General features: G+C 61.9%; 60 protein-coding genes and 1 pseudogene (1 of these 61 only partly in view). 21 read left to right on the forward strand and 40 right to left on the reverse strand.

Annotated features, from left to right (window positions below):
• Positions 1-248: 248 nt before the first annotated feature.
• From LMTR13_RS11470 to LMTR13_RS11480, 3 genes are read left to right on the forward strand one after another with little or no spacing between them, the layout of a single operon-like run.
• Complete coding sequence (locus LMTR13_RS11470) at positions 249-1,034, forward strand: hypothetical protein (RefSeq protein ID WP_065727974.1); 786 nt, start codon at positions 249-251, stop codon at positions 1,032-1,034.
• Positions 1,035-1,043: 9 nt separating this feature from the next.
• Positions 1,044-1,886, forward strand: coding sequence for a hypothetical protein (locus tag LMTR13_RS40605; RefSeq protein WP_156795569.1), 843 nt, complete (start codon positions 1,044-1,046; stop codon positions 1,884-1,886).
• Positions 1,883-4,939, forward strand: a complete 3,057-nt coding sequence (locus tag LMTR13_RS11480; protein WP_065727976.1) for a hypothetical protein — start codon at positions 1,883-1,885, stop codon at positions 4,937-4,939. Before LMTR13_RS40605 ends, LMTR13_RS11480 begins: the two co-directional genes overlap by 4 nt.
• On the opposite strand, the gene LMTR13_RS11485 is transcribed toward LMTR13_RS11480, so the two are convergent.
• The 12 genes from LMTR13_RS11485 to LMTR13_RS40630 form a co-directional block, all read right to left on the reverse strand.
• Positions 4,936-5,706, reverse strand: a complete 771-nt coding sequence (locus tag LMTR13_RS11485) for an FkbM family methyltransferase (protein WP_065727977.1) — start codon at positions 5,704-5,706, stop codon at positions 4,936-4,938. The two genes, LMTR13_RS11480 and LMTR13_RS11485, sit on opposite strands and share 4 nt — an antisense overlap.
• A 208-nt stretch (positions 5,707-5,914) precedes the next feature.
• Positions 5,915-6,190, reverse strand: coding sequence for a hypothetical protein (locus tag LMTR13_RS11490; RefSeq protein ID WP_065727978.1), 276 nt, complete (start codon positions 6,188-6,190; stop codon positions 5,915-5,917).
• A complete protein-coding gene (locus LMTR13_RS11495; RefSeq protein WP_065727979.1) occupies positions 6,174-6,383 on the reverse strand; it encodes a hypothetical protein in 210 nt (69 codons plus the stop codon). Before LMTR13_RS11495 ends, LMTR13_RS11490 begins: the two co-directional genes overlap by 17 nt.
• A gap of 24 nt (positions 6,384-6,407) precedes the next feature.
• Entirely contained in the window at positions 6,408-6,602 is a 195-nt protein-coding gene (locus tag LMTR13_RS11500) for a hypothetical protein (RefSeq protein WP_065727980.1), read from the reverse strand.
• Between the two features lie 16 nt (positions 6,603-6,618).
• Positions 6,619-6,789: a hypothetical protein gene (locus tag LMTR13_RS40610; protein WP_156795570.1), complete on the reverse strand. Its 171-nt coding sequence runs from the start codon at positions 6,787-6,789 to the stop codon at positions 6,619-6,621.
• 15 nt (positions 6,790-6,804) lie between these two features.
• A complete protein-coding gene (locus tag LMTR13_RS11505; RefSeq protein WP_065727981.1) occupies positions 6,805-7,041 on the reverse strand; it encodes a hypothetical protein in 237 nt (78 codons plus the stop codon).
• Between the two features lie 12 nt (positions 7,042-7,053).
• Positions 7,054-7,233: a hypothetical protein gene (locus LMTR13_RS40615; protein ID WP_156795571.1), complete on the reverse strand. Its 180-nt coding sequence runs from the start codon at positions 7,231-7,233 to the stop codon at positions 7,054-7,056.
• 14 nt (positions 7,234-7,247) lie between these two features.
• Positions 7,248-7,544 (reverse strand): hypothetical protein, encoded by a 297-nt coding sequence (locus tag LMTR13_RS40620; RefSeq protein WP_156795572.1) that lies wholly within the window; start codon positions 7,542-7,544, stop codon positions 7,248-7,250.
• A gap of 67 nt (positions 7,545-7,611) precedes the next feature.
• A complete protein-coding gene (locus LMTR13_RS11515) occupies positions 7,612-7,812 on the reverse strand; it encodes a DUF1391 family protein (RefSeq protein ID WP_065727983.1) in 201 nt (66 codons plus the stop codon).
• 258 nt (positions 7,813-8,070) lie between these two features.
• Positions 8,071-8,271, reverse strand: a complete 201-nt coding sequence (locus LMTR13_RS11520; protein WP_065727984.1) for a hypothetical protein — start codon at positions 8,269-8,271, stop codon at positions 8,071-8,073.
• Between the two features lie 18 nt (positions 8,272-8,289).
• Positions 8,290-8,505 carry a hypothetical protein gene (locus tag LMTR13_RS40625; RefSeq protein ID WP_156795573.1) on the reverse strand — a complete coding sequence of 72 codons (216 nt, stop codon included), beginning with the start codon at positions 8,503-8,505 and terminating at the stop codon, positions 8,290-8,292.
• Between the two features lie 14 nt (positions 8,506-8,519).
• Positions 8,520-9,176, reverse strand: coding sequence for a hypothetical protein (locus tag LMTR13_RS40630; RefSeq protein ID WP_156795574.1), 657 nt, complete (start codon positions 9,174-9,176; stop codon positions 8,520-8,522).
• A gap of 57 nt (positions 9,177-9,233) precedes the next feature.
• Between LMTR13_RS40630 and LMTR13_RS11525 the strand changes: the two genes are divergently transcribed.
• Positions 9,234-9,779, forward strand: a complete 546-nt coding sequence (locus LMTR13_RS11525) for a TIGR03809 family protein (RefSeq protein ID WP_065727985.1) — start codon at positions 9,234-9,236, stop codon at positions 9,777-9,779.
• An 18-nt stretch (positions 9,780-9,797) separates the two neighbouring features.
• Here the strand turns inward: LMTR13_RS11525 and LMTR13_RS11530 are convergent, their stop codons facing one another.
• The 6 genes from LMTR13_RS11530 to LMTR13_RS11555 form a co-directional block, all read right to left on the reverse strand.
• On the reverse strand, positions 9,798-11,168 hold the full coding sequence (locus tag LMTR13_RS11530) for a TIGR03808 family TAT-translocated repetitive protein (protein ID WP_065727986.1): 1,371 nt from the start codon (positions 11,166-11,168) through the stop codon (positions 9,798-9,800).
• Between the two features lie 222 nt (positions 11,169-11,390).
• Positions 11,391-12,032, reverse strand: a complete 642-nt coding sequence (locus LMTR13_RS11535) for a pyroglutamyl-peptidase I (protein ID WP_065732611.1) — start codon at positions 12,030-12,032, stop codon at positions 11,391-11,393.
• Entirely contained in the window at positions 12,029-13,021 is a 993-nt protein-coding gene (gene meaB / locus LMTR13_RS11540) for a methylmalonyl Co-A mutase-associated GTPase MeaB (RefSeq protein WP_065727987.1), read from the reverse strand. Before meaB ends, LMTR13_RS11535 begins: the two co-directional genes overlap by 4 nt.
• A 53-nt stretch (positions 13,022-13,074) precedes the next feature.
• Positions 13,075-14,586 (reverse strand): tripartite tricarboxylate transporter permease, encoded by a 1,512-nt coding sequence (locus LMTR13_RS11545; RefSeq protein ID WP_065727988.1) that lies wholly within the window; start codon positions 14,584-14,586, stop codon positions 13,075-13,077.
• 3 nt (positions 14,587-14,589) lie between these two features.
• On the reverse strand, positions 14,590-15,075 hold the full coding sequence (locus tag LMTR13_RS11550) for a tripartite tricarboxylate transporter TctB family protein (RefSeq protein WP_065727989.1): 486 nt from the start codon (positions 15,073-15,075) through the stop codon (positions 14,590-14,592).
• A 42-nt stretch (positions 15,076-15,117) separates the two neighbouring features.
• The gene (locus tag LMTR13_RS11555; protein WP_065727990.1) at positions 15,118-16,113 is read right to left on the reverse strand and encodes a tripartite tricarboxylate transporter substrate binding protein; all 996 of its coding nucleotides are present in this window, start codon (positions 16,111-16,113) and stop codon (positions 15,118-15,120) included.
• A 221-nt stretch (positions 16,114-16,334) separates the two neighbouring features.
• Between LMTR13_RS11555 and LMTR13_RS11560 the strand changes: the two genes are divergently transcribed.
• Positions 16,335-16,805 carry an SRPBCC family protein gene (locus LMTR13_RS11560; protein ID WP_065727991.1) on the forward strand — a complete coding sequence of 157 codons (471 nt, stop codon included), beginning with the start codon at positions 16,335-16,337 and terminating at the stop codon, positions 16,803-16,805.
• Between the two features lie 7 nt (positions 16,806-16,812).
• Here LMTR13_RS11560 and LMTR13_RS11565 read toward each other — a convergent pair whose 3' ends face one another.
• From LMTR13_RS11565 to LMTR13_RS11605, 9 genes are all read right to left on the reverse strand, one after another.
• Entirely contained in the window at positions 16,813-17,532 is a 720-nt protein-coding gene (locus LMTR13_RS11565; protein WP_156795980.1) for a DUF3298 and DUF4163 domain-containing protein, read from the reverse strand.
• 113 nt (positions 17,533-17,645) lie between these two features.
• On the reverse strand, positions 17,646-19,802 hold the full coding sequence (gene scpA / locus LMTR13_RS11570; protein WP_065727992.1) for a methylmalonyl-CoA mutase: 2,157 nt from the start codon (positions 19,800-19,802) through the stop codon (positions 17,646-17,648).
• A gap of 42 nt (positions 19,803-19,844) precedes the next feature.
• Positions 19,845-20,312, reverse strand: coding sequence for a GFA family protein (locus LMTR13_RS11575; protein ID WP_065727993.1), 468 nt, complete (start codon positions 20,310-20,312; stop codon positions 19,845-19,847).
• A complete protein-coding gene (locus LMTR13_RS11580) occupies positions 20,309-22,177 on the reverse strand; it encodes a methylmalonyl-CoA mutase subunit beta (RefSeq protein ID WP_065732613.1) in 1,869 nt (622 codons plus the stop codon). The genes LMTR13_RS11575 and LMTR13_RS11580 overlap by 4 nt, the downstream gene beginning before the upstream one ends.
• Before the next feature lie 93 nt (positions 22,178-22,270).
• A complete protein-coding gene (gene folK / locus LMTR13_RS11585; RefSeq protein ID WP_065727994.1) occupies positions 22,271-22,762 on the reverse strand; it encodes a 2-amino-4-hydroxy-6-hydroxymethyldihydropteridine diphosphokinase in 492 nt (163 codons plus the stop codon).
• Between the two features lies 1 nt (position 22,763).
• Complete coding sequence (gene folB / locus LMTR13_RS11590; RefSeq protein ID WP_065727995.1) at positions 22,764-23,135, reverse strand: dihydroneopterin aldolase; 372 nt, start codon at positions 23,133-23,135, stop codon at positions 22,764-22,766.
• The gene (folP, locus tag LMTR13_RS11595; RefSeq protein WP_065727996.1) at positions 23,132-23,989 is read right to left on the reverse strand and encodes a dihydropteroate synthase; all 858 of its coding nucleotides are present in this window, start codon (positions 23,987-23,989) and stop codon (positions 23,132-23,134) included. The genes folB and folP overlap by 4 nt, the downstream gene beginning before the upstream one ends.
• An 80-nt stretch (positions 23,990-24,069) precedes the next feature.
• Positions 24,070-24,477, reverse strand: a complete 408-nt coding sequence (locus LMTR13_RS11600) for a DUF4332 domain-containing protein (RefSeq protein ID WP_065727997.1) — start codon at positions 24,475-24,477, stop codon at positions 24,070-24,072.
• Positions 24,478-24,530: 53 nt separating this feature from the next.
• Positions 24,531-24,896, reverse strand: a complete 366-nt coding sequence (locus LMTR13_RS11605) for a hypothetical protein (RefSeq protein WP_065727998.1) — start codon at positions 24,894-24,896, stop codon at positions 24,531-24,533.
• 329 nt (positions 24,897-25,225) lie between these two features.
• Here LMTR13_RS11605 and LMTR13_RS11610 point away from each other — a divergent pair, with 329 nt between their 5' ends.
• From LMTR13_RS11610 to LMTR13_RS11620, 3 genes are all read left to right on the forward strand, one after another.
• Positions 25,226-26,854, forward strand: a complete 1,629-nt coding sequence (locus LMTR13_RS11610; protein ID WP_065727999.1) for a helicase HerA-like domain-containing protein — start codon at positions 25,226-25,228, stop codon at positions 26,852-26,854.
• Positions 26,855-26,931: 77 nt separating this feature from the next.
• On the forward strand, positions 26,932-28,254 hold the full coding sequence (locus tag LMTR13_RS11615; RefSeq protein WP_236843354.1) for a glycosyltransferase family 87 protein: 1,323 nt from the start codon (positions 26,932-26,934) through the stop codon (positions 28,252-28,254).
• Positions 28,255-28,260: 6 nt separating this feature from the next.
• Positions 28,261-29,664 (forward strand): M20/M25/M40 family metallo-hydrolase, encoded by a 1,404-nt coding sequence (locus LMTR13_RS11620; protein WP_065728001.1) that lies wholly within the window; start codon positions 28,261-28,263, stop codon positions 29,662-29,664.
• A 218-nt stretch (positions 29,665-29,882) separates the two neighbouring features.
• Here LMTR13_RS11620 and LMTR13_RS11625 read toward each other — a convergent pair whose 3' ends face one another.
• The 3 genes from LMTR13_RS11625 to LMTR13_RS11635 all read right to left on the reverse strand — a co-directional run bounded on the left by LMTR13_RS11625 (position 29,883) and on the right by LMTR13_RS11635 (position 33,432).
• Positions 29,883-30,866 (reverse strand): NAD-dependent epimerase/dehydratase family protein, encoded by a 984-nt coding sequence (locus LMTR13_RS11625; RefSeq protein ID WP_065728002.1) that lies wholly within the window; start codon positions 30,864-30,866, stop codon positions 29,883-29,885.
• 32 nt (positions 30,867-30,898) lie between these two features.
• Positions 30,899-31,678, reverse strand: coding sequence for a class II aldolase/adducin family protein (locus LMTR13_RS11630; protein WP_065728003.1), 780 nt, complete (start codon positions 31,676-31,678; stop codon positions 30,899-30,901).
• A 104-nt stretch (positions 31,679-31,782) separates the two neighbouring features.
• Positions 31,783-33,432 (reverse strand): glycosyltransferase family 39 protein, encoded by a 1,650-nt coding sequence (locus LMTR13_RS11635; protein ID WP_065728004.1) that lies wholly within the window; start codon positions 33,430-33,432, stop codon positions 31,783-31,785.
• A gap of 342 nt (positions 33,433-33,774) precedes the next feature.
• Between LMTR13_RS11635 and LMTR13_RS11640 the strand changes: the two genes are divergently transcribed.
• Together LMTR13_RS11640 and LMTR13_RS11645 are read left to right on the forward strand one after the other, a co-directional pair.
• The gene (locus LMTR13_RS11640) at positions 33,775-34,638 is read left to right on the forward strand and encodes a hypothetical protein (RefSeq protein ID WP_065728005.1); all 864 of its coding nucleotides are present in this window, start codon (positions 33,775-33,777) and stop codon (positions 34,636-34,638) included.
• Between the two features lie 171 nt (positions 34,639-34,809).
• Entirely contained in the window at positions 34,810-35,223 is a 414-nt protein-coding gene (locus LMTR13_RS11645; RefSeq protein ID WP_065728006.1) for a Ros/MucR family transcriptional regulator, read from the forward strand.
• A gap of 20 nt (positions 35,224-35,243) precedes the next feature.
• On the opposite strand, the gene LMTR13_RS11650 is transcribed toward LMTR13_RS11645, so the two are convergent.
• Positions 35,244-35,672, reverse strand: a complete 429-nt coding sequence (locus LMTR13_RS11650) for a SufE family protein (protein ID WP_065728007.1) — start codon at positions 35,670-35,672, stop codon at positions 35,244-35,246.
• 95 nt (positions 35,673-35,767) lie between these two features.
• Positions 35,768-36,217, reverse strand: a complete 450-nt coding sequence (locus LMTR13_RS11655) for a DUF5330 domain-containing protein (protein ID WP_065728008.1) — start codon at positions 36,215-36,217, stop codon at positions 35,768-35,770.
• 423 nt (positions 36,218-36,640) lie between these two features.
• Between LMTR13_RS11655 and LMTR13_RS11660 the strand changes: the two genes are divergently transcribed.
• The 3 genes from LMTR13_RS11660 to LMTR13_RS11670 are packed head-to-tail and all read left to right on the forward strand — an operon-like array spanning position 36,641 to position 39,545.
• Positions 36,641-38,461, forward strand: coding sequence for a PAS domain-containing sensor histidine kinase (locus LMTR13_RS11660; RefSeq protein WP_065728009.1), 1,821 nt, complete (start codon positions 36,641-36,643; stop codon positions 38,459-38,461).
• Positions 38,445-39,167: a peptidoglycan-binding domain-containing protein gene (locus LMTR13_RS11665; RefSeq protein WP_065728010.1), complete on the forward strand. Its 723-nt coding sequence runs from the start codon at positions 38,445-38,447 to the stop codon at positions 39,165-39,167. Before LMTR13_RS11660 ends, LMTR13_RS11665 begins: the two co-directional genes overlap by 17 nt.
• Positions 39,168-39,200: 33 nt before the next feature.
• Entirely contained in the window at positions 39,201-39,545 is a 345-nt protein-coding gene (locus tag LMTR13_RS11670; protein ID WP_065728011.1) for a DUF1491 family protein, read from the forward strand.
• Here LMTR13_RS11670 and LMTR13_RS11675 read toward each other — a convergent pair.
• On the reverse strand, positions 39,542-40,519 hold the full coding sequence (locus tag LMTR13_RS11675) for a DUF2336 domain-containing protein (RefSeq protein WP_065728012.1): 978 nt from the start codon (positions 40,517-40,519) through the stop codon (positions 39,542-39,544). The genes LMTR13_RS11670 and LMTR13_RS11675 overlap by 4 nt on opposite strands.
• 238 nt (positions 40,520-40,757) lie before the next feature.
• Between LMTR13_RS11675 and LMTR13_RS42385 the strand changes: the two genes are divergently transcribed.
• The 4 genes from LMTR13_RS42385 (at position 40,758) to LMTR13_RS11695 (ending at position 43,817) form a co-directional block, all read left to right on the forward strand.
• Positions 40,758-40,958: a hypothetical protein gene (locus LMTR13_RS42385; protein WP_065728013.1), complete on the forward strand. Its 201-nt coding sequence runs from the start codon at positions 40,758-40,760 to the stop codon at positions 40,956-40,958.
• A 17-nt stretch (positions 40,959-40,975) separates the two neighbouring features.
• Entirely contained in the window at positions 40,976-41,749 is a 774-nt protein-coding gene (locus tag LMTR13_RS11685) for a hypothetical protein (RefSeq protein ID WP_065728014.1), read from the forward strand.
• A gap of 186 nt (positions 41,750-41,935) precedes the next feature.
• Positions 41,936-43,288, forward strand: a complete 1,353-nt coding sequence (locus LMTR13_RS11690) for an IS1182 family transposase (RefSeq protein ID WP_065732614.1) — start codon at positions 41,936-41,938, stop codon at positions 43,286-43,288.
• Positions 43,289-43,511: 223 nt separating this feature from the next.
• Positions 43,512-43,817, forward strand: a complete 306-nt coding sequence (locus tag LMTR13_RS11695) for a hypothetical protein (RefSeq protein ID WP_156795575.1) — start codon at positions 43,512-43,514, stop codon at positions 43,815-43,817.
• A 74-nt stretch (positions 43,818-43,891) separates the two neighbouring features.
• Here the strand turns inward: LMTR13_RS11695 and LMTR13_RS11700 are convergent, their stop codons facing one another.
• The gene (locus LMTR13_RS11700; RefSeq protein ID WP_065728016.1) at positions 43,892-45,331 is read right to left on the reverse strand and encodes an IS1182 family transposase; all 1,440 of its coding nucleotides are present in this window, start codon (positions 45,329-45,331) and stop codon (positions 43,892-43,894) included.
• Between the two features lie 184 nt (positions 45,332-45,515).
• Here LMTR13_RS11700 and LMTR13_RS11705 point away from each other — a divergent pair, with 184 nt between their 5' ends.
• The 4 genes from LMTR13_RS11705 to LMTR13_RS42390 all read left to right on the forward strand — a co-directional run bounded on the left by LMTR13_RS11705 (position 45,516) and on the right by LMTR13_RS42390 (position 49,045).
• Positions 45,516-46,151, forward strand: coding sequence for a tyrosine-type recombinase/integrase (locus LMTR13_RS11705; protein ID WP_065728017.1), 636 nt, complete (start codon positions 45,516-45,518; stop codon positions 46,149-46,151).
• Positions 46,152-46,409: 258 nt separating this feature from the next.
• A complete protein-coding gene (locus tag LMTR13_RS11710) occupies positions 46,410-47,057 on the forward strand; it encodes a DUF1326 domain-containing protein (RefSeq protein WP_065728018.1) in 648 nt (215 codons plus the stop codon).
• Positions 47,058-47,099: 42 nt separating this feature from the next.
• Positions 47,100-47,879: a DUF2182 domain-containing protein gene (locus LMTR13_RS11715; RefSeq protein WP_065728019.1), complete on the forward strand. Its 780-nt coding sequence runs from the start codon at positions 47,100-47,102 to the stop codon at positions 47,877-47,879.
• A gap of 323 nt (positions 47,880-48,202) precedes the next feature.
• Positions 48,203-49,045: a phage integrase N-terminal SAM-like domain-containing protein gene (locus LMTR13_RS42390; RefSeq protein WP_065728020.1), complete on the forward strand. Its 843-nt coding sequence runs from the start codon at positions 48,203-48,205 to the stop codon at positions 49,043-49,045.
• Here the strand turns inward: LMTR13_RS42390 and LMTR13_RS11725 are convergent.
• The 6 genes and pseudogenes from LMTR13_RS11725 to LMTR13_RS11750 all read right to left on the reverse strand — a co-directional run.
• Positions 48,953-49,354, reverse strand: coding sequence for a RidA family protein (locus LMTR13_RS11725; protein WP_065728021.1), 402 nt, complete (start codon positions 49,352-49,354; stop codon positions 48,953-48,955). The two genes, LMTR13_RS42390 and LMTR13_RS11725, sit on opposite strands and share 93 nt — an antisense overlap.
• Positions 49,355-50,996: 1,642 nt before the next feature.
• Positions 50,997-52,436 (reverse strand): IS1182 family transposase, encoded by a 1,440-nt coding sequence (locus LMTR13_RS11730; RefSeq protein WP_065728016.1) that lies wholly within the window; start codon positions 52,434-52,436, stop codon positions 50,997-50,999.
• 231 nt (positions 52,437-52,667) lie between these two features.
• Positions 52,668-52,865: pseudogene (locus tag LMTR13_RS42395) on the reverse strand (SDR family NAD(P)-dependent oxidoreductase); the annotation flags it as partial.
• A 35-nt stretch (positions 52,866-52,900) separates the two neighbouring features.
• Positions 52,901-53,764, reverse strand: a complete 864-nt coding sequence (locus tag LMTR13_RS11740) for a class I SAM-dependent methyltransferase (protein ID WP_065728023.1) — start codon at positions 53,762-53,764, stop codon at positions 52,901-52,903.
• 44 nt (positions 53,765-53,808) lie between these two features.
• Positions 53,809-54,267: a nuclear transport factor 2 family protein gene (locus LMTR13_RS11745; protein ID WP_065728024.1), complete on the reverse strand. Its 459-nt coding sequence runs from the start codon at positions 54,265-54,267 to the stop codon at positions 53,809-53,811.
• A gap of 144 nt (positions 54,268-54,411) precedes the next feature.
• Positions 54,412-54,626: the end of a methyltransferase family protein gene (locus LMTR13_RS11750; protein WP_065728025.1), read on the reverse strand. 259 nt of this gene lie beyond the right edge of the window; only the last 215 of its 474 coding nucleotides appear in the window; its start codon lies off the right edge, out of view; its stop codon occupies positions 54,412-54,414.

The following is a 54,626-nucleotide window of genomic DNA, read 5'->3' on the forward strand; positions in this document are numbered from 1 at the left end:
AGAGGGCTGCAGGGACACCCTCCTGACCCTGTATTCGCCTCCCAACTGCCCGCCCTAACCGGCGGGCTTTTTCTTTGCCGCACTCTTTGAGAAGGAACGCAAGTATGAGGCTTGGCGGACTTGGACGCGACTTTGGAAAGTTGGGCGCCAACGGAAAAGCAACCGCTGCCGGCGGCGGCGCAGGAACTACAGGACAGCCGATCGGCCTCCTGCTCGCACTAACCCACGCATCATAAGGACAAACCACTATGGCTGATACCGCTGTAGCAATTACTGCCGGATCGGGAACGAACATTGATACCCGAACCGAAGGCACCAACGGAAACCATCGGCAGGTCGTCGTCATCGGCGATCCGGCAACGAATGCTGGCGTTGCGACTGTCACTGACGGGGCGCCCGCTGCATCTGATTACGGCCTCGTAGTCGCGATCCATCCCGACAGTGTGAACGCCAACGGCCGCGCGGCTGCTGCTTCTTCGGCCCCTGTGGCCTTGTCCAACGAGGACAAGACGGCCCTGGTTGACGACGCTGCTTTCACCGCCGGCACCTCCAATGTCAACGTTGCCGGCTTCGTTGCGGACGAATCCTCGACCGACAGCGTAGACGAGGGCGATGCAGGCGCGGCGCGCATGACGCTGGACCGCAAGATCATCATGACGCCGCAACCCCATACCTCGGGTGGCCTCTCAATCTTCCGTTCGCTCGATCTGGACGAGACCGCGGAGGACGTGAAGACCACTGCAGGCTGTCTCTACAAGCTCCGTATCACGAACCGAACGACTTCGGCACGATTTGTGAAGCTATACAACGCGACCGCAGCGAACGTCACGGTGGGTACCACAACGCCGGTCGATACCATCGTCGTTCCAGGTGGCGGCAGCGCCGATTTGGCTACCGTCCTTACCGAGAACTTCGGCGGCCTCGGCCTGACGTTCGGCACCGCGCTTTCAATGGCGGCCACGACCGGCCTTGCCGACAACGACACGGGCGCCCCTGGCGCAAACGATGTCGTTGTTACCGCTTATTACAAGTAAGGACAGAACATGGCCTCTCGATTTTGGGTTGGCGGCACGGGGACGTGGAACGACTCTAGTACCGCAAATTGGTCAGCGACCTCCGGTGGAGCGAGCGGCGCAAGCGTTCCGTCTTCCGCCGATACGGTCACGTTTGATGGATCGAGCGGAGGCGGCACTGTAACAGTAGCGGCAACAATCAACGCATCGAACACGATCCAATCGCTAGTTTGCGGTGCGTTCACCGGTACACTGGACTTTGCCACGAACAACCCCAACATCACCTTTAATCTATCGTCCTCTCCGAATTTCAGTATTTCAGGGACTGGCACTCGCACAATCAATCTGGGCTCTGGTACGTTCACTCTCGTTGGCAACAACGGTAGCGTTTTTGACGCGGCCACCACCACGAACCTGACGTTCAACGCTGGCACCTCGACCATTCAAATAAACAACCCGGCGAACGGCAACTCCGCAACATTTGCCGGTGGCGGGTTGACTTACAACATCGTCACATTCGGTGCCCGCTCCGGTGGGTCTCAGATATCTATCAGCGGCAATAATACCTTTGCCGCTTTGAACTTGAACCCTCCAACATTCCTGACGTTTGGTAACGGATCGGCACAAGGGGTCACGGCCCCGCTGGCATGGAACGGCAGCTCATCGGCGCAATTCAACATTTCCAGCGGCGCTGACACCAAGGCAACGATCAACTGTGCCGTTGGGTCAGTTATATCTTGGGCTTTGATCCGTGGTATGGCCTTCGCCGGAACTACAGTTCCTGCAACAAATTCATTTGACCTGAAGAACAATTCTGGTGTGACAATTACGGCGCCCGGAGGCACCGCCGCCGCTAAGGTAATCGGCGGATGACGGTAGGGCTTCTGAGTTTCGCCGCCTCGACTTCGCGCTTCAATGGGGGGCGTTCAGAGGTCAACTTCAACTTCTTACAGGGCGGCGGTGAGTTTCCTTTCATCAACAAGATGAAAGAATCACAGTTGTGGAATTGGGGCGACAACTCGACGGCTGTCGCGTTGACGCCGGACCTTTTCGACGATGATGGCTATTGGGCGACGGCAAACGTTACGTTACCTCGCAGCGGCCTGCGGACTGGCAACCTCTACATCCCCTCGCAGACTGAATATCCGGGCAACTATGCTCTAATATGGGATGGTCTCGGAACGCTGACCGCCTCTATTGCGTCCGGCGGAGGCTCGCTGACCACTGTAAGCGGAAGCTTGTCGAATCTTGGTGGCGGCGCGGGTCGATATGAATTTTCACTAACCACGGCCACTCGGCTGACCATTGGCCACACTGTCAATGGCGCGACGCGGGTTACCAACATCCGACTGGTGCACGTCGACGAAGAAGACGCTTACAATGCCGGTGAGGTCTTCAGTGCCAAGTTCAAGGCACGTCTCCAAGAGGCAAATTTTGGCGCTCTCAGGTTCTTGAACTGGCAAGCCGCGAACATCACGAATGTCTCAACTTGGGATACGGCGAGCAGGCCGGAAACATACTATAGTTACAACTCCTCGCAGTTCAGAGCTGATTTGCTCTGCAATCTTGCGGGGTCGGGGATAACGACTAATTCCGGCGCTGACTATGCAGTGGCTGCTCCGTCGAACTGGTCTGGTCTAGTCGACAAAACGACTGTGCACGCTGTCTTTAATGAGCCGTCGCCGGGGCAGTCTGACCCAACCGGAGTTACGTTTGCTGGCGGCGGATCTCCCAATATCACATGGGACACTGATGTCACCGCTTCTATCTCGGGTACCACTCTCACCATCACAGCGCAGGTAGGATCGAGCAATACCGCTGCCGGTATTGCGTCTATTGGAATGGGAGTGAGCGGGCCAGGCGTCACCGCCGGAACCAGGATCATCGGCCTCGGCACGGGGATCGGTGGTACCGGAACGTACACCCTCAACAATTCAATGACTGTTGCGTCACAAACCCTGACGCTTGGTCATGGGTTGGTTGATGGTAACCGCTGCATATTTCAAATATCCGGCGGGTCTCTGCCGACGGGCATCGTTGCTAGCCCAACTTTCCCCCTGACGATGTACTACGTCACGGTAGTCGACGATTTCACGATTAACGTTTCGTCCACTCTCGGCGGCTCGGCTATAAACTTCGCCACCTCAGGAACTGGTACCCCTTTAGCTTACACCGTTCCGACGTTAAATGTCGGTTCGACAAGAGGCGTGCCGATCGTGAGTGAGTACGCGACGTACATCAACCGTGGCGGTAATTCGTATCCAGTTGGCGGGTCCGTAAAAAGCCTTGCCACATTGGTCTACGATGCCACCCTTGACGGGTGGATTAAACAGGGCGGAACGCTCGGCGCCGGGGGTATTCAGAATGCGGTTCCAATTTCTATCTGCCTTCGAATATGCAAGGAGATGGGCGCGCATCCGTGGTTCACGTCGCCGCCGCTTGCTTGCACGCCAATGTCGGACTGGCACACCGAGCTTGCAACCTATGTAAGGGCGAATTCGCCATCGTGGATGATTCCTCGATACGAGGGGCCGAACGAAACTTGGAATACGGCCGGCGGCTTTTATCAAACGTCCTACGCGAATTCCATTAGCCAAGTCTATGGATGGGGCAGCTCCGACTATAATAACTGGTACGGCAAGGCAACTTCAACGATCGGACAGGCCATCAATGCGGTCTATGGGGGCGATCCGCTCGCCGGAACGCTTTATCGTGTTGTCGCGGGTGTACAAACATCGACCGGCCTATCTGGCACTACGTCTAGCAATCCGAGGCTGGCATCAACGAAATACCTCGGCACCACGCCGCAGGCTGGGTATTCGTCGAGCGTTGGTGTCGCGGAGGCGTGGCGGTGGGTGACAACCGTATCTCCGGCGCATTATACCGCGCCCGGCGCGCTCGGTCAGTGCAATGAAGTGAGGTTTGCTTACAATCATTATGTTGGCGACGCCGCGGCAAAAGCCGCGGCAACTGCGGCTTATATGTCAAGTTTGGTTGGTGGCGGTCCTTGCACATTTACTAACGGCTCAAAGACGATCTCCTGCCCCGGACATGGGCTTTCAGTCAATCAACTGGTGTTTATGACTACCGGCGGCACCTTGCCGACCAATTTCTCCAATGGTGAATTGTACTACGTCGGCGCTTCCAACTTCACCGCAGATTCATTGGAATTGGCGACGACGGTCGGGGGAACTACTATCACAGCCGGGTCAGCAGGATCTGGCACACACGCCTTGACGCCGGGCATTTATACGCAACCGTATTATAGTCGCGTCTTTAAGAACTGGGCGGATTGGGCTGCCGGATTCGGCATTCAGTATTTGGAGCCTTACGAGGGGGGGTACGGTGAGGGAGGGCAAGCATTTGACAGCACAAACAGCGTGACCTCGGTCATCACTGGCGCGACGAATGCGGCAAATTGTGTGTTCACCATTTCAACGACGAATAATCAATCGATCCGGGCGGTCCAACAGCGGAATGCGCTCGGCAATGTGGCGACCGTTGCCGGCATGTTCTTGCGGTTGTCCGGTCTTACTGGCAATTTTTCTGGTTTCAATAATCAGGTAGTCACTGTTGCATCGGTGTCGGCGGACGGTACCCAGATCACCACCGACCTTGACACTAGCGGCGTCGGTGCATTTTCCGGCGGCGGGACATTCACCTACTTCTTGAATCTCGCGGCATCAATCCCGATGTCAACGGCGTTGATCGCGATGAGATACGACGCCCGATTTACACCGGCTCTGGAAGACTACACTGCGGACTTTTATAACTCCGTGGTGGGGATTAGTTCCGGAAGCGTCCAGGGAGGGTTCCCGTCGCAATACCTGTTCGCCGGCGCTCAGCTTTGGGGCTCTCTTATCCCGGATATCTATACGACTGTGGAGCATCCGCAATTCGAGGCGATCAAACAGTTCAATGCCTAGGCCAAAACATACCAGTCATCCCACAGGCTGATACTTTCGAACATCCGCTTGTAGCCCAGTGACGTTAGCAGGGAAAAAATTTGCTGCCGCTGGGGTCCGTAATTATGTTCGACGGTGATCACTCGAAACGATCGTTTCGAGAAATCGAAAGCGCTAAGGATCGGAAGTTCTGTGCCCTCCGTATCGATTGACAAATAGTCAATCTCCTTCGGAGAATTGTGTTCGATCAATAAATCGTTCAGCGAGACCGTCTCAACTGGGTACTCAATAGCGCCGTCTCGGCCCCGCTCGTCCAATCCGCGCGCGGATGAGATGGTTGAAAAAACCGTCTCCGGAGATTCGGAAAATTGCAGCGTTTCGCCGGTTTTGGTCCAGACGCACCTCAGATCAACACTGCAAGCTCTATTCGCTTGTAACGCTGCATGCGTACCACGCGACGGCTCGGCGACAATACCGCGCCATCCGTACCCACGTTCCAGCAGCACGGAGTTGCTTAGAAACTCCCCGTCGGCAGCGCCAAACTCCACAAAATAACCACTGCGCTTTTCGCCGAGGATGGACAGAACGAATAGGTCTTGAAATATCTGGGATCGAGAGACTGACAGATTTCTCATGACGAAGCGGAGAAACCTTCGCAGATCGTCATCGTGGTTGGCGTCCTTGCGAAGCTGGTTTAGCAGCTCCAAACCGCGCATCTCATGCGTCGGCTGCGTTCTCTTGATCTCGTAGCCCAGGTTGGAAACCGCTCTCTTTAATAAGTTTTTCATTCTCTGCCTGATTTTTTAAAGCGCGCCGAAAAACCAACGTGGCGCCCACAATGCAAATTGCTACCCCGGGGAGCGTGAAATAAGCGAAGTGTTCTAAAACGAAAGATTGCATCCCCGCCAACCTACCCCACCTTCCCACCCCCGCCAATCCCCTTGACAAAATTGGGGACAATGACCAGCGGAGGGGGAGGCGACACCTGTTCGGTTATTAACCATCCTTTAACGCGGCATCTATCATCCAGCCCCAATAGAACGCGGCGGCCTCCTGCTCCTTATGCCCCTCGAATTGATCGACCATCGCTTGCGTGGGCTTCCGCATCGCCTCAATAGCAGCGCGAGCAACCGGCATAAGCTCCCAGAATGAATTACTGTCCTCGTCGGCAATCATCAAGACGGGTTTTTCATCAAAAGTTGCGCCAGACCGAGACTGCGAAACAATCGCTACAGCAATTGCCCTGGCCACTCTCTCAATCATCTCGCTCATGGTGAAGCATCCTCCGCTTTCTGATGACCGATAGCCGGCGGGGTGCGAGCAGGCGGTTCGCAGACTGACGCAGCTTAACCACCTTTTTCATCAATTTTTCGGCTTCTTTTGCAAGCCTGTCCGCTTCCTTGAATTGCGCCTCCGCGAACGCCTCTCGCTTGTCTGCGGTAACGAATTGATGAATCTTTGCCATCGGCTGTCCCTGTTTAGAACACGTCTACAAGGCGTCTCGGGTTTCGCGCTCGATATAGTCCAGCAGCTCACGCTGAGCTTTAATGAACCTGTCGGCGTCTCCTTGGCGGATCGGTTTGTCTCGATATTCCTGCAGATCGAGAGAGTCGCCGGCCCATTCGGCCGCTCGCTTCGCTATCCTGGCTGCGAATTTCGCAAAATCAGCGTTGGTCATCGGCATATCGGCAATTCCTGTTTTATGATTGCGGTGGAGCCCGATCCACAACAATAACCTTATCTCCGCTCTTGATCCTCACCGCGACGTCCTGTGGAGGCCCGTCATTTACGATAATTTGCTTATCTGCGGGCGGCGTTGCCCAGCCATCTACGGATACCGTAACTTCAAAGACCGGCTTCTTCTCGTCCATAGTCATCCTCCCTGTTTACGACTGCGTAGAAGCCGGCTCGGGGCGGATCAAGACCTCATGCCCGAGGTGCTTCAGGATAGCCGAGTAAACATCGGAATCCGAATAGTGCGCTCCACCTAAGCAATGCGCCACCGGGCTCATATCGACCGCTAACGCCCCGTCTACATACACCCGAGCGCCTTCGGCATATGACGTGCCGCAAGTCTCGCAGTTGTCGTAGCTGTCATGCAGCCATTCAATTTCAATCTTCATGGCATTTCCTGCTCAAGAGTGGGGAGGCGGATCGCCGTAAATATCCGGCCGGTCGAATGCGTCTCGAATTTCGTTGTAGGCCCGCTCTGCTGCCCACCAATCGCGCCGCGAAATGGCCGCGCCTAGAGCTTGGATGCGAAGCTGCTCCCGCCGCTTGGCATCATCGCGCCATTGCAGATGTTGTTCGTTCATTTCCCGCACCTCCATCAATTGCCGCAACAGAAGTCACAGCACGATTGATCCGGCTTGCAGTAGGGGCGATCCGGATCAGACTCGGTGGGGCCTCCGCGCCGATCTGGCACGCCCTTAACGGGTGGTATTACGGCCTCAGCCTTCTGATACCACTTAGCCTCTTCGGTAGGGCTCACGCACTTGAAGCTGAAATACGGATTGCCGTGATGCTCCTGCATCATGCGCAAGGCCGTGATGCTGACGGCAAGATCTCGCTGACGTTCGGCAATCATTTCGTGTGGGTAGATTTTGCCGTCAAATTCCGCTTCCATTTCTCCTCCACGATGTTCGGTCACGGTTCTAGGGGCTGCTCAAAGGGCGCGTCCCATCGCCATCTCCTCAGATGGACGGCCTGACCAGCAGTTGCCGGGGCGTCGGTGATCCGTCCGGGTTAAAGCCGCGCTTTGCCAGCCAAGCCTCTGCGCCCTTGCGGGTCTTGAAGGTCTTGGACTCCGAGAATGTGAGGGCAGTGAATTTGCCGTGAAGTTCGAAAATGCCCCGGCTAATCGTTTCGTTGTTTCCCTGGTCTTGAATGTGCATGTCCCGTCTCCCGTGATCTGATATTGCAGTTATAAGCGATATCGGATATAGTGTCAATAAGCGATATCGCTTTTAGGGAGAGAATTTTCATGGGGCGCCCGCCAATGCAGGTTAAGGCAACCGTTGTTCGGCTTTCAATAGAGGCATTGGAGCGGATTGACGCGCTCGCCGGGCCGAACCGGCGCGCCGAATTCATCCGGGAAGCGGTCGAACGGGAACTAAAACGGCGGGAGCGCCAAACTTAGCTGCGGTCATCGGTCAGGATCGCTTGCGTATCGACAGCGCGTCCAGTCCCGCCATCGTCTCTTCGTGAAATGGGATATTGTGGTGCGGCTCGTCGGGGGCTGCTTTGGCAGCCTGCCACCAGCGCCAAGCTCGGTCCTTGTCGGATTCCTTTTCCAGGAGCCAAGGGCGCGCGTTCCAAGCTTTCAGGAAGGCGTCTGAATAGTTCTCTCCCATCTTATGTTCCCTCTCTAGTCAAAATCGCTGTGACTCTGATAGTTCGTCCAGCGCGTTCGCTACGCATGGGTAGTGTTCTAGAAGCTTCGCGGCGTGTTCCACCAGATCTTTGGTGATGATGAGGTAGCCGGCGGCATTGAGATAGCCGATTACGGCGTCTGCAGTTTGACTGCAGCGGCCAAGATTGGTTTCTTCGATCAGGCAGGATTCTATAACCTCGGATGCGTTGGGCATCTTATGTTCCCTTTCTACTGACGAACGGGGACGGCCACCCGCGGCTTCCACGCCGGCAGCCATGCGAGGGCCGGGTCGAGTTCGGCCAGCTCACGGGCGGCGCGTCGGATCTCGGGCGTCATTGGGCGCCGGTCGTCGATCGTCCGGATGATGTCGGAGGCTCGGTTGGAGAAGGGCAAGCCGTCCCGACCCGGATGCCTGATGCGGTAGCTGTGCAGCCACGATCGCAGATCAGACAGCGAACGCGGGCGTGCTGTAGGCGTGTCAGTTTTCAAATCTGTTCTATCCATGTTCGCTCCTGTTCTTCCGTGAACGGAAGGGTAATTGGCAAAAATCGTAGCAAAATCAATACGGGTGGGAACGTATAAACACCCCCCGGACGGGTCTTTCATTTTCGGCGCATGTTTTTGGACGAGGCGTTGCGTGTGGCACCGTGACGGCTTGCCGCCTGCAAGTTTTCCGACTCGTTCTACGCCATGCGCAATTTTCCCGTGTATCTTCTCAAATGAAATGATCGAGGCACGCTGCGCAACACGGCCATGCTGTTGTGCGGCTTGATCGTAAACAGAGCTGATCGCGCCCCGTATTTGTGCGGGTTTCTTCGATGGCTCGCGCCCCGCAGCTTGACGCACTGGACAACGAAAAAGTTTTCCACAGAATATCCCTGTCACATCCCACTGATTCGTCTCGGTTGCGTCTGCGTCCGTCTCTCTCTTACGGGCTGATTTATGGCACATCCTGCAGACGTGGCACGTGGCCGCAACATTGTTGCGCGCTGGTGCAACCTTGCCGAGCAACGGCTGGAATATCTCACCGAACTGTTCGAGACCGGGCGCTGGCGCCGCTTTCACACCGAACGCGAATTCCTCGAAAACATCCAGGAAGCCAAGGCCGCCGTTGCAACCTGGCGTGACCTGTTGAGCCGCGAAGCTTCACTCGACAACACGCAGATCGACCTGGCCTGGCTTGGCCGCCGTCGAACGACGCCGCTGCCGCTGACGCCGCTACCGCGCGATGAGGGCTATCGAAAGCCGGTCGTGCACCTTCAGCCGCAACTGCAGTCGCCACCGATTGTCGCCGAGCCGCCGCCGATTGCGGCCGCGCCGCTGCGCGATATTCCCGCGGATGTTCTGGTCGCGCTGGAAAGCCAGCTCGCCGTGGCGGACGAGGCGCCGTCCGTGCCGGATGTGCTGGCACTGGACGAGATGTCGTTTCCGGCGCTCGATCTCGACGCGATGAAGGAACGCTATCCGCTGCTGCGCAACGCGCTGTAGGTGGGCGAGGAGGGCGAACTAGCGCCGCACCGCGTTGCCTCCCACCACCACCTGCGCGTAACGCTGCGCGCCTTCGGCTGACAGATCGGTCGTAATTGTGCGGGCGTGATCGAGCCCGACCACGGCGCCGCGCGGGGTTTCCGAAATCATGTTGTTGTTGACCAGAGCCGTGCCGGCGCCCGGCAGCACCGATACGCCGACGCCGACGAAGGCGTTGCGGATCACGTTGCCGGTGATTGCGACGTCGCGGAGATACTTGCCCCAGCCGGCAATGATGCCGAAAGACGGTGCGTTCTCGATCACGTTGCCGGTGACTGTCGAATCTGCCTCGACATAGATGCCGATCCCGGCGTCGTCGTCGGGCGCGGTGCCGATCGGCCGCTTCGGCAAGAGATTGCGGATAATGTTGCCCTGGACGACGGCGATGCGTCCGCCCTCGTTGAAATTGCAGACGGAGACGCCGACGGCGGCGCCATCCACCGTGTTGTTGGCGATGACGGCGCCTTCGAACGCAAATTCCGAATAGAGCGCGACCTCGCGGACATTGCTGACGCTGTTGTCGGTGATGTGAATATTCGATGCCGAATTGCCGCGCACGGCCGAATAGTCGCAATTCTTGATGCGGTTGCCGCGCACGATCACATTGCCGGCGCGGAAGGCGTTGATGGCGTTGCCATACTGCCCGGAGCCGCCGGGCCCGGCCTTGATATCCTCGATGCGGTTATCGAGGACCAGCGTGCCGTCGTCGCCGATCGCGGTGCGCAGGATTTCGATGCCGTTGTCATTGGTATCGGTGATGGTGTTACGGGACACGATCAGGCCGAGCGCGTCGAAGGATACGACGGCAGTGGTCGCGATTTTCGTGAAGATGTTACCGGAAATATCGCCCGAGACCTGTTCGAGCCAGATGCCGTTGCCGCCGCTGCCTGATATTTCGCAGTCGGCGATGCGGACGTCGCGACCGCCGAGGCAGTGCACCAGGCCGCGGCGCGTTGGCAGCGGAATGCGACCGCCGTCAAAGGTGATGCCCGTCAGGCCGACGCTGTTGGCGCCTTCGCTCTGCAGCATCGAGGCGCCACCGGTGAACAGCAGCTTGGTCGCGCCGCGGATGCCGACCAGTTGTGTGCCTTTCGAAAGCCGCAGCATGCCGATGCGATAGATCCCCGGCGGCAGCGCCAGTGGCACCTGCGCGCGCGCCGCCTCGTCGATCGCGCGTTGCAGTTTCTCGGTCTGATCGTCGGCGCTGCCGGGACGCACGCCATATTGCGTGACGTCGCGGCCGAGCGTGGAGGTGAGGGGCGCTGCGCGCGCAGCGTCAGGCGACATCGCCAGCGCACCGGCTGCACCGGCGGCGGACGCTCCAATGAGATGGCGGCGGTTCATGTCCATGGTGAATGGCCCTCGCGCAATGCAAGTTGCATTCGCGCCTTCGTAGGTATCGCGAAAATGCGACCGGGCACGGTGAAGACCGGCAAGAGAGGCGGCGATTATTCGGGGTAGGGTTAATGTTGGGTACGGCCAAAATTCGTAGGGTGGGCAAAGGCGCGCTAGCGCCGTGCCCACCATTGGATCCGCGGGGAATAATGGTGGGCACGCTGCGCTTTGCCCACCCTACGCTCTCCGGGCCAGCCGCACCATTTCCAGCAGCATCGCTTCGCCGGCATCGACCAGCTCTTCCAGCGTGATCCGCGGGAAACCTTTGCGTCTGACCGCGCCGCTGCGCGCCAGCGGCGGGATGTGGATGAAGGCGACGAGGCGGGGACCGTTGGCCGCATTGACGGTCTCGATCGCGCGCCAGCTCAGGTAGTTGCAGAGGTAGCTGCCGGCATCGCGCGAGGCGCGGGCATCGAGGCCGGTGGTCTTGGCCGCACGCAGTAATTTGGCCGTATACGGACCGAACCTTTGCGCATCGGCGCCGTCGGCGATCGATCCTTTGCGAGCGCGGGTCTGCGCCGCGTCGGGCCACAGCATGGTGACGGCATTGCGGGCACGGGTTTCGATCCGCAGATACGGCGTGCGAGAAGCGAGGCCGAACATCAACAGCGCATGCGGCCGATGCTTTTGCAGCGTCAGCGGCAATTCGCGGTCGACCGCGTTGTAAGTGACGGGAAAGATGTGGCTGGACAGCTCGATGTCGGCCAAGGCCGGGCGACGCAGCCGCGTGAGCCGCGCCACCAGCGGCTGCGTCGGATTGTAGGGCGCGCCGGGAAATGGACCAAAGCCGGTGATGAGAATGCGAAGCTTGTCGCTCACCGCAGCCACTCCGCGATCTGCTCGGCGGCGACCGCCGGCGTGATACGGCCGTCGGCGACCTCGGCCTCGGTCTTCTTTACCTTGGCGCGGATCGTGGCATCGGAGCGGAGCCGCGCCATCATCCGCTGCTCCAGCATCGACCACATCCATTTCACCTGCTGCTCGCGCCGCCGCGCAGCGAACTCGCCCGAGGCGTTCATGGCGGTGCGGTGGTCGAGAATCTTCTGCCACAACGTGTCCATGCCGGTGCCGGTCAGCGCCGAATAGGTCACGACCGGCGGATGCCAATGCTCCGAGCGCGGGCTCAAAATATGCAGCGCGGAACGATAATCGGCCGCCGCCAGATTGGCGCGCTTGACGTTGTCGCCGTCGGCCTTGTTGATCGCGATCATGTCGGCGAGTTCGACCAGCCCTTTCTTGATTCCCTGCAATTCGTCGCCGGCGCCGGGCAGCATCAGAGCAAGAAAGAAATCGGTCATGTCGCAGACCGCGGTTTCGGATTGGCCGATGCCGACGGTCTCCACCAGCACCACGTCGAAGCCGGCGGCCTCGCACAGCAGCATCGCCTCGCGGGTCTTGGCGGCGACGCCGCCGAGCGTGCCCGACGACGGCGAGGGGCGGACGAAGGCGCTGTCGGAATTGGCGACCCGCGCCATCCGCGTCTTGTCGCCGAGAATCGAGCCGCCGGTGCGCGCCGAGGAGGGGTCCACCGCGAGCACCGCGACCTTGTGGCCGCGCTCGATCAGGAACATGCCGAGCGCATCGATCGTGGTGGATTTTCCCACGCCGGGCGAGCCGGTAATGCCGACGCGGACCGCCTTGCCGGTGTCTGATAACAGCGCCTGCACCAGATCGCGTGCCGCGGCCTGATGGTCGGAACGCCTGCTTTCGATCAGGGTAATCGCACGCGCCAGCGCCGCGCGGTGGCCGGAGCGGAGTTCTTTGGCGAGTTTCCCGACATCGGGGGAAGGATTCTTCGGCAGGGTCATGGCTTGGTTTACAACGCCCGCGCCATGCAGGCGAGGGGGCCCTGCGCAGTCCTTCAGGGCGCCGAATTGGCGGGGACCGGCGCCCGCTTGAGCTTCCGCCAGACCCAGACCAGCACCGGCCAGATCAGCGCGCCGATCGCCATGGCGGCGAGGATCGCGGCGATCGGCCGCTCGAAGAACGGCAGCACACTGCCGTCGGACTTGATCAGCGAGGTGACGAAACTCTGCTCGATCATGGTGCCCATGACGATGCCGAGCACCATCGCGGCGACCGGATAGCCGTTTTCTTCCATGACATAGCCGATGACCCCGAAGGTCGCGACGATAACCACGCCGAATATGTTGTTGCCGATGGCGAAGGAGCCGACCGCGCAGCACAGCATGATGACCGGCATGACGGTGGAACGCGGCGCGCGCAGCACGTTGCTTGCGAGCCGGATCATGACGATGCCGAGCGGGATCATGATGATGTTGGCGATGATGAACATCAGGTAGATCGCATACATGCTCGACGCTTTTTCGGTGAACAGCGTCGGGCCGGGGTTGAGCCCCTTCATGTAGAGCACGCCGATCGCAATCGCCGCGATGGTGTCGCCGGGAATGCCGAACAGCAGCGAGGGCACCCAGCCCGAGGCGATGCTGGCGTTGTTGCTGGCGCCAGCTTCGACCACGCCCTCGACGTGGCCGGTTCCGAACTTCTCCGGTTCCTTCGAAAAGCGCTTGGACATGGCGTAGCTGACCCAGGCGGCCATGTCGGCGCCGGCGCCCGGCAGCACGCCGATAATGATGCCGACGATGTTTCCGCGCGTCATCTGCCGGTTGTACTTTTTGGTGAGCTTCCACTGGCCCGCCATGATGCTTCCAAATTTACGCCGCGGGATCGGTGGCGGCTCCGGTGTCAGCATCGCCCGCATGACCTGCGCCACCGCGAAGACGCCGACCAATGCCGGGATCGGCTCGATGCCGCCAAACAGGTCGGTTATTCCAAATGTGAAGCGGGGGACGCCGCCGGGGTTTTCGATGCCGATGCAGGCGACAAGCAGACCGATGAACATGCTGGCGATCGCCTTCACCGGGGAAGAGCGCGCGACCAGCGTGGCGCACATCAGGCCGAGGAACGCGAGCCAGAAATATTCGAAGGTCGAGAACGACAGTGCGATTTCGGCGAGCGGCGGCGCCAGGATCATCAGCGAGAGCGTGCCCGCGATGCCGCCCACAGCGGAGAACCAGACGCCGGCCCCGAGCGCGAGTTCGGCTTCGCCCTTGCGCGTCATCGCATAGGCTTCGTCTGCGTAAGCCGCCGAGGCGGGGGTGCCGGGAATGCGCAGCAGCGCGCCGGGGATATCACCGGCGAAGATCGCCATCGTGGATGCGGCGACGATGGTGGCGATCGCCGCGATCGGCGACAGATAGAAGGTGACGGGGACCAGAAGCGCGGTCGCCATGGTCGCGGATAGCCCCGGCAGCGATCCGATGACGAGGCCATAGACCGACGCCGCGAGTATCGCGATGATGACTTCCCAGGTGGTGATGAGCGCGAAGGCTTGCGTGAGGGTATTGAGCATCAATCACCAGGGCATCGGCAAAACGCCGGGCGGCAGCGGCACGCGCAGCAATTTTGAGAAAATCAGGTGGATGCCGATCGGCGCAAGCAGCGCGAGCGGCAACGCAACCTTCCAGCGGGCGCCGAGCGCGGTCGAGGTCACGTAGACGATCGTCGCTGCCGTGAGGATGAAGCCGAGCCGCTCGGCGACCGCGACGTAGAACAGCAACAGCGCCGGCGGGAGCAGGACGCGCAGACCATAGAGCTTTCCGGTCGGTGGCGGCGGCTGGCCGCCCTCGACCGGAATGAGGTGCTCTTCCTCTTCAAAGCTGCGGCCGATCCCGAATGCAATCGCGAGCCCGCACAGCGCAAGGCCCGTTCCGATCACGAGCGGAAAGACGTTGGGCCCGACCGGCTGGCCGGGCACCGGCGGCAACTGCCAGCCGCCATAGGCGGCAGCCGCGCCGAGGCCAACGAGAAACAATCCCGTGACGCGATCGGGTAGACGCATGAACTGGCTCCGCGGATATCGGGCGATGTCAGCCGATCAGGATCAGGCCTTGGAGAGGCCGGCGGCTTTCATCGCCACGCCCATCTGGGCGTCGCCCTTCTCCATGAATGCGGCGAATTGGGCCGCATCGCCCCATACCGTTCCAAAGCCGCGATTGCTCATGAAGTCCTTGAACTCCTTGGAGTCGTAGACCTTCTTCAGCGACGCTGTGAGTTTTGTCGCCACATCAGCGGGCAGGCCCTTGGGACCGGCAATACCGCGCCACGCGCCCGTCGAATAGTCGATGCCCATCGCTTCCTTCAGCGTCGGCACGTCCGGGAATGCGGGGTTGCGGGCCGTAGCCATGACGGCGAGGCTGCGCGCTTTGCCGGCCTCGATGATCGCGCGGGCTTCCGGCACCGAGCAGGTGGTGAGGTCGAGACCGCCGGCAGCCAGATCCTGCATCGCGGGCGCGGCGCCGTTCGACGGCACCCAGGCCACGTGATTGGGGGCAAGTCCCATCGCCTGCATCCAGCCGACCAGCGCGAGATGCCAGATGCCGCCCTGACCGGTGCCGGAGGCCTTGAACTTGCCGGCGGGGGCGGCCTTGATCGCATCCGCCAGTTCCTTCACGGTCTTGTAGGGTGAGGTGGAACTGACCTGGATGCCGGGCGGATCCTCGTTCATCAGCGCCAGCGGCGTGTAGCTCTTGGGCGCCAGTTCGGTGAGCCCCTGCCAGTGCATCATCGAGATTTCCACCGTCAGCATGCCGATGGTGTAGCCGTCGGGCTGTGCGGTCGCGATCGCGGAATGGCCGACCACGCCGGAGCCGCCGGTGCGGTTGACCACGTTGAAGGGCTGGCCGAGATCCTTTTCCAACAGCGCCGCGACAATGCGCGCGGTTGCGTCGGTGCCGCCGCCGGCACCCCAGGGCACGATCACGGTCACGGGACGAGCCGGATATGCCTGCGCCAAAGCCGGCTTGAAACCAAAGGCCGCGACGGCCGCCGCAGCAGCAGACGAAGCCGCGAAGGCGCGGCGGGTAATCTTTTTGGACATGGTGATCCTCCCTGCGGCGCCGTGAGGTCAGGCGCTCTTGTAATGTCCGCATTGTAGGCGGCTTTGCGCTCCGCTCGCAAGGCACTGGTCGTGAAGCGGTTTCATCACCGGTTGGACATCTCGCCACAGCCGGAAATCGGGTGGCGGCGGCCGGGCTACTCGAAATAGATATCCATGTGCGGCCCAGTCATCGCGCCGCGATCGATTGCGGAGAGAGAGCCATGACGACAGCCTATTACAGCACCGTGCTGAACCATCCCCTGGAAACCGTGTGGGCCCTGATCCGCGATTTCAACAATTACCCGGCCTATATCGATGGGGTGAGCGAAAGCATGATCGAGGATGACAAGGGCGGCGACGAAGTCGGCGCAGTCAGGCGCTTCTGCTATCTCGGCAACTGGATCAGGCAGCGACTCGCCGGCCACTCCGATGAAGCGCATTCGTTGACCTATGCGGGCCTCGAGCCGTTCCCGTTTCCGTCCGGGTTGGCGCAGGACGCGACCGGGCCGACGCGCTATGAGGGAACGATGCACCTGCTTCCGATCGTCGAGGGCAACCGGACCCTCATCGAATGGTCCGTGAAACTCGACACCGCGCCGCGGGACGCGGATCGCTGGCAAGCACTGTTCGAGTCATGGATTCCGGATTGGACGCATTCGCTCGAACGGGCGCTCGGCCGGCTTGCTGCTTGATACGCCGTCATTGCGGCCGGTCTTCGTCTTCCTTCGGACGGGCGCCGCCGAAAATCCTGGCGCCCTCCGGCGTCAGATAAGGCTTCAAGCTCTCCCACGGCACGAAGGCGACATACTCGCCTTCGGCATAGGAGCCGACCGCATAAGGTGCGTAGTAAAAGTTCAAACCGGAGCTCTTGCCTTCCTCGGTCGATGGCGCCAGTGCGACGGGCCCGATCTTGAGAAGCTTTGGCTCGATGTCTTCGATGGCGCTAGCATCCGTGCCTTCCGCGCCGCGTTTCTTTTTCTCGGCCATGAGAGAGGAAATGACGCCTTGCCGCATCGCTTTCAGCGTCGGGCCGTTGTCGGCCGTTTCGGTGAAGAACGGACGAATGCTGATGCGTTTTCCGGCTGACTTGTCCCACAGGATCGTGTCGGACGAGCTGTTGGGATGGGCGCCGCCCGTATATTCGTAATCGGCCCTGATGATGCTGACATAGCGGCCGTCGACCACCGAGCGGGTCTCGTATTTCCGTTCATACGACCACGCGTTGCGGAACAGGTCCGGATCCTGCTTGCGTCCCTTGTCGGCATCGACGCGGTTCTTCTGCGCCCACGCTTTTCCCTCCGCCAGGCAGTTCGCCGCCAGCGCCGGCTCGGCCTTGATCCTCGCGTCGAGGACGACGCTGGCTTCGACCCATTTGTTCTTGATGGAAAAGTCCGGCTTGGGCTCGGCTGCAGATGCCATGCCCAGCGTTGCAGTACAGGCGATGGCGCCCGCCAAACCGATTGTCCGGGTGAGTGTGAGGAGTGCAATGCCGCGCAAGGGCGATCCTTGGAAAAGCTTGAAGCGGCGGAGAGCTACTCCGCCGCCTCGCTATGGCCGAGCCGGGCGTTGAGCTTGTGGATCAGCTCTTCGGCGGCATCCGAGATCACGGTGCCGGGCGGGAAGATCGCCTCCGCACCGGCCGCATAGAGCGCGTCATAATCCTGCGGCGGGACCACGCCGCCGATGATGATCATGATGTCTTCGCGGCCGTGCTTCTTCAGCGCAGCCTTGAGCTCAGGCACCGCGGTGAGGTGGGCGGCCGCCAGTGACGAGACGCCGAGGATATGGACGTCGTTCTCCACTGCCTGCCGCGCCGCCTCGTCGGCGGTGGCGAACAATGGCCCGATATCGACGTCGAAGCCGACATCGGCAAAGGCCGATGCGATCACCTTCTGGCCGCGGTCGTGGCCGTCCTGGCCGATCTTGGCGACGAGGATGCGGGGCCGGCGGCCCTCGGCAGTCTCGAACGCATCGATCAGCGCCTGCACTTTTTCGACCCGGTTGGACATGGCGGACGCCTCCCGCTTGTAGACGCCGGTGATGGATTTGATCTCGGCGCGGTGACGTCCGAATACCCTCTCCATCGCGTCCGAAATTTCGCCGACGGTGGCTTTCGCCCGCGCCGCGTCGATCGCCAGCGCCAGCAAATTGCCATTGCCTTCGCCGGCGCTGCGCGTCAGCGCCGCCAGCGCAGAATCGACTTCCTTCTGGTCGCGCTCGGAGCGCAGCCGCTTGAGCTTGTCGATCTGCAGGCGCCGTACGGTGGAGTTTTCGACCTTGAGCACGTCGATCGGCGCTTCGTTAACGGGTTTGTACTTGTTGACGCCGATCACGGCCTGCTTGCCGGCATCGATTCGCGCCTGCGTCTTGGCGGAAGCTTCCTCGATGCGCAGCTTCGGCACCCCGGCCTCGATCGCTTTGGCCATGCCGCCAAGCGCCTCGACTTCCTGGATATGGCCCCAGGCTTTTTCCGCGAGATCGCGGGTCAGGCGTTCGACATAGTAGGAGCCGCCCCAGGGATCGATGATGCGGTTGGTACCGCTTTCCTGCTGCAAGAATAATTGCGTGTTGCGGGCAATGCGGGCGGAGAAATCCGTCGGCAGCGCCAACGCCTCGTCGAGCGCGTTGGTGTGCAGCGACTGGGTATGGCCTTGCGTTGCCGCCATCGCCTCGATCGTGGTGCGCATCACGTTGTTGAAGACGTCCTGCGCGGTCAGCGACCAGCCGGAGGTCTGGCAATGCGTGCGCAGCGAGAGCGAGCGCGGGTCCTTCGGGTTGAACTGCTTCAACAGTTTTGCCCAGAGCAGCCGCGCGGCGCGCATCTTGGCGACTTCCATGAAGAAGTTCATGCCGATCGCCCAGAAGAACGACAGCCGCGGCGCGAAGCGGTCGACGTCGAGGCCGGCGGCAAGTCCGGCGCGCAGATATTCGACGCCGTCGGCCAGCGTATAGGCAAGCTCGAGGTCTTGCGTCGCCCCGGCTTCCTGCATGTGATAGCCGGAGATCGAGATCGAATTGTACTTCGGCATCCGCTGCGAAGTGTATGCAAAAATGTCGGAGATGATCCGCATCGAGGGCGCCGGCGGATAGATATAAGTGTTGCGCACCATGAATTCTTTCAGAATGTCGTTCTGAATGGTGCCCGACAGCTTTTCCGGTGGAACGCCCTGTTCCTCGGCGGCCGCCACGAACAGCGCGAGGATCGGAAGCACCGCGCCGTTCATGGTCATCGACACGCTCATCTGGTCGAGCGGGATGCCCGCAAACAGCGTGCGCATGTCGTAGATGGAATCGATCGCAACGCCGGCCATGCCGACGTCGCCGGAGACGCGCGGATGATCGCTATCGTAGCCGCGGTGGGTGGCGAGGTCGAAGGCGACCGACAGGCCCTTCTGGCCGGCGGCGAGGTTGCGGCGGTAGAATGCGTTGGAATCTTCCGCCGTGGAGAAGCCGGCATATTGCCTGATCGTCCAGGGCTGGTTGACATACATGGTCGGGTAGGGGCCGCGCAAATAGGGCGCGACGCCCGGCCAGGTCTCCAGGAAGTCGATGCCTTCGAGATCCGCCTCGCTGTAGGCCGGCTTTACCGGGATGCCCTCGGGCGTCAGCCACGGCTCGGCGCTGCCAGCGGGCTGTGCGGGCGAGGTGGGTTCAAAGGCGATATTCGCAAAGTTCGGTATGCGGCTCATGTTACCCATTATACCATATCTGGCTGGCCGAGATCGCCACCCCTAATCATGGTCCGGATGCTGGTGGCTGGTGATGGTCGCCATCTTTTCCGGTCCGTAATTCTGCTGCGTGGTCTGGCTCGGCAAATTGGCGATGCCGACCACCCAGCCGAGCCGGGATTCGGTTCCATATTGCCGGGTCGGCACCACCAGGTCGGGGCGGTCGAACGTGCCGGTCATGATCTCGATCCGGGGGCCGCCGATCAGCCGGTAGGTCAGGGGCGTGCCGCAGGCCGGGCAAAAATCGCGCTCGGCGATGGAAGAAGACTGAAACGTCGCCGGCTTGCCGCGCGTCCAGGTGAAATGCTCATGCTCGATATCGGCAAGCGAGGCGAAGGGCGCGCCTGACGCTTTCTGGCACATCCGGCAATGGCAGATGCTGACCTTGGGCGGCACCTTCGACACCGCAAAGCGGATGGCGCCGCACTGGCAGCCGCCGGTCAGGACCGTCTTGTGGTTGTTGTCCGTCATGCTCGCTCCATCCGCCGCCAGGCTTCCTGCAGCGTCGCCAGCGCATCGCCGCCGGCAAAGATGAAATCGCCGACGCCGGCCGAGCGCAATGCGGCCTCCCGCTCGCCGGGATGCCCTGCCAGATAGATATGCTTCGCGCCGGCCGCTTGAAGGGCCTTGGCGGCGGGCGCCGCGTGTTCCGCATAGACCTTGTCGGACGAGCACAGGCACGCGATTGCCGCGCCGGACGCCTTGAATGCGGCGGAGAGTGCGGCCGGGTCGGCAAAACCTTGCGTATCCAGCGCCTCGATGCCGCCGGTCTCGAAGAAGCTCTTGGCGAAGGTGGCGCGGGCGGTGAAGTTGGCGGGCGTGCCGAGATTGGCGAGGAAGATTGTTGGCCGCGCGCCCGATGTCTTGAGTCTTTCGTCCGATCTGTCGCGCAGCGCCTCGAACGGCGCAGCCAGCCGCATCGGCGGCAGGGGATCGAATTTGAACTTCACCTCGCCATAGGGCGGCAGCGCGATCGGCGTCGCCTCGAGCACGGCGATCTCATCCTCATGCAGATTCGGAAATACGCTGGCGCCGGTCAGTACATCGCGCCGCTTGGCGATGTTGAGCTCGCGCGCGGCCCGCGTCGCGGCGACCTTGCGCTGGATCAGGTTCTGCTCGAGCGCTGCGAAGATGCCGCCGGCCTTTTCGATCTCCTGAAACAGTGACCATGCGGCTTCGCAAAGCTGCCCCGTCAACGTTTCGATGCCGCCGGAGCCTGCCGCGGGATCGCTCACCTTGGCGAGGTTGGACTCTTCCAGCAGTACCAGTTGCGTGTTGCGCGCCACGCGCCGCGCGAACGGATCGGGCAATCCCAACGCCAGCGTGTGCGGCAATACCGTTATGGCATTGGCGCCGCCAAGGCCGGCGGAGAAGGTCGCCATCGTCGCGCGCAACATGTTCACGTAGGCGTCGCGCTGCGTCAGCATGCGCCAGGCGGTATCGGCTGCAATGAACAGCGGTTTCGGCGTCAGACCACATGCCTGTTCGATCCGCGCCCACAACCGCCGCAGCGCCCGGAATTTCGCCAGCGTCAAAAACTGGTCGGCGTCTGCGGCAAGCCGCGCATAGACCATGCCTTGCGCGTCTTCGAGCGCGATGCCAGCCTGCTCGGTCGCACGCAGATAGGCGACGCCTGAGGCGAGCACGAAAGCCAATTCCTGCGCTTCCGATCCTCCGGCATCGTGGATCACCCGTCCATCGGCGGCCGCGAACGGGCTCTTGAAGCCCATCGCAGCAAGACCCTTGATCGCGCTGGTGACCGCGGGAACGATTTCGTCCCAGCTATAGGGACTGGAGCCCGACACCGCACAGGATCCGACCGGGTCGAGGCCGAAGCGGATGTCGCAGGCCGCGGGATTAAGCCCTTTGCGTTTGATGTATTCGGCGACGTGAATGGCTGCCATTCGCGACTGCGGCCCGATCTGAAGCTCGATACCGATGCCGGCATCGAGATAGATACCGTCGAGAACCGCTTCGACGGCTTCTGCCGAAGGATCCAATCCAAAGCCGTGGGCGCCATTGGCGCCGGCGAACACCAGTGTCAGCCCCGTCGCGCCGTTTTCGAGATCGTGCAGTGCCTGCGCGTTGGCCGCTTTGGCGTCGGGATGATCGATCCGCTGCATGATCTGCCAGGGCGCGGCGGCGGCACGGCCGGCGACCGGTGCGGCGCTTCGGGTGCGGCGATAGATCGGATCGATTTTCAACCCATCGGACGTCTTGCTGACCAGTTTCTCGAACGGCGCGCCCTTCAGCACCCCATCGACCAGCTTGCGCCAGTCCTCAAAGGTCGCCTGCGGAAATTCCGCGGCCAATGTCAGCTCGTCGTTATTGGTCATCCGGCCCATTATTCCCTGGTCGTCTCTTGATTTGGCCGGAAATTGCCACGGGGCGGCCGCCAAGCCAAACGGTTGTTTTGGGTTCTTTCGGGGTCAATTGAGGTCGGGCAACCGCTGGATACCCTCGGTTGAAAGCTGCGCCAGCGCATCACGAACGCGGCGTCCCGCAATGATACGATCGGGCGCGATCTCGGCCAGCGGCACCAGCACGAAGGCGCGTTCGAAAACCCGCGGATGCGGCAGCGTGAGTTCCGGCTTGTCGAGCTTGACGTTGTCATAGGCGATCAGGTCGAGGTCGAGGGTCCGCGGACCCCAGCGCACCTCATGGGCGCGGTCGCGGCCGAATTTCTTCTCGATCTTGTGCAGCGTAAACAGCAGCGCATGCGGATCGAGGCTGGTTTCGATCTCGATGCAGGCGTTGATGAAGGGCGCCTGGTGTTCCTCGCCCCAGGGCGGGGTGATGTAATCAGAGGAACGGGCGAGCAGGGCGGCCTGGGTCATGCCGCAAATATTGGAGATGGCCTTTTTGAATGTCGCGCGGACGTCGCCGACATTGCCGCCGAGCGCGATCAGGACATCGGCCATGTCAGGGCGATGGCCGCTTGCGCATGAGTACGACGCCGACATCCTCAAATATCTCGGCGATCGGCGCATGCGGCTTGTGGACTGTGACCTTGACCGCATGGACGCGTGGGAACGCCGCGAAGATCGCGTCCGAGACGGCGCCGGCGGCACGCTCCAAGAGCTTGTAATTGGTGTTCGTGAACGCGGCAGTCGCGGTCTCGACCACGCTGGCATAAGACACCGTGTCGGACAGGCGATCGGAGTGCGAGGATTCCGACAGGTCGATGGAGAGTTCGAGATCGATCACGAACCGTTGCCCGACTTTGGTCTCGTGCTCCATGACGCCGTGGCGGGCATGGATCACGACGCCGGTGATGAATATCGTATCGCTCATTGCCGTTCCCTGATTGCCGCCGCCACGCGCAGCGCCTGTACGGTTTCGGCGACATCATGCGCCCGGATGATCCGCGCCCCGTTTTGGGCCGCCAGCAGATGGGCTGCAATCGAGCCGCCGAGGCGCTGATGCGGTTCCGACGGCGTCACCGTGCTGATGAAACGCTTGCGTGAGGCGCCGACCAATAGCGGCAGCCCGAACGACTGCAACTCGGTTAGCCGCGCCAGTGCGGCCATGCTCTGCTCGGGCGTCTTGCCGAAGCCGATGCCGGGGTCGAGCACGATCCTGTCGGATGAAATTCCAGCCCTTGCGGCAATGTCGAGCGAACGCGCAAAGAAAGCGGCGATATCCTGCATGATGTCGATCGCGGGATCGGCGCGCTCGCGATTATGCATGATGATGACGGGCACGCCACGCTCCGCGACCAGCCCGGCCATGCCGGAATCCCGCTGCAGCCCCCAGACGTCGTTGGCGATGGCGGCGCCTTGATCGAGCGCCCAGGCAACGACGGCCGATTTCATGCTGTCGATCGACACGGGAACGCCGAGCGCGACGACGTCGGCCAGCACCGGCTGCAGGCGCTTCAATTCTTCTTCCGCCGACACCGGTTCCGATCCGTAGGGTCGGGTGGATTCCGCGCCGATGTCGATGATATCGGCGCCCTCGGCGATCATCCGCCGGGCCTGGGCCAGCGCGCGCTCGGGGACCGCGAATTGACCGCCGTCCGAGAAGGAATCCGGCGTCACATTCAATACGCCCATCACCGCCGGATAGGGCCGGGAGAGCAGCGCAGGCAGCACCGGATGTCCGGCCGGACCGGTTGCGGCGGTTGGTCTGGACATGGCTGCGATCATGCGGTCGCTTTGCGCGGTCCGCGCCGGGGAGTCAAGGCAATGATAGCGCGGCCGGCCTGGCCGGCTTCAGCATCTGATCTTCAATAGCTGATTTTGGGCGGAAGCTTGCGCGCCTGCTCGATCAGTTGCTCGACCGATCGCTCCGAGGGCAGAACGCGCACCAGTTTGCGCTTTGTGTTCACGTCTTTCATGTTCTGGGCGAGCCGCGTCGGATTGCGGAGTGCGAGTTCACGCACCGTGGTGACGCCGGCCGCGCGCACCAGGCCCACCTTGGCCTTGCCCATCCCGGGAATTCGCATGTAGTCGGAAAAATTGGCCCATTCGAGCAGTTGCTGTTCGCTGATCCCGGTCTTCGCCGCGAGCGCCTTGCGTCCTTTCACCGTGCGGGCGGCTTCCAGCAGCGCATCCGTGGTGCGAATGCCCAGCGATTTCAATTTCGAGGCAGAGTAGGCGGTCAGGCCTTCGATCTGGGAAAGGGGGTAAGTCATGATACCAGATGAAAAAAGAATGTGCCCGGGTCGAATGTGCTCACCAACGCGCACTATGCGAACTGGCTGAGACCCGGCGTCCCTGAAATGATTTCGCCCATTTGATCCGCTCCGATTTTGTCGCGGCCGAACCCGAAAAGTTCACGCGCCACGCTTTGAATCTCACTCATGCCCAGCCCAAGCGCCATCAGCCTGGTGCCGACCGCCATCAAGCCTCCACCCATCAGCTGCGCGAATCCGCCGTTGCTGCTGGAAGCAGCAATCGCAGCCTCGGCGCCCGGAATTTGGTCGATCAGAGCCTGAACTTTGTCGGAGGGCCCCTCGTTACGGAGAAAACCCAGAACGATGCCGATGGTTTTTTCAGCGACAGCGCTATCGATACCGGCCTTGGAGGCCAGTCGCCCTACCAGTTCGTCCATATTTGCCCCGTCCCCAAACCGGTTTTTGCCGGTCGTCTACTTCCAAATTGATCTTGAGCGCCTGCGATCTGAATTACAAGCGATCCGGGGACATCAAGGCGCTTTTGATTCTGCGAGTGTTGCAGCAATGCAAGAGTGAACGCCGGATTCACGCTGACTTGTTGCGCTGCGTTGTCGATTTTTCTGCCGAAGGTCGGAAAAAAGGATGAGATGCGCGAAAGACGAAGCGGGCGAACGCTCACGTATGGTCCGCCAATGGTTTCAATCGGCGGGCAGGATGCGGTATGATTGCCTCCAAATCTCCCCGATGGGCACGAAGAGGCGATCCGATGGTGACCTCCGATAACAAGACGACCGATACCGATGAGAGGGTTTTTATCGGAAAGGGCGAACAGACGGCTTGGCTGACACTCGCGCTTGCCAATCGGCATGGCCTCGTCACCGGAGCAACCGGCACCGGCAAGACCGTGTCGCTACAGGTGATGGCGGAGGGCTTTGCCCGCGCCGGTGTTCCGGTGTTCGCGGCCGATATCAAGGGCGATCTATCCGGTATCTCCGAAATTGGCGAGGCCAAGGATTTCATCCTGAAACGAGCTGGAGAAATGGGTCTCAATTTCCAGCCCGACCAGTTCTCGACCGTGTTTTGGGACGTGTTCGGCGAGCAGGGTCATCCGGTGCGCGCTACAGTCACGGAAATGGGACCGCTATTGCTGTCGCGAATGCTCGACCTGAACGACGTGCAGGAAGGCGTCCTCAACGTCGCGTTCCGCGTGGCGGACGAAAGCGGCCTCACTCTGATCGACATGAAGGATCTGCGGTCACTGCTGGATGCGATCGTTCCCAATGGCCGCAAGAAGGGGCCGGATGACGAGGAAGATCCGTTTGCCGAGATCCGGAAGGTCGCGCAAAGCTACGGCAATGTCAGCAAGGCAACCGTCGGGACCATTCAGCGCCAGCTTCTGGTGTTGGAAAACCAGGGCGGAACGAAATTCTTCGGCGAGCCGGCGCTGTTGCTGAAGGATTTCATGAAGACCGACAGCGACGGCCGGGGAATGGTCAATATTCTGGTCGCCGACAAGCTGATGCAGAATCCGAGGCTCTACGCGACGTTTCTGTTATGGATGCTGTCGGAGCTGTTCGAGGAACTGCCGGAAGCCGGCGACCTGCCGAAGCCGAAACTGGTGTTCTTCTTCGACGAGGCGCATCTGTTGTTCAACGATGCGCCGAAGGCATTGCTCGACAAAATCGAGCAGGTGGTCCGCCTGATCCGTTCCAAGGGCGTCGGCGTCTATTTCGTCACGCAAAATCCGATCGACGTGCCGGACAAGGTGCTGGCTCAGTTGGGTAACCGCGTGCAGCACGCGCTACGCGCCTTTACGCCGCGCGACCAGAAGGCGGTAAATGCCGCGGCGCAGACCTTCCGGCCCAACCCGAAGCTCGACACCGCACGCGTCATCATGGAACTCGGCAAGGGCGAAGCGTTGGTGTCGTTCCTCGAAGGCGGCGGCACGCCGACCATGGTAGAGCGCGTCATGATCCGGCCGCCGACGGCACGGATCGGGCCGATCACGCCGGAAGAGCGCAAAGCGATCATGAGCAAGAGCCCGGTCAAAGGCAAATACGACACTGCGGTCGATGCCGAATCCGCCTATGAGATGCTGCAGAAGCGCGTGGCTACGACGGCGGCGCCTGCAGAAGGGCAAGATGGTGGCGCTGGCGGCGGTGGCGGAATTCTCGGCCAGATCGGTTCGATCGTCGGCACGATCTTCGGCACCAACGTCAAGCGCGGCAGGCTGACGACCGGCCAGGTGATTGCACGAGACGTTACGCGGTCCGTTACCAACAGGGTGGTCGGTGGGATCGTAGCCGATCTCGGCAAATCCGTTGGTGGATCGCTCGGCGGCTCAGTCGGTCGCGCGCTGGTGCGCGGTGCGCTTGGCGGCTTGCTGCGGCGATAGGACTTTTTCGAGCGAAGGTGGCAGTCGGTTCGCGTGAAGAACTGCGACGTAATCTCCTCTGAATCCGGAACGAGCGTGTGCTGAGATATCCGTCGCTACGAAGGCCGCTCGATATCCTGTTTCTGGTCTGTTGCATCGCCCTGACCGCCGATGTCCTCGTCCCGGAAATCTGGGGCAACGGCAAGACCAAGGACTATCCGCTCTGGTTCTGGGCGGGTCAGCAGGTGCTGCAAGGCAGGAATCTCTACCCGGACGACCCCGCTACCTATTTCGAGTTCATCTATCCGCCGCTGTCGGCGGTGCTGCTCGCGATCCCGACCTGGTTCGGCAAGATCCCGCTGTATCTCATCCTGTCGTTTCTCAACATCGTCGCATGGTGGATGACGGCGCAATTCTCGCACGCGATGGCGGGATCGGGGAAGAAGCCCGGTCCTTGGCTGGAAGCGCTGCCGGGCTTTGTCACCGTCACCTTCGTGTTCGACATGTTCGACCTCGGCCAACCGAACTTGCTGCTGCTGGCGCTGCTGCTCTACGGGTTCTGGCTGTTGCGGGACCACCGCGGCTGGATGGCGGGAAGCATGTTCGCGCTCGCTACCGCCATCAAGGTGTTTCCGGTGGCGGTGTTGCCTTATCTGCTGTGGCGAAGACAGTGGGCGGCAGCCGCGAGCATGCTGGTTTTCATAGGCCTGTTTCTGTTCGTGCTGCCGGCGCCGTTTCGCGGCTTCCAGCACAATTTCACGGAGCTGAGGACCTGGTACCAGGGCATGGTGGGTTCCAGTTCGGAGAAGGGGTTCGGACAGCGCGACGAGCAGAACTGGTCGTGGGTCAACCAGTCGATCATCGCGGTGACACACCGGCTGACGCGGCCGGTGAACTACAACCAGGACAATCCGGCCAAACCCGTGCGCACGATGAACATCATCGACGTCGATTTCAGGACGGCGAACTGGATCGTACTGGCGATCTCGCTCACAATCGGGCTCGGCTATCTCGCTATCATGCCGCCGGCGTCGCGCCGCACGGAACGTTCGGATGCGGAAGAGATCGGTATCTTGTTTTGCCTGATCACAGTCGCTTCGCCGCTGGCCCGCCAGTACTACTTTTTGTGGCTGTTCTTTCCGATCACCGTTTTGGTCCACCGCGCCGCTTATGATCCGCGCCCGCGGGTCAAAACCGGAACCTGGGCACTACTTGCCATCGCGGGCGGCTTGCTGTGCCTGTCGCTGCCGCTGTTTCCGGTTGATCTGCAGGCCTATGGCAACAATCTCGCCGCCACCATCGTGCTTGTCGCTGGGTTGGTCTGGCACATATTGCATCCGCCAGCCGCGGATGTTGCCTTGCCTCAGGCCGCGGGCAAGCTACAACTTGACGTTAATAAGAAGGCTCACAGCCAGGGATAGTCAGTCATGCCCAACGCCAATATCCAGCCGGTTCTCGACCATATCGACGCCGATTTCGACAACAGCCTCGAACGGCTGTTCGCGTTGTTGCGGATCAAGTCGATCTCGGCCGATCCGGCCTTCGCCGGCGATTGCAAGGCCGCCGCCGATCATCTGGCGAAGGATATCGCGACGCTCGGCTTCAAGGCCGAGGTGAGGCCCACGGCGGGACATCCGGCGATCGTTGCCAAGGCCAATGGGGGCGGGGCGAGCCGGCCTCACGTGCTGTTTTATGGGCACTACGATGTGCAGCCGGTCGATCCGCTCAGTCTGTGGCACCGCCCGCCGTTCGAGCCTGTCGTCACCGACCATGCCGATGGCCGCAAGATCATCGTCGCGCGCGGTGCGGAGGACGACAAGGGCCAGTTGATGACTTTCGTCGAGGCCTGCCGCGCCTGGAAGAAGGTCACGGGGACGCTGCCGGTCGACATCACCATCATCATCGAGGGTGAAGAGGAAATCGGATCGAAGAACTTCGTGCCGTTCCTGGAAGCGAACAAGAGCGACCTCAAGGCCGACTTCGCACTGGTCTGCGACACCGGCATGTGGGACCAGAACACGCCGGCAATCACGACCTCGCTGCGCGGCCTCGTCTATGACGAGGTCAAGATCAAGGCCGCCAATCGCGACCTGCATTCCGGCATCTTCGGCGGCGGCGCGCGTAATCCGATCCGGGTGCTGACCAATATTCTGGGCGGTCTGCATGACGAGAACGGTCACATCACGATTCCTGGCTTCTACGACGGCGTGAAGGACTTGCCGCCGGACATCCTGGCGCAGTGGAAGAATCTGAACCTCACGCCGGAATCCTTCCTGAAGCCGATCGGCCTCTCCATTCCCGCCGGTGAGAAGGATCGCCTGCTGATCGAGCAGGTTTCCTCGCGCCCGACCTGCGACATCAACGGCATTATCGGCGGCTATACCGGCGAGGGCTCAAAGACGGTAATCCCGGCGGAAGCCTCCGCAAAAGTTTCGTTCCGTCTGGTGGAGGGACAAGACCCGGAAAAGATCCGGAAAGCTTTCCGAGATTACGTTCGGGCGCGCGTGCCTGCCGACTGCAAGGCCGAATTCACCGACCACTCCAACGCGCCGGCGATTGCGCTCGACTGGAACATGAAGCCGCTGGCCGCCGCCAAGCGCGCGCTGACGGACGAGTGGGGCAAGGAGGCGCTCCTGATCGGCTCGGGTGCGTCGATTCCGATCGTGGCGGATTTCAAGCGCACGCTTGGCCTCGACACCGTGCTGGTCGGCTTCGGCCTCGACGACGACAACATCCATTCGCCGAACGAGAAGTACGACCTGAAGAGCTATCATAAGGGTATCCGTTCCTGGGCGCGGATTTTGGGAGCGTTCGCGGAGGGAGCAAAGTAGCGCGGGAGCGGTAGGGTGGGCAAGGCGGAGCGTGCCCACCATTCTCTCCGCGGAATTGGTTTGAATGGTGGGCACGCTCCGCTTTGCCCACCCTACGATACGCCCAAATAAAAACGCCGCCCGGGATTGGACGGCGTTTGATTCCGAGACGTGTAGAGGGTGTGTAGCAATAGTTTAGCGCATCTGCGCGGCTTGTCCACCGGATATCTCTCGCGCGCTCACTCCACCGGGTAGGGTCCCTCGCGAAAGACGCGGTCGTGATAGCCCTTGCTGCCGACCTCGCGCGCGAGCGGACTGCGGATGTCCTCGTCGGCCTGCAGCCGCGCAATCAGCGCGCGGAAATCATGGCGGGGTTGCCAGCCGAGTCCGGCACGTGCGCGGTCGTTGACGTAGACGCGATCGATGCCTGGAATCATCGTCCAGCCGCGGCGTGCAAATTCGACCTCGAATTCCGGAACGTAACGGCGGACCACACGCGGCGCGTCGTTGCGCAGGTCCGCCATGTCGTGTCGCGTAAACGGCGTGGTGGCGCTGATGATATATTTCGCGAAGCTGGCCGATGGCGCGTGACGGGCCGCCAAGAGATGCGCGCTGACCACGTCTTCGATATCGACGCGGCGATAGAGGAACTCGTTGGTCTTGATGTTGGCGTCGGTGTAGGCCTCGCGTGTCGCGCGATTGTCGTCCTCTTCGGGAAAGAAGCGCGAGGTGCGCAGCACGATGGTGCGAAGCGCGTGATTGCGCGCAAAGATATGACACAGATCCTCCGCGGCCGCCTTGGTGACGCCATAGATATTTTTCGGCACGGCAGTGACATCTTCGGTGATCCAGACTGCCGGCTCGCCCGGCGGCGGCACCAGCGCATCGCCGAACACGCTCGTGGTGCTGGTGTAGACAAATGCCGTGACGCCGGCTGCGGTGGCTTCTTCGAGGAGATTGAGCGTGCCGGTGACATTGACGTCGACGAAATCCTGGCGACTGTGGGTAGCTACATGCGGCTTGTGCAGCGTCGCGGCGTGCAGCACGGTCATGACGCCTTTCATGCAGCGGCGTACGAAGGCGCGATCGGCGATTGAGCCGACGTGGTGTGTAAATCCGCCGGGCAGCACGTCGATGCCAAGGGCCTCGTGCCGCCGTGCCTGCAGCGTGCGCATCAGCGCCTCGCCGAGATGGCCGGAACTGCCGGTCACCAGTACCTTCACGCCGCTATAAGCCTTTCGCGCGTTCGCCGGGTTCAGGTCTTGTAGCTCGGATCGATTCGATCGAGCTTGCGCAACAGCGGCGGCCACACCAGCTCGGTCGAGCGCCGTTCCGCGAAATCGGCATTGGCGAACAGCCGCTCGTTCTTGTCTATCACGGCCTGCTCGATCGGGTAGGCGGTGGGGCCCAGCATACGCGTGCGCACCTGCATCGTGCAGGCGCGCTCCAGATGGTACATGCGCTCGAAGGCGGAGGCGACCGAACGGCCGACGGTGAGCGTGCCGTGGTTGCGCAGCAGCATGTGGTTCTTGTTGCCGAGGTCCTTCTGCAGCCGCGGACGTTCGTCGTGGTCCAGCGCGACGCCTTCGTAATCGTGGTAAGCGAGGTCGTGGGTGACGAACTGTGCGGTCTGGTTCATCGGCAGCAGGCCTTCCATGCAACTCGCCACCGCCGTTCCGTCGGGCGTGTGCAGATGAAGCACGCAGCCGGCATCCTCGCGCACCTCGTGGATCGCCGAATGGATGGTGAAGCCGGCCGGGTTGATGCTGTATTCGCTCTCGCTGAGCTGATTGCCATGCAGATCGACCTTCACCAGGCTCGACGCCGTGATTTCCTCAAACATCAATCCGTACGGGTTGATCAGGAAGTGATGGTCGGGGCCGGGCACGCGCGCCGAGATGTGGGTGTCGACCAGATCGTCCCAGCCATAGAGCGCAACGAGGCGATAGCAGGCGGCGAGATTGACGCGCTGGTTCCACTCGGCGTCGCTCATGCCGGACGGGATTTCCTTCAGGCGAGCTTCGGCTGGCGACATGGCGTAGCTGCTCCCGAAAATTGTTGATTTCGAGCGCGAGCTTAGCCCGGTGCCGGAGGGCCAGCAAGGCAGGCATCACGGGTAGCAGTTATGCTCTTGCCGACTTAAGGCGCCGGAATCGCCAGTAGCGTCGGTATGGGACGGCCGCGGATATCGTAGACGCGCGCGAACACGACATCGTCACGCTTGATCTCCACCATGACCGGCGCGGTGAGGCCCTTGCAGTAGAATTCGCCCAGTGTCATCGCGAAATCGGCGGACTGGCTGTCCCAGCCGATCGTGAAGTCGGGACCGAGCGCCACCTGCGCCGGGCGCTGCGGGCCGCACACCGCGACCTTCCACTTGCGCCCCAGTGGAGGAAATTCCTGCCGTTCGACCAGCTCCTCGCGCAGACCGTCGGAAGCCTGCTTCAGCGCCAGCCCCCAGTAATCCAGCATAAACATCTTGTCGGCGCCGCGAACGGTACCGGCAATGTGATTGAAGTGGGTGTACTCGTAAGGGTGCAGGCGGATCATCTCGCTGAGCGGCAACAGCAGGCCGAACGTGAACACCGCCAGTGCGGCCGGTTGCCAGCGGCGGTGATTGTTCTTCAGCCAATTCATGCCCCAGGCGAACGATACGCCGGCAAGCACGGCCATCGGCGGGATAACGAACACGAAATGCCGGATGCCGTTGTAGAGCGCCGGCCGTTTCACCATCGCGATCACCAGCGGCAGGCTGGCCGCCAGCGTCAGCATCAGGAAGATGGTCTTGCGGCGGGCTGACACATCCGTGCGCGACAGCGACACGAAGGTGCCGACAGCACCGGCGAGCAGAAGCGCGAGCAATATTTCGGGAAGCTGCAGCGCGAACAGCGTCGGCAGGTAGGACCACGGCATGTCCGGCACCGACACCAGCGCCCCGTCGAACATTTCCTTCCACGGTTTCTCGAAGAAATGCGAGAAATAGGTCAGCGCCTTGAAGGGATGATCCGGTTCCATGATCGACCACGGCCACACCAGGCCCATGATCAGATATCCGAGCACGAGGCCTGGCAGCAGCACGTATGCGACATGGGCGAAGCGGTGGATCGCCTCGCGCGAGCCTTGCGTGCGAACGTCCTCGATCAACAACGGGACGAAGCCCACCATCGCATAGACCACCGCCAGCCCGCCGAGAATCCGGCAACCGATCGAGAGGCCGGCGCCGAGACCGATGATCAGGATGGTCCGCGGCGAGGGCGCGGGATACTCCTCGGCAAGGCGCACCAGACCCAGGATCAGGATCACCATCGAGACGGCGAACGGCGCGTCCTTCGGGTTCATGAACATGTGCCCGTAGAAGGTGGGACACAGCGCGAGCAGCAGCAGCGTCGCGAGCCCGGCCAGCGGGCCGCCGACATGCCGCCCCAGCCGCCAGGTCACGGCAAGACCGATCAGGCCGACGACGGCGCCGAGCAGGCGGCGCGTTTCAAACAGTTCGAGCGGGATAACTTTGTGCAGCAGCGCCGCCGCCATGTCGAAGCCGCCGCCATACATGTAGAGATTGGCGAACGACAGCGCGCCGGTGTCCTTGAAACCGGAACCGTACATCCGCAGTAGCAGATCGGCATATTCGGCGTGCGTGTAGTCGTCCCAGCCCAGCCCATAGTCGCGGAAGGTCAGGCCAGCGACGAGGGCGACAACGGCCAGCACGAAGATGGCAAGGTCGTCACAGGCCCTCTCCACCGAGCGCCGCGCAGGCGTATCGAGGGCAGAAGTCGTAATGGATGACATGGCGATTGGTAACCCAGCGTCCCTATGGCCCAGCTTGGATATTCTTGAGCCTCATTCCCCGGGTACCCATATAGCGCAGTTCCATTACCAAGTAATTGGGAATTGTGGCGTAAATCCCTGATGCAATGCAACAAAAAGGCAGTAATTGGTAGACGGTGAAATTACGGGCGCCGGAGTGAACGGCGCCTGAATGGCGCGAAGCACCCGCACCCGGAATCCTGCAATCGAACAACACCATGCGGAACCTGTATGCAATTGGCGGGTGGCGATGCACACAATATGACGGTATCGTGGCGTGGGGCGGCTTGCGAGCGTTTCGGGCGCGGCTGAGGGATTAGTTCAATGATGATTGTCATGTTGGTCGCCGGGATCGGCCTCGTTTTGGCGGGGCTGCTGGCGATCGGCTTCGGGATCCCGATCAAGGAATTCAGCACCGGCAACACGCTGATCATCGCCGGCGTGATCGGCGTTTGCACCGGCGCGATCATGCTTGCGCTCTGGATAGCGGTCCGGGAGCTGAAGAACATTGCGCAGCGGCTTGGCGCCGGCGTGCCTGAAGCGCGCGGCGAGACCGCCACGCGGGATTCTACTCCCTTCGGCGGCGGTACTCCGGCCGCCGAACCGCCCGCTGGTCTCGGACCATTCTCTCCAACGGCACCGCCGCCTTTCGCGCCAGCGGCGCCGCCGCCGTGGCAGAACGAGGCTGTCCTGCGGGACCACCCGATCCCGGAGCCGACACACCCCGAACCGCCAGCGTCGGCCGCGAAACCGAAGCGCAATTTGTTGTTTTCCTCGACGTCGCGAAGGGAACGCGAGCGCGCGCAGGCGCGAGGCAGCGAGCCGCTGCCGCCGGACCTTTTGTCATCGGAGCTCCGTTCCACTCCGCCCACCGTGCCACCGGTCGAGCCGGCCGAACCGCCACGGGGGTCCTTCGAGGATGCCTGGCCGAGAGCGGAGCGCGCAAAATCCAGCGAGACCCCGCTGCAGCGCCGCGGCGGCCGCACGCCCCCGGCGCCCGCGGAAGCCAATGGTGGACCGCCGCGCACGGAGGATCAGCCGGCTGTGACGGTGCTGAAGTCCGGCGTCGTCGATGGCATGGCCTATTCCCTCTACTCCGACGGTTCGATCGAGGCCCAGATGCCGGAGGGCATGATGCGCTTTGCCTCGATCGACGAACTGCGCGCGCATCTCGATCAGCGGTCCTGAACCGGCAATACTTGCCGGAAGACGACTTTTGGAAATAAAGCGGCGCCGTTCTTGTCAATTTCCCCGCACTTCCTTCATATACGTCCAGTTGTATAGGATGCCGCCGATGTATAGGCGCGGTGGATACTGTCCGAACCGCACAGATGCATCGTGATCCCAGAAGGTTGAGCCATGACCGATCCCGCAGGCAAGACGCCCGTCGAACTGACCGCCAATATCGTATCGGCCTATCTCAGCAACAATCCGACCCAGGCCTCGGAAATCCCGAACCTGATCAGCCAGGTTCATGCCGCGCTGATGCGGGTGTCGAGCGGCCGCCCGGAAACTCCGCTTGAGCCGGCAAAGCCGGCCGTGTCGGTGAAGAAGTCGATGACGCCGGAATATCTGGTGTGTCTGGAGGACGGCAAACGATTCAAGTCGCTGAAGCGCCATCTGCGAACGCAGTACAACATGACGCCGGAGCAATACCGCGACAAATGGGGGCTGCCGCCGGATTATCCCATGGTGGCGCCGAATTACGCGGTGGCGCGCTCGCAACTTGCCAAGAAGATGGGCCTTGGCCAGCAGGCGCGGAAGCGGAAGTAGGCTCCCCGCAATGACGGTGATTACGAAGCCGCGGCGAGCGCCTCGCGCGCGTCGGAGCGGATGCGCTCCACCATGGAGCGCAGGCCGTTGGAACGCTGCGGCGTCAGGTGCTCGCGGAATCCGAATTCGTCGAAGACGGCAAGTGCATCGGTCGAAAGGATCTGCTGCGGCGTGCGGCCGGAATAGAGCGTGAGCAGGATCGCGATCAGGCCGCGCACGATGTGGGCGTCGCTGTCGCCCAAATATTTCAGCCGCGGTTCGCTGTTGCCGCCGCGGTCGATCTGCCTGGAAAGCCAGACCTGGCTGACGCAGCCGTTGACCTTGTTCTCTGCGGAATGCTCGGCCTCCGGCATCGGGTCGAGCGTGCGGCCGAGTTCGATGACGTACCGGTAGCGGTCGTCCCACTCGTCAAGCAGTTCGAAATTGTCCCTGATTTCGTCGATCGTCATCTTGGCCCGCGTCCGTTTTCGCAAGGTCTTATAGCAAGGTCTTATATAGGATGCGGATTGAACGAAAGCGACGGAAACGGAACCGGTTCCCCGGCCTATTTTGAGGCCAACGGCATCCGCGGCAGCCGCCAGTCGATCGCCATATCGTCCTCCGTCAGAGCATCAGTGGGCGAGGCGGCCGCGATCACGGCCTCGGCGTCGCCGGCGGTGCCGATCGAGCTGGTATGGTCGGGCTTCTTGTCGTGGACGATGGGACGATCGGGCTTCTTGTCGGTATCGGGCTTCTTGTCGGTGATGATCTTGTACAACTGGCGGGCGCCGTCCTGGGCGCGCTGGCCGAGCGCGGTCGCGGCCTGGCCGCCGACCTCGCAAGCCGCCGGCTGACGCTTGCAGAATTGCCCCACGTCGGAGACGGCGGCGGTCGCAGCCGATACGGCCTCGGACGCGCCGATCTGCGGCACGTTGTCCGATTCAGGCGTCTTTTCCCTCGGCAACAGCACGAGCACGAGCCCGAGCCAGAATGCCATGCGAAGCAGAAAAAACATCTCGCGACCCCGGTCGTCTCTTATGGTTGTGTTGCGGTTAAGTCCGCTGGCTTTGTTTCTGACTAACAGCCCTCGATAAATCGCAAGTGTTTGCATTGAGGTAAAATCGCCGAAAATTTTCTGAAAACCGCAACGATTCGATTCGGCGTAAATATTCGATTGACGACCACCATCGCGCGAAAAGTCCGCGCCGCTCGCGCATCTACCATTTCGAAACCATAGATCGATCGCGCTGGAAACCTGTCGTTCACCATCCGCGTCGAATGCGCGTCACGCGAGGCGCGAAATTCCCGCGAAAACAGGCCGTCGGGCGTTGGCCCTCCGCGCCTTAGCGTTCGCTTAAGTTCACTCTGACACGGTGGCGCAAAGATAAGGGGGCGTTCCGGCGCGTCTGTCTGACGAACAAGCCGAAGCGCGAGAGCCGTGACTGTTTTGAGTATCATCCGCGATTGTCTCGATGCGTTGCTGCATCCCTCGGCACGATATGATGCGCTGACGCGTGCGCGTCATCGCGCGTTCATGGCGCCGCGGCTGCTCGGCAGCCTGGTGGCGCTTGCGGCTTTTCCGGTCTATCTGGCGATGCGCGGGGCGCCCACGGCGCTCGAGGTCGCTGCCTTTGCCTGGCTGATCGCACCCATCCTGTTGTCGTGGTTCCTGTCGCGCACCGGCCGCTACGAGGGCGCACATATCCTGTCCGCGCTGGCGCTGGCAGGCCTTGTCATGATGGTCGCCGCGACCACCGGCGGTATCGAATCGTTCGCCGCGGTCTGGCTGATCGTCGTTCCGCTGGAGGCGGCGCTGTCAGCCTCGCGTCGCGTGGTCGTGTTCGCTTCGGCGCTGGCACTGTCATGCGCCGCCCTGCTGATCGCGCTCGGACATTTTCACCTGCTGCCGATGGCAGAGCCGAACGCGGCGCTGCGCGGCGTCCTGATGGGCGCCGGTGTGGCCTCGGCGACGCTCTATGCGGCAGGGCTGGCCGTCAGCGCGGAATCGCTGGCACGCACTTCCGTGTCGCTGCTTTATGTCGAGGAAGACCGCTACCGCTTGCTGGCGCGAAACATGAGCGACGTGATTTCGCGTCACAACCGCAACGGCGCCGTGGAGTTCATTTCGCCGGCGGCGGAAGCCATGCTCGGCACGCCCGGCGCCCGGCTCACCGGCCACGGCCTGTTCGACCGCGTCCACGTCGCCGATCGTCCGGCCTATCTCACGGCCCTGTCGGATGCCGCGAGCGGCAGTGAGCAGCGCAGCGTCGAATTCCGTCTGCGCCGCGACGCGGCCCGCGGCCAGAACGGTTCCGCCGATTTCATCTGGGTCGAGATGCGCTGCCGGCCGCTCGAGCAGGCTTCGCCCGAGGCCGAAGTCGTCGCCGTGATGCGCGACGTCACCGACCGCAAGATACAGGAGCAGGCGCTCGAAATGGCGCGCACCGCTGCCGAGCAGGCGGATGCCTCCAAGACGCGCTTCCTGGCCACCATGAGCCACGAGCTGCGCACGCCGCTGAACGCCATCATCGGTTTCTCCGAGATGATCGTGCACGAAGAGGCGATGATGCTCGACGCCGCGCGGCGCAGGGAATACGCGCAGTTGATCAACGATTCCGGCCAGCACCTGTTGTCGGTCGTCAACGGCATCCTCGACATGTCGAAGATGGAAACCGGAAATTTCGAAATTTCGCCGGAGCCGTTCGCGCCGCGCGCGGCACTGTTGCACTGCTGCAATTTGCTGGCGCTGAAGGCGCGCGACAACGGCGTCGACCTGATCACCCGCGCGGCGGAGGACTTGCCCGTGATGAACGGCGACCCCCGCGCGTTCAAGCAGATCGCGCTCAATCTCATCACCAACGCCATCAAGTTCACCGAGCGCGGCGGCAGCGTGACGGTTTCCGCCACGGTCGAGGGATCGCGGCTGATGCTGAGTGTCACCGATACGGGGGTCGGTATCGCCGCCGAGGATCTCGCGCGGATCGGCGACCCGTTCTTCCAGGCCGGCAAGACCTATCAGCGCAAACACGAAGGCACCGGCCTCGGCCTGTCGATCGTGAAGGGTCTGGTTGGACTGCACAACGGCGAGATGAACGTGCAGAGCACGGTCGGCGAGGGAACCACGGTGGCTGTCACCTTGCCGCTTGACTTTGCGCCTTCGCTGACCACTTCGAACAACGTCGCGACGCTGAAGCCGGCGCTGCGACCCGAATCCCAGGATGAAGTCCATCAGGTGAAGAAGCGTGCCCAGGCGTATTGACGACGATGACGAGATGCCGCGCCGCCGCCGTCGCGGCGCGAAAGCGGTTGCGATCGAAGCGGAGGAAGAGCGCGGCCTCGTGATGCGCATTCTCCTGCACAGTCCGAAGGACATGATCGCGGGCCTGCTCGCGGCTGCCGCGATCTGCGCCATTGTCGCCAATGCGCTGTTCCTGCAGGCCGGCCGCCATCCCTCGCCGATGTTCGGCTCGGTCGTGACGCTGCCGGCGCCGCAAGCGGCCGTCGTGAGCCCGCTGCCGCGTCCGCGCCCGGTCGAAATAACCGCAAGGCCGGTCGAGTCGGATCCGCCGGAAATCAGGCCGGTCGAGGTGCGGAGCGTCGATCCCAGACACGTCGAAATCAAGAGTGCCGATCCCAAGGGCACGGAGCCCAAAAATGCCGACCCGATGACCAATCTGGTGGTCAAGTCGACCGGTGCGCCCGCCGCGGCCCCTGCCAATGCGTTGCGTCCGCCGGCGCCGATTCCGACGAGTGGGCAAAGCGCCGGCGCGCGCCGCGTGGCGGCGGTACAGCGCGCGCTGACGCAATATGGCTACGGCCAGTTGAAGCCGACCGGCGCGGTCGGTGCGGACACCCAGGCTGCGATCTCGAAATTCGAGCGCGATCGCAAGCTGCCGGTGACCGGCCAGATGTCCGATCGCCTGGTGCGTGAACTCACCGCCATGATCGGGCGCCCGATCGACTAGCTTCCGCCCGGTCGCTGGCCTATCGTCGATCCCATGCGATTGAAATCATCCATCTGGGTGGCCGCTTACCTGCGCCGCTGCCAGAATGAGGGAATATTTGGCGCCATCCGCAAGCGCGGGGCGGAGGAGGCGGGGGCGGTGTTCGTCAAGGTGGCGCTGCTCGACGGCAACGCCATGCTGTATGCGCCTGCGCCGCAGACTGTCTATGACGAGAGCCGCCCGGCCGAGCGGTTGTTTGCGCCGGCCTCGCCGCAGCCGGTGCCGGAGCAATCGGTGGAAGAACGGCTCGCCAAGGAACTCCGTTTCGATCCCGACGCCTGGATCGTCGAGACCGAAGACCGCGCAGGGCGGCATTTTCTGGATCTGGCGAAAGCTTAGCGCTTCGAGCCGTCGGTGCCGGTGCGGACTGCCGGGGCGGTTCCTGGCTGCACCGCGGGACGGGTTTGCGAACCCGTCGCACGCGCGCGGTGCCGTTCGTCGTCGTACAGCGCGGTGCGATATTTGGCGCGGGTAACAGCCATGGTCGAGCCGCGCCACGCGGCCAGCATGACGAGCGCTGATCGTTCGCTCAAACGGTCGTAAAGTCGCGACAAGCGATAGACGCTGTGCACGGACGAGCCGAATTCCGGATTGAGGAACAGCAGCACGCGCTGGAAGATCGCGCTCGGCATGTCGAGCGCCTTCGCCGCGCAGGCCAGCGGCTCGCCGCCGGGATCATTGACGACTTGTGTCGCGATCCGCTGCGGCAGGATCAGGGCCTCGCCAAGTTCGAGCGCGAAGTTTTCGGCATCCTCGGCGAAGGCCGCCATCTCCAGAATATGAAGCGCGCGCGCCGCGCGGGCCGCGGGAATGCGCGCCGAGGCTTTTAGCGGCGTATCGGAGAGATTGTGCAGGATCAGCGCACGCTCGCTGGGGCCGGCCGCGAAGAACATGTCGCTTATTTCGGCGGCATCGTTGGGTCGCATTGCGAGACTGGCCGCCATCCGCAACTGCGCTTCGGTCGGCGGTTTCACCGTCGGCGCGTCGGCCGGAGCCGCGGCAATCGAAGCCGCAAGCGGCAACGGTTCGCCGGGGTGCGCACGCCGCAGGCCGAGCCTGTCCATGATCTCGGCCGGCGTTGCCGGATAGATCGCGAGCCGTGCCCGCACCGCGGCGCGGGTGGCGTCGTCGACCTGACCGATCAGGCGGGACGTCAGTTCGACGAACTGCCGCTCCTCGTCGGCGGAATGGGCGCTGGTCTGAACATAAAGATCAGTCAGCACGCGCAGCAAGGTCGGGCGGATATCGACGCCCTCGCGGCGCGAGAGCGTCATCAGCCCGTCGAATCCCGGAAACAATGGAGCTGCGGTCATGTCAGGTGTACGCGACTTCGATAATCCTTCGCGTAAGCCTACGCAGGGCGTTTTAAGAGTTGGTTAAGGAAAACAGCCTCTGAAGAAATCCGATAAAATGTGAGCTTTCGGTAGGGGATGCGCCAAAAACCGTAACTCTACCGCCTGCACAAATTAAGATGCCGTTAACCACGTTCTGTTCTGAATAATGACATGTCGCCGGCCAAGTCGTGACCGCGGCGACCAGAGAGAACGGAATATGGGCACCATCATTGAATTTCCGGCGGATGCGGCTTCGCGACGGCTGGGCTCAACCATGGATGGCGCTCCACGCGATGGCCTGGGAACCGTGCTGATCCTTCCCGTTGTCCGCATCGAACGCCAAGCCGGCGGAACCGGCGACGGACGCGGGCCGGAAGAGGGGACGGCGCCCGGTCGCCGTCGCCGGCGGCGCCCCTAAAACGACGGAAGTTTGAAATGCCGGAGCTGTGCCTCCCGATCCGGACCACCGGGCTTCGGTCACTCCCGGCTCTTATGCTGTTCGTGGCAAGTGCTGTGCTTGGCGGTTGCAGCGGCGGCGATTTCGGCCGCACCCGCGCGGACATGCGCAACGACGACATGCACCGCTGGCTGGGGGCCGAGGCCACCGCAAGCGTCGGCCTCAAGCCTTCACACTTCCAGCTCACCGAAAACGAACGCCAGCTTCGCGATCTCGCCTATCCCCTGATCGAGCCGCCGCATTCGCGGCCCGCCTGGAAGAGCGTGTTCGGCGATTACCAGCCGCTGCCTTCGCCATGGCGGCAGAAGGTGGTGTTCGACCGCACCACCTACGGACGCGCCTTGATCGACGAGCCGCACCGCTCGCACACCTCGCGCTATCAGCAGTTGATCGAGGACGTTCGCAACGACATCACGAGGTTCGAGCCGTTTTTTGCCTCCGCCATCCGCGTCATCGAACTCGACCGCAAGCGCAGCGCCAGCCTGAGGATGGTGTCGGAACTGTCGCCGCGCGAACAGGCGGACGCGATCGCGCGCATGGAAGAGAACACGCTTATCGTGCAATGGGTCCAGCAATGCCTGGAGCGGCGTATCTCGTCGTATCGCTGGGCGCTCGAGCGACTGGTGATCCATGCGCCCGACGGGATCGCCGCCGACGCCGACCGCCTGATCGGCGAACTCGCCGCGCAAACCGCCAACCCGCCGGTTGCCGCCCAGCCGGTGATCGGGCGTGCGGTGACGGTGAAGGGTTAGGCCGGGGCGTTACTCATGACTCTGAAAAGAGCCATGTACTTGGCGATGTCCGGATTACGCTCAGAAGCGGACATCTGGGCAGGTCTTCAGCGAGTCTGCTAAGGGCCGATTCTGTTGAAAAAGGCGGCTGTTGCGACGCAGAGATATCAGTGATTCAGTCTGTCTAAATTGGCAGGACTGAAGATCATGATGGGACACCGGCAAGTCGAACAGGCTGCGTTGTTCTATGAGTTCTCGCTCGAAAGGCATGTCCCGGCCGACCACCTGCTCCGATCAATCGATAGGTTCGTAGAGCTTGAGGAGCTGCGACGGGAACTGGCGCCGTTCTACAGCAACATCGGACGGCCTTCGATCGATCCCGAGCTGATGATCAGGATGCTCCTAATCGGCTATTGCTTCGGCATACGATCGGAGCGGCGCCTCTGCGATGAAGTCCACCTCAATCTGGCGTACCGCTGGTTTTGTCGGCTGGGTCTGGACGGGGCTGTCCCCGATCACTCGACGTTCTCGAAGAACAGGCACGGTCGCTTCCGTGAGAGCGATCTCTTCCGTCGTGTATTCGAGATCGTCTTGCGCCGCTGTATCCGGGAGCGGCTGGTCGGTGGCGAAGGGTTCGCAGTCGACGCGAGCCTGATCAAGGCGGATGCCAATCGACAGAAGGGAATCGAAGGCGACAAGGGACTTCCACCGGAGGCGGCATGCCGGGCGATAGATGAGTATCTGGCTGTCCTCGATGATGCCGCCTTCGGAGCAGCGACCGAGGTCACGCCGAAGTTCGTGTCGCCCTCGGACCCGGCGGCGCGTTGGACGGGGGCGCACGGCGGTCAAGCCTTCTTCGCCTACTCGACGAACTACCTGGTCGACATCGATAACGCGATCATCGTTGATGTCGAGGCGACCACGGCAATCCGCCAGGCGGAAGTGTTGGCCGCCAAGCGCATGATCCAACGTTCGCTCGAACGGTTCGACCTCTATCCAAGCCGGCTTCTCGGGGACAGCGCCTATGGCTCGGCCGAGATGCTTGGGTGGCTGTTCTACGACCATGGGATCGAGCCGCACGTGACCGTCTTTGACAAGTCGGCCCGCACGGACGGGACCTTCTCGCGCGAGGACTTCATCTATGACCATGCCGGGGACGTCTATCGTTGCCCCGGTGGCAAAACCCTCACCACCACAGGGACGCCAGTGAACGATGAGGCGACGATCCTCTACCGTGCGAGCAAGCACGATTGTCAAGCATGCTCTCTGAGAAGCAGGTGTTGCCCCAACACTCCGGCCCGGAAAGTGCCGCGCTCGGTCTACGAGGGCGCTCGCGACTTGGCGCGCGAGATCGCAAGATCATGGGAGGGCCGCACTTCGCGCCGGCTCCGGAAGAAGATCGAGATGCTGTTCGCGCACCTCAAGCGCATTCTCAAGCTCGACCGGCTGCGGCTAAGGGGCCCGAACGGCGCGCGTGACGAGTTCACCCTCGCTGCCACCGCTCAGAACCTCCGTAAGATGGCCAAGCTGATCCCGATGCCCGCGCTGACGCCCGCGTGAGGTCAACCACCCCAGCTCGTCCGCGGAACAGTGGGTGCTCACGACGAAACTACTGCCGACTTTTTCAACAGAATCGGCCAGAAGGTGACATCACGCCCTTGATTCGACAGGGCTGCGAATTGCCCGTCGAGACAGTCGTTTTGCTGTTGATTTTGGCTGCAACATTTAGTTGTGTCGCGCGCAGAGTTGGATTCCGCGTTTCGATGAGAGCTGATGCAGGGCCATGCGAGTCTTCTGGATTGGAGTTGGATCGATCACAGCTTTGACCCTAGCTGTGGTTTACGTCGCTAAAGAGCGCTGCAAGGACCGATGGGCGACCTATAATCTGGAAGCGATTTGGAGCTATGAAACCGGATGCTCGGTAAGGATTGGCGGCGGCCTCGTGCGAGAGGAATACGTCAGCTTTGATCGGAGAAATCTGACGGCGCCGCCAGCCGGCGGCTTCGCAAAGCCGGCCGAGGCCTTGGCACGTCCAGACTGGGTGATTCTCGGACCGAGCAATGTTGCCGGTCAGAAAAACGCGCGCTAGGTCGGCTTCGGGTCTTGGCCGTGTAAAAACGCCGGTCCCTAGGCAGTCGAGCGGAAGCCATGACCGGCTTGGTGTCAGGCCGCGATCGCAGCCATCAGCGGCTTGATCCCGACGATGTTCATGACCCGTGTCAGATTGTAGGCCAGGATGGAGAGCGCCATTTCGGCCGCCACTTTCGGAAGCGTTTTGGTCAGGAAGTGTGTCGCTCCCATGCGGGCTTTCATGGTGCCGAACGGATGCTCGACTGTTTCGCGACGCTGACGCATGGCGTGCGGGTTTGCATCAAGGCGATGCTGCACAGCATCGAGCAGATGCTCATGCTCCCATCGCGTAATCCGCCGTTCTGACCCAGGCGTGCATTGGGTCTTGATCGAACAGCTTTGACAGGCCGTGGTCCAGTAGCGCCGCAGCACCTTGCCGTCTTCTTCATTCATATAGCGATATGACAGCCGCTCCCCGGCCGGGCAGCGATAAGCGTCCTCCTCTGGCAAATAGGCAAAGTCCTGCTTACCGAAGCGTCCGTCTGCCTTAGCGCCGGACGTTAGCGGTTTGGGCAGAGTTACCGTGATGCCTGCTTCGTGGCACGCGAGAATCTCTGGGCTGTTGAAGTAGCCGCGATCGGCCACAGCTTCGAGCGTCTCAGTCTTGAGGACGGCCTTCGCCTGCTTGGCCATATTGGCCAGTTGCGCCCGATCTGAGCCGCTATTCGTCACCTCGTGCGCCACAATCAGATGGTGCTCGGTATCCACGGCAACCTGCACATTGTAGCCGACAACGCCGGAGCCCCGGCCACTCGTCGCCATCGAACGGCTGTCGGGGTCGGTCAGCGAGATTTGCTGGTCCGGCGAAGCAAGCATTTGCTTCTCGTAAACCGCAAGCTTGCCCATTTCCTCCTTGAGCTTCGTCAGCTTCTCGGTGAGCCTTGTTACCTTTGCGGCCAGCGCCTCACTCGGCTCCTGTCGATCGGCCGTGTCAAGCTGGCTCAGATAGCGGGCGACGCTCTCCTCCAGTTGAGCACGCCGCCGTTGCACCTTCGCCTTTGTGAAGTTCCTGTCCCGGTTGTTCACGGCCTTGAACTTGCTGCCATCGATGGCGACGCTCGCCGTCGCAAGAAGCCCCATTTCGCGGCAGAGTTCGACGAAGCGCGCGCAGACCTTGCGAAGCGCCAAGCCGTTGTCCTTGCGGAAGTCCGCAATGGTCTTGTGATCGGGAGCGAGCCGGCCCAGCAGCCACATCACCTCGACATTGCGTCCGGCTTCTCGTTCGAGCCGGCGGCTCGACTGCACCCGGTTTAGGTAGCCGTAAATGTAAAGCTTAAGCAGAACCGAGGGATGGTACGACGGCCGACCGGTGGCCGCCGGCTCCACACCCTCAAAGCCCATCTCAGCCAAACCGAGCGCATCGACAAATACGTCGATCACGCGAACTGGGTTGCTCTCGTCAATGAAGTCATCGAGGCATTCGGGCAGCAGCGTCCGCTGCCGACGATCCGCCTCTTCAACGAAGCGCCTCATCGATTCCCCCAAAAGAATCACAGGAGAATCATAACAGCAGCCCAGTGTTTTCACACAGCCAGGGTCAGGAGCGACGGCCAGGTGATCCAATCGGAGCAAACTACATCTTCAATCGTCCGAAAGCCGACGCGGCTTCAGCAATCTACGACACTGTGGCCCGCCTCACTAACTGAGGAGGATCACCATGACCGAAGCTTCAAGCATCGTCGCAGCCACCTCTGGGCGTGTCCCTTGGAACAAGGGCAAGATCATCGGCGCGAAGCCGCCACTCCGTCCTAAGCATGTCTGGTCTATCCGGACAAAGCTCCAGGTCGAAGGTCGCGTCCGCGATCTTGCTCTGTTCAACCTCGCTATCGACAGCAAGCTTCGCGGTTGCGACGTCGTGGCACTCAAGCTCGATGACATCGCACCGAGCGGCTATGCGGTTGACCGGGCTACCGTTCGGCAGAGGAAGACGGGCCGCCCGGTTAGGTTCGAACTGACCGAGGCAACGCGGCAAGCCATCGACGAGTATGTGAAGGCTACCGGCAAGAAGCGGGGCGACTATCTGTTCACCGGTCGCGGTGGCCTAAACCGCAGCCTCACGACTCGGCAATACGCGCGTCTTCTCGCCGAGTGGATTGCCAATGTCGGTTTGGACCCGCACTTGTTCGGAACGCATTCGCTCCGGCGAACCAAGGCGACCCTGATCTACCGTCGCACGGGCAACTTGCGCGCCGTCCAACGCCTGCTGGGGCACACCAAGATCGAGAGCACCGTGCGATACCTCGGGATTGAGGTCGACGACGCGCTCGCAATAGCAGAACAGATTGACGTCTGAACTACAGGGGCGGAGCGGACAAACTCCGCCCCCTCGAATTGGGCAGCTCGGGGCCATTTGCAGTCAAGTCCGCAGAGCGATGGTCCGATCGTAGGTGTCTGCGGGACAACAGTATCATCCGCTGTCTTGACCTGTGCGGCCCAGACTAAGCTGGAGCGGGCGAGGAACTTCGCCAAAGTTCGCGTGTTGAGAGTTAACGTAGCGGAACACCCCGACTGGCGGGCGAGGCTGGCGCGTCGGTCGTTGCGGAGGAAAATCATGACCAACGTACCCGCGTGGCACGCCAAGGGTGACTGGTTCGACGTCTGCAGGTGCAATGTCCCTTGCCCCTGCTCGTGGGCCGAGCCGCCCGACGACGATTACTGCGAAGGCGTCCTTGTGTGGCACATCCGCCAGGGCCGGTATGGCGACGTGCCACTCGACGGTCTCAACGTGGTGGGTCTGGGCACATTCAAGGGGAATGTCTGGGCGGGCACTCATTCGGAGCCCAGATTGGGCGTCCTGCTGGACGATCGTGCGGACGATCGACAACGCGAGGCGCTCAAGACGATCTTCGGCGGACAGGCCGGTGGCTGGCCCGCTCGTTTCAACGAAATCTTCGGCGCCGAGATGGTTGGCCTCGAGTTTGCGCCGATCACAGTGGAGATCGCCAACGACATGAGCTCTTGGCGCGCCGAGGTCCCCGGCCGCGTACGCGCAGCCGCCAACGCGCTGTCAGGCCCGACAAGCGAAGGCAAGCCGCCGCGGATGGAGAACCTCCCGGGCGCCGAGACGGGACCCGGACAGATCGGCACTCAGGGCAAGGCCACGGCAGACGCGGTCGATGCCTTCGTTTTCAAATGGGAGCGCGTCGGCAAGTCGAGCAAGCACATCACGTTCGACTGGAGCGGTCCCGACGCTTCATGACGCATCAGGCAGAAGCAAACCGCTCGCCGTATCGACAGCACAATGACTCCGAGGCTCAATCCCTCCCTCGCGCGTCAGCGCGCCATCATCCTGTCGAGTCTTATCGCGATCACCGTCCTCGCTTGGATATGGGTTGCGCGTCAGGCTGACGACGGGATGCCGATGAGGATGCATGGCCTCGGCCTGACCATGGGAATGGGCGCGGCGGCCTTCCTCGCGATGTGGGTGGTCATGATGGTCGGGATGATGTTTCCGGCGTCCGCGCCCATGATCGTGACATTCGCGGCAATCCAGGCGCGAAGGCGGATGGCGCAGCGTCCCTACGTGCCGGTGTGTGTGTTCACTGCATCCTACATGGCGGTCTGGGTGGCCTTCGGTGTCGGAGCGCTGGCCCTTGCCGCGGCAATGGACGCCCTCGCTGAGCGGTTCGACTGGATCATGTCGAACTGGCATCGGATAGCTGGTGGAATGCTCGTCGCAGCCGGCATGTACCAGTTCACGTCGCTCAAGGACACGTGTTTGCGGAAGTGCCGAACGCCCGCGGGCTTCCTGCTGGAGCACTGGCGGGACGGGTGGTCAGGCTCCTTCACCATGGGCCTTCGCCACGGACTCTACTGTGCAGGCTGCTGCTGGCTGCTTTTCGTGATTCTCATCCCGCTCGGCATCATGAACCTGGTCGCGATGGGCGCCGTAACGGCTCTGGTATTCGCCGAAAAGACGTTGCCTCGAGGTGACCGGATCGGCCGCGCTGCCGGGGTGGGATTGATGGCATACGGCGGGCTCGTGCTCGTCTATCCCGAATTGCTGCCTGGGGCGATGTGAGCAGGTCATCCGTTAGCCGCCGCCGACGGTTGGCAGCTGGTCTACTGGATGCTTTGTTGCTTGGACCAATCGATGTTGCGCGCTCGCACCGGGTCCGGTTGGTCAGGAGCGGCGGTTCGGGTCAGCGCATTTCTTCGTCTGGTCTGCCTTTGACAGCCGACATGTCGCCGAGCGGCTCTTAGTGCAGCTTAGGGCCAGAGGACTAAACCGCTCGCGCGGTAGGGCGCTGCGGCTGGCGACACAGCCAAGAGGATAGCGCAACGGGGCGTCCTGTCTTGAGATCGAGGTGTTTCGACAACCTCACTCAAGACAGGAGCACCCCCATGACCGACGAGGCCATGAGCCCATTGCGGCGGCGCATGATCGAACACATGACGATCCGCAAGTTAGCGCCAAAGACCCAACATGACTACGTGCAAAGGATCAAGAACTTCGCGGCGTTTCTCGGGCGATCACCGGATACGGCGAGCTTCGAGGACGTTCGCCGCTACCAGTTGCATCTGGCGGCGAGCGGTGTTGGCGTGCCGACCCTCAACCAGACCGTCTCGACGTTGAGGTTCTTCTTCCGGGTCACGCTCAGGCGCCACGAGATCGTCGAGCTCGAGCACACCCATGTCATCCACGAACCGCGCAAGCTGCCGGTGGTGCTCAGCGCCGAGGAGGTGGCGCGGCTGCTCGATGCCGCACCCGGGCTCAAATACAAGGCGGCGCTGAGCGTGGCCTATGGTGCCGGCCTGCGCGCCACCGAAGTGGTCTCGCTCAAGGTCTCCGACATCGACAGCAAGCGTATGATCATCCGCGTCGAGCAGGGCAAAGGCGGCCAGGAGCACTCAAATCCCCATAGCGCCTGCCGCACCGCCTCACGTCCCTCAAGCGCGGTTTCCTCCCTTGGAGGCTTTCGGACGCCGGCCGCCGAGCACGCGGCGCCATCTCTCAAGCGGCCGGCATCCGAAACCCTTCACAATAGCCGACATCGGGCGGGACCGCTCCGACAGTTAATTATCGCGGGCAATACCCAGACCGTTAGGTCCGCGTTCTCTGTGACAGGCTCGCTAGACGCTCGAAACGGCGAACTAGCCTCCCGCGCCGATTACGCCGGTCGCGTTGATCTCCACCTTGAGCGGCGGACTGGCCTTGGGCGAGCCAACGCGCTTTACCTCGATTAGGGTTGAGCAAGGAAAGTCGCCGGTGAAGAACTCCCGGCGCGCACGCCACACATCGGTGTTTTCATCGAGATTGGTGACGTACACAGTGATAGACATGATGTCATTCATCTTGCCGCCCGCGGCCTCAAGCAAGTCCTTGAACTTCTGGAAGATCGACTTGGCCTGAATGTACATGTCGTCGCCTGGATGCTCCCCGTTCGGCCCCGAGCCGGTCATCCCCGCGATGTGGAAATATCCATTTACCACTTTCATGTTGGACCAAGTCTGCGGCGGCGCCTCGGCCACAGTGGGCGAGCGGATCGTTTTCATGCTCAAGGGTGGTCTCCTTCTGTGGAGTGGGCTCGAAGCAGGCGAGGATGCGGTGTCATGTGGACCTCCTCGCCCAAGCAGTTTGTGGCGGTTGTCCTCTCAACTCGCAACGCGCAAGCGGATCGTACCACGCGCATTGCGATTGTGAACGGGCCAGAGTTTGGGTACGAGTTGATTGAAGGCGGCATGGCGCTTCGGGTCAAAAGCGACGGTTTGGCCGGACCACAGCGACTTCCAGTCTGCCCCGGTGAACGGACATTCTCAGGATAGTCGGGCGTGTCTCAAAGGTGTGCTACGCAGCGGGATGCCTAACGGCTGGCTCATTCACCAAGAGCCTGCTTCGCAACCCCTTTAGGCGGTTTGGCTACGGCCTCAACTTTCAGCCTTCCCAAAGGTCACTTTCCACACCTAGAGCTTCAGTGCGGTTCGTAGTCACGCTTCAATGGCTACGAAGGCCACCGGTCCATCCGGGTAACCCACCTGTAAGGCGGTGACTTGCGCGTGGCGGCCGTTTGATCAAATGATTGCACGAATGGGGGGCGGTTGGTGGGCCGCCCGTGCAGGGAGTAATCCTTAAAGGGTAGGAACGCGTTTTGGAAATTCCGCGTTGATCAGATACGGCGGTGAACACCCGCCGCAGGGTCCCCGTCCCTTGCGCGCTCCGCAACCCTTTAGGGACCGATCTCCAACCGCGCCGCGCGAGCGGAGCGGAGTGGCAGGGCGGCAATGCGATATCTCAAACTGGCAATCCTGGTTTTGGCATATGCGCTGATATCATCGCCCGCGCTTGCGCAAACCTGTTGCCCGGCCGGCTGCGCGCCAGAGGCCGATCGGTGCGTGACCAAGGGTCCGCTGTGGACCAGATGCATTCCCATCGCCTGTGCCGAGGGTTCTCGAACGCCTTCCGTCGGGGCTTCTGGCCCTACGGCCAAGTACCGAAAGAGCGCGGTGCGCGCCCGCCCGCCGCGCACAACACGTACTTACGTGCCCCCACGTCAGATCCCCCCGCATTGCCCATTGATAAATCCAACCAGAGCACAGGTCGACGAGGCGACTAATCAATGCGTGAACGCGTTGACCCGAAGTGCGCAGTTGCGGGAATGCGTTTTCGAGGACGATGCCGGTAGGGCCGAAGACAAAAGAACTGGCCTTAGCTGCCCTGATCGTCAAGCTGCGCTGGCTAGGCAGTGTCTAAGACGCTGCGCCAACTACGCATCCGATACGACCCACTTAGTGTGCACCGGCAGCTATCCGAACACCGTCTGGCATATCTCCTTTGGAGATATCCTCGGCGACACCGGCAATTCCGCGCGCGTAGACCTCTGCGGGCCTCCGCTAAGAAGCATCTTCGCGAAAAAGCCGCCACCGGGTTGAGTGTGATGTCGGAACGTGCAGGGCAACGACCTAGTCTATGTGGCAAGGTCGACGATGGCTTGGACAAGAAGTCCGCCGCTACTTGCGTCAGCGCCTGAGCCGCTGATCGGCAAAACCGCTACAATGGGCAGATTAGCTCGGGAGTTGGGCCGTACTCGATCACCACCGAGGCGGTCCGTTTACTGGCGGCTCATGTCTGCTCAGGATCTTGGCCGTGTAAAAACGCCGGTCCCTAGGCAGTCGAGCGGAAGCCATGACCGGCTTGGTGTCAGGCCGCGATCGCAGCCATCAGCGGCTTGATCCCGACGATGTTCATGACCCGTGTCAGATTGTAGGCCAGGATGGAGAGCGCCATTTCGGCCGCCACTTTCGGAAGCGTTTTGGTCAGGAAGTGTGTCGCTCCCATGCGGGCTTTCATGGTGCCGAACGGATGCTCGACTGTTTCGCGACGCTGACGCATGGCGTGCGGGTTTGCATCAAGGCGATGCTGCACAGCATCGAGCAGATGCTCATGCTCCCATCGCGTAATCCGCCGTTCTGACCCAGGCGTGCATTGGGTCTTGATCGAACAGCTTTGACAGGCCGTGGTCCAGTAGCGCCGCAGCACCTTGCCGTCTTCTTCATTCATATAGCGATATGACAGCCGCTCCCCGGCCGGGCAGCGATAAGCGTCCTCCTCTGGCAAATAGGCAAAGTCCTGCTTACCGAAGCGTCCGTCTGCCTTAGCGCCGGACGTTAGCGGTTTGGGCAGAGTTACCGTGATGCCTGCTTCGTGGCACGCGAGAATCTCTGGGCTGTTGAAGTAGCCGCGATCGGCCACAGCTTCGAGCGTCTCAGTCTTGAGGACGGCCTTCGCCTGCTTGGCCATATTGGCCAGTTGCGCCCGATCTGAGCCGCTATTCGTCACCTCGTGCGCCACAATCAGATGGTGCTCGGTATCCACGGCAACCTGCACATTGTAGCCGACAACGCCGGAGCCCCGGCCACTCGTCGCCATCGAACGGCTGTCGGGGTCGGTCAGCGAGATTTGCTGGTCCGGCGAAGCAAGCATTTGCTTCTCGTAAACCGCAAGCTTGCCCATTTCCTCCTTGAGCTTCGTCAGCTTCTCGGTGAGCCTTGTTACCTTTGCGGCCAGCGCCTCACTCGGCTCCTGTCGATCGGCCGTGTCAAGCTGGCTCAGATAGCGGGCGACGCTCTCCTCCAGTTGAGCACGCCGCCGTTGCACCTTCGCCTTTGTGAAGTTCCTGTCCCGGTTGTTCACGGCCTTGAACTTGCTGCCATCGATGGCGACGCTCGCCGTCGCAAGAAGCCCCATTTCGCGGCAGAGTTCGACGAAGCGCGCGCAGACCTTGCGAAGCGCCAAGCCGTTGTCCTTGCGGAAGTCCGCAATGGTCTTGTGATCGGGAGCGAGCCGGCCCAGCAGCCACATCACCTCGACATTGCGTCCGGCTTCTCGTTCGAGCCGGCGGCTCGACTGCACCCGGTTTAGGTAGCCGTAAATGTAAAGCTTAAGCAGAACCGAGGGATGGTACGACGGCCGACCGGTGGCCGCCGGCTCCACACCCTCAAAGCCCATCTCAGCCAAACCGAGCGCATCGACAAATACGTCGATCACGCGAACTGGGTTGCTCTCGTCAATGAAGTCATCGAGGCATTCGGGCAGCAGCGTCCGCTGCCGACGATCCGCCTCTTCAACGAAGCGCCTCATCGATTCCCCCAAAAGAATCACAGGAGAATCATAACAGCAGCCCAGTGTTTTCACACAGCCAGGATCAGGAGCGGCGGTTCGGGTCAGCGCATTTCTTCGTCTGGTCTGCCTTTGACAGCCGACATGTCGCCGAGCGGCTCTTAGTGCAGCTTAGGGCCAATTCCAGACCAGACTGGGCTTACCGCTACAGGCCGCTTTCTGGCGCATCGAATACCATGGGTATTCTCACCTCTACGGCCCTATGATCTTTCTCATCGTTGCTCCTTGCATTGATCGAGGCGTCAGGCGGTTCGAGAGGGCGACCATCTTGTTCGCCAGGCCCGCGACCACCATCGCCCTTCCTTTTGAGAGCGCCGCGATACCGCTCGCGGCGACCGGAGGCGGCTTCATCGTGAGAAGACGCAGCAAGGGCGAGCCAGTTGCCTGGTCCCGCTGACCGGCCAAAGACGCCCCCTGTTAGTCCCTCAGCTTGCCGGATTGCGCGCCGTGACGATCCACGTGGCGCTGTTGATCATCACCGACCGCTCGCCGGGGCGGCCTGCGAAGGCGGCACGAACCGCGGCCGAGGCGCGGGCGCGGATGTCGTCGGGCTGAGCAGCGAGCGCGCGCGACAGCGGGCCGACCTCGAACGTCATCTTCACCGCGTTGTCGATCGCCGCCTCCCGCGTCGCGCCCTCGCCAAACGGGACGGAAACATCGAAGGGCGCGATAGCAATATCGGTGAAGCCGGCCGCCGTCAGGATGCGAGCCACCCGCCCCCGGTCGCCGAACGAAAATGGACCGGGCGCTTCGGGATCGGGCGGCGCCAACGGCGGGACGATGCCTTTGATCGCGCCCATCGGCAGGCGCACCCAATCGTTCTCGGCCGCGCCACGCCAGCAGACGAAAGCGACCCGCCCGCCCGGCTTGAGCGCGCGGCGCATATGGGCGAACGCGCCTGTCGGATCGTCGAAGAACATCACCCCGAAACGCGAGAACAGGATGTCGAACGCCCGCTCGGGCAGCTCGGCGCTGCTGGCGTCGGCGACGCGGAACAGGGTTGGCGTATCCTGTGGCGCGAGCGCGCGCGCTCGGGCGATCAGCGGTTCGGATATGTCCACGCCCAGCACTTGGCCCCCCGCGCCGACGCGGTCGGCCAGAGCCAGAGTCGACGCGCCCGTGCCGCAGCCGACGTCCAGCACGCGCTCGCCCGCCGCGGGCGCGGCGGCTTCGATCGCGGCCTGGCCGAACACCGCCAGCCTGGCGTCGAGGCGGGCCTGGTGGGCGACCCAGCGCTCCCCGCTTTGGCCATTCCAGTCGGCGACCCGATCGGCGTTGTGCTGTGCCATGACATATCCTTGTTCTGATGGCGGCATCACACGGATGATCCGCGTTAGCTCACGATTGGTCCAGCCGCAGCTTCATCCAAACCGGCACGAGCTTGGATAGCGAGGCTTCGTTCTGCGGCCTGCGAGTCGAAGTATTCCTCAATCGAATAAACCTTGCCCCATCGCAACTTGAAGACGTGGACGCCCCTGTTCACATACGAGCTTTGGCCGTCAAGTAGGCTCGCGTTGGCCCGCCACTTGACGAACACTGTGGTATTCCATGGCCAACCCGTCACCTCGACCTGCTCAATATCTATCTGAAGCTTCGGGAAAACACGGCCCATGCGCTCGAACCACTGCTTCACCGATTGCTTTCCATGTCGCTCACCCCCCAACGCATGATCTCCGGCAACCCAGTGATACGCGTTTGGTGTTAGGCCCTTTGCAGCATCATCCCAACGCTGGTTGTTGACATGATCGAAGCTCCTGCGGATCTCTTTTTTGACAATTAGACTGTAGACCATTGATGCCCCCTGTCGTTGGATGGCCGACGGCTCCGCAAAACGGATAAATACTTTCCAGATACTGAAAGCTGCTCCGGGTAACGACGGCGATCTGTTGGGAAAGCTGGCTGACGGGTGGCCACGCAGACGGCAGCGGCGCAATAGTCAGAGCCAGCGGCGAACCTCGGCCTTGTAGCGGCGGTAGTCGTCGCCGAACTTCGCTTCGAGATAGCGCTCCTCGCGGGCGATCACCTGCGTCTGGATCGCGATCAGCACCAACGGGAGCAAGGCGAAGGCGATCGGCCCGTCGAAGCCGATCGCAAGGCCGGCATACATAAGCGCCATGCCGAGATACATGGGATTGCGGGTCCACCGATAGA

It is taken from the genome of Bradyrhizobium icense, from assembly GCF_001693385.1.
GTDB lineage: Bacteria > Pseudomonadota > Alphaproteobacteria > Rhizobiales > Xanthobacteraceae > Bradyrhizobium > Bradyrhizobium icense.

Excerpts from the sequence above, each read along its gene's own strand:
- LMTR13_RS11470 (WP_065727974.1), top strand. The coding sequence starts at position 249 with ATGGCTGATACCGCTGTAGCAATTACTGCCGGATCGGGAACGAACATT.
- LMTR13_RS40605 (WP_156795569.1), top strand. The coding sequence starts at position 1,044 with ATGGCCTCTCGATTTTGGGTTGGCGGCACGGGGACGTGGAACGACTCT.
- LMTR13_RS11480 (WP_065727976.1), top strand. The coding sequence starts at position 1,883 with ATGACGGTAGGGCTTCTGAGTTTCGCCGCCTCGACTTCGCGCTTCAAT.
- LMTR13_RS11485 (WP_065727977.1), bottom strand. The coding sequence starts at position 5,706 with ATGAAAAACTTATTAAAGAGAGCGGTTTCCAACCTGGGCTACGAGATC.
- LMTR13_RS11490 (WP_065727978.1), bottom strand. The coding sequence starts at position 6,190 with ATGAGCGAGATGATTGAGAGAGTGGCCAGGGCAATTGCTGTAGCGATT.
- LMTR13_RS11495 (WP_065727979.1), bottom strand. The coding sequence starts at position 6,383 with ATGGCAAAGATTCATCAATTCGTTACCGCAGACAAGCGAGAGGCGTTC.
- LMTR13_RS11500 (WP_065727980.1), bottom strand. The coding sequence starts at position 6,602 with ATGCCGATGACCAACGCTGATTTTGCGAAATTCGCAGCCAGGATAGCG.
- LMTR13_RS40610 (WP_156795570.1), bottom strand. The coding sequence starts at position 6,789 with ATGGACGAGAAGAAGCCGGTCTTTGAAGTTACGGTATCCGTAGATGGC.
- LMTR13_RS11505 (WP_065727981.1), bottom strand. The coding sequence starts at position 7,041 with ATGAAGATTGAAATTGAATGGCTGCATGACAGCTACGACAACTGCGAG.
- LMTR13_RS40615 (WP_156795571.1), bottom strand. The coding sequence starts at position 7,233 with ATGAACGAACAACATCTGCAATGGCGCGATGATGCCAAGCGGCGGGAG.
- LMTR13_RS40620 (WP_156795572.1), bottom strand. The coding sequence starts at position 7,544 with ATGGAAGCGGAATTTGACGGCAAAATCTACCCACACGAAATGATTGCC.
- LMTR13_RS11515 (WP_065727983.1), bottom strand. The coding sequence starts at position 7,812 with ATGCACATTCAAGACCAGGGAAACAACGAAACGATTAGCCGGGGCATT.
- LMTR13_RS11520 (WP_065727984.1), bottom strand. The coding sequence starts at position 8,271 with ATGGGAGAGAACTATTCAGACGCCTTCCTGAAAGCTTGGAACGCGCGC.
- LMTR13_RS40625 (WP_156795573.1), bottom strand. The coding sequence starts at position 8,505 with ATGCCCAACGCATCCGAGGTTATAGAATCCTGCCTGATCGAAGAAACC.
- LMTR13_RS11525 (WP_065727985.1), top strand. The coding sequence starts at position 9,234 with ATGGCACATCCTGCAGACGTGGCACGTGGCCGCAACATTGTTGCGCGC.
- LMTR13_RS11530 (WP_065727986.1), bottom strand. The coding sequence starts at position 11,168 with ATGGACATGAACCGCCGCCATCTCATTGGAGCGTCCGCCGCCGGTGCA.
- meaB (WP_065727987.1), bottom strand. The coding sequence starts at position 13,021 with ATGACCCTGCCGAAGAATCCTTCCCCCGATGTCGGGAAACTCGCCAAA.
- LMTR13_RS11545 (WP_065727988.1), bottom strand. The coding sequence starts at position 14,586 with ATGCTCAATACCCTCACGCAAGCCTTCGCGCTCATCACCACCTGGGAA.
- LMTR13_RS11550 (WP_065727989.1), bottom strand. The coding sequence starts at position 15,075 with ATGCGTCTACCCGATCGCGTCACGGGATTGTTTCTCGTTGGCCTCGGC.
- LMTR13_RS11555 (WP_065727990.1), bottom strand. The coding sequence starts at position 16,113 with ATGTCCAAAAAGATTACCCGCCGCGCCTTCGCGGCTTCGTCTGCTGCT.
- LMTR13_RS11560 (WP_065727991.1), top strand. The coding sequence starts at position 16,335 with ATGACGACAGCCTATTACAGCACCGTGCTGAACCATCCCCTGGAAACC.
- LMTR13_RS11565 (WP_156795980.1), bottom strand. The coding sequence starts at position 17,532 with ATGGCATCTGCAGCCGAGCCCAAGCCGGACTTTTCCATCAAGAACAAA.
- scpA (WP_065727992.1), bottom strand. The coding sequence starts at position 19,802 with ATGAGCCGCATACCGAACTTTGCGAATATCGCCTTTGAACCCACCTCG.
- LMTR13_RS11575 (WP_065727993.1), bottom strand. The coding sequence starts at position 20,312 with ATGACGGACAACAACCACAAGACGGTCCTGACCGGCGGCTGCCAGTGC.
- LMTR13_RS11580 (WP_065732613.1), bottom strand. The coding sequence starts at position 22,177 with ATGACCAATAACGACGAGCTGACATTGGCCGCGGAATTTCCGCAGGCG.
- folK (WP_065727994.1), bottom strand. The coding sequence starts at position 22,762 with ATGGCCGATGTCCTGATCGCGCTCGGCGGCAATGTCGGCGACGTCCGC.
- folB (WP_065727995.1), bottom strand. The coding sequence starts at position 23,135 with ATGAGCGATACGATATTCATCACCGGCGTCGTGATCCATGCCCGCCAC.
- folP (WP_065727996.1), bottom strand. The coding sequence starts at position 23,989 with ATGATCGCAGCCATGTCCAGACCAACCGCCGCAACCGGTCCGGCCGGA.
- LMTR13_RS11600 (WP_065727997.1), bottom strand. The coding sequence starts at position 24,477 with ATGACTTACCCCCTTTCCCAGATCGAAGGCCTGACCGCCTACTCTGCC.
- LMTR13_RS11605 (WP_065727998.1), bottom strand. The coding sequence starts at position 24,896 with ATGGACGAACTGGTAGGGCGACTGGCCTCCAAGGCCGGTATCGATAGC.
- LMTR13_RS11610 (WP_065727999.1), top strand. The coding sequence starts at position 25,226 with ATGGTGACCTCCGATAACAAGACGACCGATACCGATGAGAGGGTTTTT.
- LMTR13_RS11620 (WP_065728001.1), top strand. The coding sequence starts at position 28,261 with ATGCCCAACGCCAATATCCAGCCGGTTCTCGACCATATCGACGCCGAT.
- LMTR13_RS11630 (WP_065728003.1), bottom strand. The coding sequence starts at position 31,678 with ATGTCGCCAGCCGAAGCTCGCCTGAAGGAAATCCCGTCCGGCATGAGC.
- LMTR13_RS11635 (WP_065728004.1), bottom strand. The coding sequence starts at position 33,432 with ATGTCATCCATTACGACTTCTGCCCTCGATACGCCTGCGCGGCGCTCG.
- LMTR13_RS11640 (WP_065728005.1), top strand. The coding sequence starts at position 33,775 with ATGATGATTGTCATGTTGGTCGCCGGGATCGGCCTCGTTTTGGCGGGG.
- LMTR13_RS11645 (WP_065728006.1), top strand. The coding sequence starts at position 34,810 with ATGACCGATCCCGCAGGCAAGACGCCCGTCGAACTGACCGCCAATATC.
- LMTR13_RS11650 (WP_065728007.1), bottom strand. The coding sequence starts at position 35,672 with ATGACGATCGACGAAATCAGGGACAATTTCGAACTGCTTGACGAGTGG.
- LMTR13_RS11655 (WP_065728008.1), bottom strand. The coding sequence starts at position 36,217 with ATGTTTTTTCTGCTTCGCATGGCATTCTGGCTCGGGCTCGTGCTCGTG.
- LMTR13_RS11670 (WP_065728011.1), top strand. The coding sequence starts at position 39,201 with ATGCGATTGAAATCATCCATCTGGGTGGCCGCTTACCTGCGCCGCTGC.
- LMTR13_RS11675 (WP_065728012.1), bottom strand. The coding sequence starts at position 40,519 with ATGACCGCAGCTCCATTGTTTCCGGGATTCGACGGGCTGATGACGCTC.
- LMTR13_RS42385 (WP_065728013.1), top strand. The coding sequence starts at position 40,758 with ATGGGCACCATCATTGAATTTCCGGCGGATGCGGCTTCGCGACGGCTG.
- LMTR13_RS11685 (WP_065728014.1), top strand. The coding sequence starts at position 40,976 with ATGCCGGAGCTGTGCCTCCCGATCCGGACCACCGGGCTTCGGTCACTC.
- LMTR13_RS11690 (WP_065732614.1), top strand. The coding sequence starts at position 41,936 with ATGATGGGACACCGGCAAGTCGAACAGGCTGCGTTGTTCTATGAGTTC.
- LMTR13_RS11695 (WP_156795575.1), top strand. The coding sequence starts at position 43,512 with ATGCGAGTCTTCTGGATTGGAGTTGGATCGATCACAGCTTTGACCCTA.
- LMTR13_RS11700 (WP_065728016.1), bottom strand. The coding sequence starts at position 45,331 with ATGAGGCGCTTCGTTGAAGAGGCGGATCGTCGGCAGCGGACGCTGCTG.
- LMTR13_RS11705 (WP_065728017.1), top strand. The coding sequence starts at position 45,516 with ATGACCGAAGCTTCAAGCATCGTCGCAGCCACCTCTGGGCGTGTCCCT.
- LMTR13_RS11710 (WP_065728018.1), top strand. The coding sequence starts at position 46,410 with ATGACCAACGTACCCGCGTGGCACGCCAAGGGTGACTGGTTCGACGTC.
- LMTR13_RS11715 (WP_065728019.1), top strand. The coding sequence starts at position 47,100 with ATGACTCCGAGGCTCAATCCCTCCCTCGCGCGTCAGCGCGCCATCATC.
- LMTR13_RS42390 (WP_065728020.1), top strand. The coding sequence starts at position 48,203 with ATGACCGACGAGGCCATGAGCCCATTGCGGCGGCGCATGATCGAACAC.
- LMTR13_RS11725 (WP_065728021.1), bottom strand. The coding sequence starts at position 49,354 with ATGAAAACGATCCGCTCGCCCACTGTGGCCGAGGCGCCGCCGCAGACT.
- LMTR13_RS11730 (WP_065728016.1), bottom strand. The coding sequence starts at position 52,436 with ATGAGGCGCTTCGTTGAAGAGGCGGATCGTCGGCAGCGGACGCTGCTG.
- LMTR13_RS11740 (WP_065728023.1), bottom strand. The coding sequence starts at position 53,764 with ATGGCACAGCACAACGCCGATCGGGTCGCCGACTGGAATGGCCAAAGC.
- LMTR13_RS11745 (WP_065728024.1), bottom strand. The coding sequence starts at position 54,267 with ATGGTCTACAGTCTAATTGTCAAAAAAGAGATCCGCAGGAGCTTCGAT.